Origin of the sequence: Pseudofrankia coriaricola (assembly GCF_032027725.1) — a bacterium.
Taxonomy (GTDB): domain Bacteria; phylum Actinomycetota; class Actinomycetes; order Frankiales; family Frankiaceae; genus Pseudofrankia.
The window spans coordinates 457,695-500,977 of sequence record NZ_JASNFO010000001.1 but is presented as its reverse complement, the minus strand read 5'-3'; the positions used below and the strand labels follow the sequence as shown (position 1 = coordinate 500,977).

The 43,283-nt window shown below is 71.8% G+C and carries 40 protein-coding genes and 1 pseudogene (1 of these 41 only partly in view); 14 read left to right on the top strand and 27 right to left on the bottom strand.

What is annotated here, in order from left to right:
• Positions 1-189: 189 nt before the first annotated feature.
• The 3 genes from rfbB to glgA all read left to right on the top strand — a co-directional run bounded on the left by rfbB (position 190) and on the right by glgA (position 4,308).
• Positions 190-1,338, top strand: coding sequence for a dTDP-glucose 4,6-dehydratase (rfbB, locus tag QOZ89_RS02165; protein WP_312622843.1), 1,149 nt, complete (start codon positions 190-192; stop codon positions 1,336-1,338).
• A gap of 479 nt (positions 1,339-1,817) precedes the next feature.
• Entirely contained in the window at positions 1,818-3,059 is a 1,242-nt protein-coding gene (gene glgC, locus QOZ89_RS02160) for a glucose-1-phosphate adenylyltransferase (protein WP_071047002.1), read from the top strand.
• Between the two features lie 52 nt (positions 3,060-3,111).
• On the top strand, positions 3,112-4,308 hold the full coding sequence (gene glgA / locus QOZ89_RS02155) for a glycogen synthase (RefSeq protein WP_071047003.1): 1,197 nt from the start codon (positions 3,112-3,114) through the stop codon (positions 4,306-4,308).
• A 405-nt stretch (positions 4,309-4,713) separates the two neighbouring features.
• Here the strand turns inward: glgA and QOZ89_RS02150 are convergent, their stop codons facing one another.
• The 8 genes from QOZ89_RS02150 to QOZ89_RS02115 form a co-directional block, all read right to left on the bottom strand.
• The gene (locus QOZ89_RS02150; RefSeq protein WP_071047004.1) at positions 4,714-5,169 is read right to left on the bottom strand and encodes a metal-sulfur cluster assembly factor; all 456 of its coding nucleotides are present in this window, start codon (positions 5,167-5,169) and stop codon (positions 4,714-4,716) included.
• An 86-nt stretch (positions 5,170-5,255) separates the two neighbouring features.
• Positions 5,256-5,768 carry a Fe-S cluster assembly sulfur transfer protein SufU gene (gene sufU, locus QOZ89_RS02145; protein ID WP_071047005.1) on the bottom strand — a complete coding sequence of 171 codons (513 nt, stop codon included), beginning with the start codon at positions 5,766-5,768 and terminating at the stop codon, positions 5,256-5,258.
• On the bottom strand, positions 5,765-7,075 hold the full coding sequence (locus tag QOZ89_RS02140; RefSeq protein ID WP_397428651.1) for a cysteine desulfurase: 1,311 nt from the start codon (positions 7,073-7,075) through the stop codon (positions 5,765-5,767). The genes sufU and QOZ89_RS02140 overlap by 4 nt, the downstream gene beginning before the upstream one ends.
• A complete protein-coding gene (gene sufC / locus QOZ89_RS02135) occupies positions 7,072-7,839 on the bottom strand; it encodes a Fe-S cluster assembly ATPase SufC (RefSeq protein ID WP_071047006.1) in 768 nt (255 codons plus the stop codon). The genes QOZ89_RS02140 and sufC overlap by 4 nt, the downstream gene beginning before the upstream one ends.
• Before the next feature lie 11 nt (positions 7,840-7,850).
• The gene (locus tag QOZ89_RS02130) at positions 7,851-8,252 is read right to left on the bottom strand and encodes a non-heme iron oxygenase ferredoxin subunit (protein ID WP_241841512.1); all 402 of its coding nucleotides are present in this window, start codon (positions 8,250-8,252) and stop codon (positions 7,851-7,853) included.
• Positions 8,249-9,391, bottom strand: coding sequence for a Fe-S cluster assembly protein SufD (gene sufD, locus QOZ89_RS02125; protein ID WP_071047007.1), 1,143 nt, complete (start codon positions 9,389-9,391; stop codon positions 8,249-8,251). Before sufD ends, QOZ89_RS02130 begins: the two co-directional genes overlap by 4 nt.
• A complete protein-coding gene (gene sufB, locus QOZ89_RS02120; RefSeq protein ID WP_071047008.1) occupies positions 9,391-10,803 on the bottom strand; it encodes a Fe-S cluster assembly protein SufB in 1,413 nt (470 codons plus the stop codon). Before sufB ends, sufD begins: the two co-directional genes overlap by 1 nt.
• Positions 10,800-11,555 (bottom strand): helix-turn-helix transcriptional regulator, encoded by a 756-nt coding sequence (locus tag QOZ89_RS02115; protein ID WP_083418180.1) that lies wholly within the window; start codon positions 11,553-11,555, stop codon positions 10,800-10,802. Before QOZ89_RS02115 ends, sufB begins: the two co-directional genes overlap by 4 nt.
• A 162-nt stretch (positions 11,556-11,717) precedes the next feature.
• Between QOZ89_RS02115 and QOZ89_RS02110 the strand changes: the two genes are divergently transcribed.
• The 6 genes from QOZ89_RS02110 (at position 11,718) to QOZ89_RS02085 (ending at position 17,831) form a co-directional block, all read left to right on the top strand.
• Positions 11,718-12,431: a hypothetical protein gene (locus QOZ89_RS02110; RefSeq protein WP_071047019.1), complete on the top strand. Its 714-nt coding sequence runs from the start codon at positions 11,718-11,720 to the stop codon at positions 12,429-12,431.
• A 43-nt stretch (positions 12,432-12,474) separates the two neighbouring features.
• Positions 12,475-13,980, top strand: coding sequence for a glycerol kinase GlpK (gene glpK / locus QOZ89_RS02105; RefSeq protein ID WP_071047009.1), 1,506 nt, complete (start codon positions 12,475-12,477; stop codon positions 13,978-13,980).
• Between the two features lie 261 nt (positions 13,981-14,241).
• Positions 14,242-14,823: a helix-turn-helix domain-containing protein gene (locus tag QOZ89_RS02100; RefSeq protein WP_312622842.1), complete on the top strand. Its 582-nt coding sequence runs from the start codon at positions 14,242-14,244 to the stop codon at positions 14,821-14,823.
• A 77-nt stretch (positions 14,824-14,900) separates the two neighbouring features.
• On the top strand, positions 14,901-15,824 hold the full coding sequence (locus QOZ89_RS02095) for an ABC transporter ATP-binding protein (protein ID WP_083418182.1): 924 nt from the start codon (positions 14,901-14,903) through the stop codon (positions 15,822-15,824).
• Positions 15,821-16,654, top strand: coding sequence for an ABC transporter permease (locus QOZ89_RS02090; protein WP_083418183.1), 834 nt, complete (start codon positions 15,821-15,823; stop codon positions 16,652-16,654). The genes QOZ89_RS02095 and QOZ89_RS02090 overlap by 4 nt, the downstream gene beginning before the upstream one ends.
• A gap of 46 nt (positions 16,655-16,700) precedes the next feature.
• Positions 16,701-17,831, top strand: a complete 1,131-nt coding sequence (locus QOZ89_RS02085) for a COX15/CtaA family protein (protein WP_312622841.1) — start codon at positions 16,701-16,703, stop codon at positions 17,829-17,831.
• Here QOZ89_RS02085 and QOZ89_RS02080 read toward each other — a convergent pair.
• From QOZ89_RS02080 to QOZ89_RS02065, 4 genes and pseudogenes are all read right to left on the bottom strand, one after another.
• Positions 17,769-17,987, bottom strand: a pseudogene (locus tag QOZ89_RS02080) (type II toxin-antitoxin system RelE family toxin); the annotation flags it as partial. The gene QOZ89_RS02085 and the pseudogene QOZ89_RS02080 overlap by 63 nt on opposite strands.
• The gene (locus QOZ89_RS02075) at positions 17,984-18,271 is read right to left on the bottom strand and encodes a type II toxin-antitoxin system Phd/YefM family antitoxin (protein WP_076815003.1); all 288 of its coding nucleotides are present in this window, start codon (positions 18,269-18,271) and stop codon (positions 17,984-17,986) included. The pseudogene QOZ89_RS02080 and the gene QOZ89_RS02075, both read right to left, overlap by 4 nt.
• Positions 18,272-18,321: 50 nt before the next feature.
• Entirely contained in the window at positions 18,322-19,191 is an 870-nt protein-coding gene (locus tag QOZ89_RS02070) for a heme o synthase (protein WP_312622849.1), read from the bottom strand.
• A gap of 371 nt (positions 19,192-19,562) precedes the next feature.
• Positions 19,563-19,736, bottom strand: a complete 174-nt coding sequence (locus tag QOZ89_RS02065) for a hypothetical protein (RefSeq protein WP_157910432.1) — start codon at positions 19,734-19,736, stop codon at positions 19,563-19,565.
• A 278-nt stretch (positions 19,737-20,014) separates the two neighbouring features.
• Here QOZ89_RS02065 and tal point away from each other — a divergent pair, with 278 nt between their 5' ends.
• From tal to QOZ89_RS02040, 5 genes are all read left to right on the top strand, one after another.
• Positions 20,015-21,118, top strand: coding sequence for a transaldolase (tal, locus tag QOZ89_RS02060; protein ID WP_071047012.1), 1,104 nt, complete (start codon positions 20,015-20,017; stop codon positions 21,116-21,118).
• 287 nt (positions 21,119-21,405) lie between these two features.
• Positions 21,406-22,941 (top strand): glucose-6-phosphate dehydrogenase, encoded by a 1,536-nt coding sequence (zwf, locus tag QOZ89_RS02055; protein WP_071047013.1) that lies wholly within the window; start codon positions 21,406-21,408, stop codon positions 22,939-22,941.
• Positions 22,942-22,990: 49 nt separating this feature from the next.
• Complete coding sequence (locus QOZ89_RS02050) at positions 22,991-24,019, top strand: glucose-6-phosphate dehydrogenase assembly protein OpcA (protein ID WP_071047014.1); 1,029 nt, start codon at positions 22,991-22,993, stop codon at positions 24,017-24,019.
• Positions 24,019-24,789, top strand: a complete 771-nt coding sequence (gene pgl / locus QOZ89_RS02045; RefSeq protein WP_071047015.1) for a 6-phosphogluconolactonase — start codon at positions 24,019-24,021, stop codon at positions 24,787-24,789. Before QOZ89_RS02050 ends, pgl begins: the two co-directional genes overlap by 1 nt.
• A gap of 146 nt (positions 24,790-24,935) precedes the next feature.
• Entirely contained in the window at positions 24,936-25,469 is a 534-nt protein-coding gene (locus tag QOZ89_RS02040) for a hypothetical protein (RefSeq protein WP_198543078.1), read from the top strand.
• A 131-nt stretch (positions 25,470-25,600) separates the two neighbouring features.
• Here QOZ89_RS02040 and QOZ89_RS02035 read toward each other — a convergent pair whose 3' ends face one another.
• From QOZ89_RS02035 to rapZ, 15 genes are all read right to left on the bottom strand, one after another.
• Positions 25,601-27,640, bottom strand: coding sequence for a serine/threonine-protein kinase (locus QOZ89_RS02035; RefSeq protein ID WP_312622839.1), 2,040 nt, complete (start codon positions 27,638-27,640; stop codon positions 25,601-25,603).
• A 159-nt stretch (positions 27,641-27,799) separates the two neighbouring features.
• Entirely contained in the window at positions 27,800-28,144 is a 345-nt protein-coding gene (locus QOZ89_RS02030; protein ID WP_083419580.1) for an RNA polymerase-binding protein RbpA, read from the bottom strand.
• A gap of 222 nt (positions 28,145-28,366) precedes the next feature.
• Entirely contained in the window at positions 28,367-30,109 is a 1,743-nt protein-coding gene (locus QOZ89_RS02025) for an ABC transporter substrate-binding protein (protein ID WP_491723637.1), read from the bottom strand.
• A 59-nt stretch (positions 30,110-30,168) separates the two neighbouring features.
• Positions 30,169-30,399 carry a preprotein translocase subunit SecG gene (secG, locus tag QOZ89_RS02020; protein WP_071052355.1) on the bottom strand — a complete coding sequence of 77 codons (231 nt, stop codon included), beginning with the start codon at positions 30,397-30,399 and terminating at the stop codon, positions 30,169-30,171.
• Complete coding sequence (locus tag QOZ89_RS02015) at positions 30,400-31,521, bottom strand: ABC transporter ATP-binding protein (protein ID WP_274536606.1); 1,122 nt, start codon at positions 31,519-31,521, stop codon at positions 30,400-30,402.
• A gap of 47 nt (positions 31,522-31,568) precedes the next feature.
• Complete coding sequence (locus QOZ89_RS02010; protein ID WP_071052354.1) at positions 31,569-32,642, bottom strand: ABC transporter ATP-binding protein; 1,074 nt, start codon at positions 32,640-32,642, stop codon at positions 31,569-31,571.
• A 58-nt stretch (positions 32,643-32,700) separates the two neighbouring features.
• On the bottom strand, positions 32,701-33,702 hold the full coding sequence (locus tag QOZ89_RS02005; RefSeq protein ID WP_071052353.1) for an ABC transporter permease: 1,002 nt from the start codon (positions 33,700-33,702) through the stop codon (positions 32,701-32,703).
• A 143-nt stretch (positions 33,703-33,845) separates the two neighbouring features.
• Positions 33,846-35,615: an ABC transporter substrate-binding protein gene (locus QOZ89_RS02000; protein ID WP_071052352.1), complete on the bottom strand. Its 1,770-nt coding sequence runs from the start codon at positions 35,613-35,615 to the stop codon at positions 33,846-33,848.
• A gap of 184 nt (positions 35,616-35,799) precedes the next feature.
• Entirely contained in the window at positions 35,800-36,780 is a 981-nt protein-coding gene (locus tag QOZ89_RS01995) for an ABC transporter permease (RefSeq protein WP_241842188.1), read from the bottom strand.
• Between the two features lie 557 nt (positions 36,781-37,337).
• Positions 37,338-38,177, bottom strand: a complete 840-nt coding sequence (tpiA, locus tag QOZ89_RS01990; protein WP_071052350.1) for a triose-phosphate isomerase — start codon at positions 38,175-38,177, stop codon at positions 37,338-37,340.
• A gap of 5 nt (positions 38,178-38,182) precedes the next feature.
• On the bottom strand, positions 38,183-39,388 hold the full coding sequence (locus QOZ89_RS01985; RefSeq protein ID WP_071052349.1) for a phosphoglycerate kinase: 1,206 nt from the start codon (positions 39,386-39,388) through the stop codon (positions 38,183-38,185).
• Between the two features lie 281 nt (positions 39,389-39,669).
• Positions 39,670-40,680 (bottom strand): type I glyceraldehyde-3-phosphate dehydrogenase, encoded by a 1,011-nt coding sequence (gap, locus tag QOZ89_RS01980; protein WP_071052348.1) that lies wholly within the window; start codon positions 40,678-40,680, stop codon positions 39,670-39,672.
• A gap of 129 nt (positions 40,681-40,809) precedes the next feature.
• Positions 40,810-41,796, bottom strand: a complete 987-nt coding sequence (gene whiA / locus QOZ89_RS01975; protein WP_071052368.1) for a DNA-binding protein WhiA — start codon at positions 41,794-41,796, stop codon at positions 40,810-40,812.
• Positions 41,797-41,801: 5 nt separating this feature from the next.
• Positions 41,802-43,058 (bottom strand): gluconeogenesis factor YvcK family protein, encoded by a 1,257-nt coding sequence (locus tag QOZ89_RS01970; RefSeq protein WP_312622837.1) that lies wholly within the window; start codon positions 43,056-43,058, stop codon positions 41,802-41,804.
• A gap of 109 nt (positions 43,059-43,167) precedes the next feature.
• Positions 43,168-43,283, bottom strand: the 3' end of a protein-coding gene (rapZ, locus tag QOZ89_RS01965; RefSeq protein ID WP_071052346.1) for an RNase adapter RapZ. It continues 766 nt past the right edge of the window; 116 of the gene's 882 nt are visible here — the last part of the coding sequence; the start codon falls outside the window, past its right edge — the gene reads right to left on this strand; it ends in the stop codon at positions 43,168-43,170.

The window sequence follows — 43,283 nt, the reverse complement described above, 5'->3', positions numbered from 1 at the left end:
GGCTGGGCGGCGCGACGCCCGGGTGTATGCGGGGGACGGCCCGGTGTCGCCGTTGGGTGCTGTGCCCGGGGCCGGACGCCGCGGCCTCGCGTGGCCGATGCCGCCCGGCGCACCGGGCTCGGCCCCCGAACGACCGCCGTTTCCCAGCCGCCCTGGCCCTGATCTCGACCTGAAAGGCCCGCTTACGCCATGACGACGCTGTTGGTGACCGGTGCCGCTGGGTTCATCGGTTCGAACTTCGTGCGCTACTGGCGCACCTGGCACCCGACCGACCGGATCATCGCGCTCGACGCGCTCACCTACGCCGGCCTGCGCGAGAACCTCGCCGACGTGCTCGGCGCCCCGGCGGCGGCCGGCGAGGGCGAGGCGACGTTCGTCCACGGCGACATCCGGGACCGGGAGCTCATTGAGGGGCTACTGCGCGAGTACAAGGTCGACACGGTGGTCAACTTCGCCGCCGAGTCACACAACAGCCTGGCGATCCTGCGGCCCGGCGACTTCTTCTCCACGAACGTGATGGGCACCCAGGCCCTGCTGGAGGCGGCCCGCACGGTGGGCGTCGACCGGTTCCACCAGATCTCCACCTGCGAGGTCTACGGCGACCTGGACCTCGACGATCCGGGGGCCTTCACCGAGGACTCGCCCTACCTGCCGCGCACCCCCTACAACGCGGCCAAGGCCGGCAGCGACCACGCGGTGCGCTCCTACGGCTACACCTACGGCCTGCCGATCACCATCACGAACTGCTCGAACAACTACGGGCCGTACCAGTTCCCGGAGAAGGTCATCCCGCTGTTCATCACCCGGGCACTACGGGGCGAGCCGCTGCCGCTGTACGCGTCCACGAAGAACCGGCGCGAGTGGCTGCACGTAACCGACCACTGCCGGGCGATCGACGCGGTGCTCGAGCGCGGCCGGGTCGGCGAGACCTACCACGTCGGCAGCGGCGTCGAGGCCGACATCGAGACCATCGCCGACACGATCCTCGCCGGGCTCGGCCTGCCCGACACGCTCAAGACGATCGTCCCGGACCGCCCGTCGCACGACCGCCGCTACCTGCTCGACTCCGGCAAGCTGCGCGCGGAGCTGGGCTGGGCTCCGCAGATCGACTTCACCGACGGCATGCGCTCGACGATCGCCTGGTACCGCGACAACGAGTCCTGGTGGAGCCCACTCATCGGCCGCTCCCCCGTCCAGGAAACCGCCTGGGTCGATCCCGTGGCCGGACGCTCCGCGCCCGCCACCGGGCACCGACTGTCGGGGCGAGACGCTGGACGCGCTCGCCCCGTGTCGGGCGCTGAGCGCCCTCCCCGCGTGGTACCGGGCCCAGGCATATGACGGTGGTAGAGCTGGGACCGGGCTGACGAGGTGGCTGGGTAGGCACTGCGCCAATGCGCCGTCACCAGCTGTGGCTGGACATCCGAGCCCACGGGATGCCTGTCGGGGCGAGACGCTGGACGCGCTCGCCCCGTGTCGGGCGCTGAGCGCCCTCCCCGCGTGGTTCCGGGCCCTGGCATATGGCGGTGGTAGAGCTGGGTCCCAGCTTGACGAGGTGGCTGGCAGACCTCCCAGATCGGCTTCGCCGATCCGGCAGGGACCCCGGGCGCAGCGCTGATGCGCCGTCACGGGTGGTGGTTGGGTTGGGTGCTTCGGCTGCTGAGTGAGCGATGTTCGTGCCGGGGTCTACTGAGGGCCATTCGCCGGTCGGTTCCGGGACGGACATCGAAATGCCAGCTCAACGACCTCGACAAGGGCGTGTGTGGTCACGCCTCGCGCACTAGGCTTCTGGATGTGCCGGAATCGCCTGAGCGGTCGATATGAGGAGTCCTGGGCCTCGGGTGCTCGGCCTGGTACTCGCCGGCGGCAAGGGGACGCGGCTCGCGCCCCTCACAGATGACCGGGCGAAGCCCGCGGTGCCGTTCGGCGGGCTGTACCGGCTGATCGACTTCGCGCTGTCCAACCTGGTCAACGCCGGCTACCTGCGGATCGCGGTCCTCACCCAGTACAAGAGTCACAGCCTCGACCGGCACATCACCACCACCTGGCGGATGAGCACCCTGCTGGGCAACTACATCACCCCGGTACCAGCGCAGCAGCGCCTCGGCCCGCAGTGGTTCGCCGGCAGCGCGGACGCCATCCATCAGTCGCTCAACCTGGTTCATGACGAGTCCCCGGACATCGTGGTCGTCTTCGGCGCGGACCACGTCTACCGGATGGACCCGCGCCAGATGGTCGCCCAGCACATCGAGACCGGCGCCGGGGTGACGGTCGCCGCGCTGCGGGTGCCGCGCGCGGAGGCCCAGGGGCTCGGCGTCATCCGGCCGGCGGCCGACGGCCGCACGATCGACGAGTTCCTCGAGAAGCCGACGGACCCGCCGGGGCTCGCCGACTCGCCCGACGAGACGTTCGCGTCGATGGGCAACTACGTCTTCTCGACGAAGGTGCTCCTGGACGCCCTGCACGCCGACGCCACCGACCCGGACAGCGTGCACGACATGGGCGGCGACATCATCCCGATGCTCGTCAACCAGGGCGTGGCCGGTGTCTACGACTTCAGCGAGAACGAGGTGCCGGGCGCCAAGGAGCGCGACCGGGGCTACTGGCGGGACGTGGGAACGATCGACGCCTACTTCGACGCCCACATGGACCTGTGCACGCTCGACCCCGTGTTCAACCTGTACAACCCGCACTGGCCGATCCTGACCAGCGTGCCGTCGCTGCCGCCGGCGAAGTTCGTCCGGGACGCCCCTGGCCGCACCGGCATGGCGGTGGACAGCATCGTGAGCAACGGGGTGATCGTCTCCGGTGGCCTGCTGCGCCGCTCGGTCCTGTCCCCCGGCGTGCGGGTGAACTCCTGGGCCCGGGTGGAGAACGCGGTGGTCATGAACAACACCGTGGTCGGCCGGCGGGCGGTCGTGCGGGACGCGATCCTCGACAAGAACGTCGTCGTCCCGCCCGGCGCCCAGGTGGGCGTCGACAAGGAGCATGACCGGGCCCGCGGATACACAGTCAGCGCCGACGGCATCACCGTCGTCGGCAAGGGCGTCACCGTCGAGTAGGCCGGCCGTTTCGCCCTCGTCCGGCACCAACTCAGCAAAAGGACCACGTGGGATGCGCGTCGCGCTGCTGACCAGGGAGTACCCGCCGAACGTCTACGGCGGCGCCGGCGTGCACGTCGAATACCTGGCACGCGAGCTCGCCCGCCTGGTCGACCTGACCGTCCACTGCGAGGGCGACCCGAAGGCGGACGACCCGGTCGGCTCGTCGCCCAGCGCCGGCGACCCGGTCCAGGTGGTGCGGCGTCATCGGCCGTGGGCCGAGCTGGACGGCGCGAACGACGCCCTTCGCACGTTCTCGCTGGACCTGTCCATGGCAGGCGCGGCGACCGTCGATCTGGGCGGCGTCGATCTCGTCCACTCGCACACCTGGTACACGAACCTGGGCGGGCACCTGGCGGCGATGCTCGCCGGGGTGCCGCACGTGCTGACGTCGCACTCGCTGGAGCCCCGCCGGCCGTGGAAGGCCGAGCAGCTCGGCGGCGGCTACCGGCTGTCGTCCTGGGCCGAGAAGACCGCGATCGAGGCCGCGTCCGCCGTCGTCGCCGTGAGCGCCGGCATGAGGACGGACATCCTGGACGCCTACCCCGGGGTCGACCCAGCGAAGGTCCACGTCATCCGCAACGGGATCGACACCGACGAGTACTCCCCCGACCTGGGCACCGACGTGCTGGAGCGGCACGGCGTCGACCCGGACCGCCCGTCGGTGGTCTTCGTCGGCCGGATCACCCGGCAGAAGGGCGTACCCGTTCTGCTGCGCGCGGCGGCGGAGCTGAATCCGCGTGCCCAGCTGGTCCTGTGCGCCGGTGCCCCCGACACCCCCGAGCTGCTCGCGGAGGTGACCGAGCTGGTCGACGCCCTCCACGCCCGCCGCGACGGCGTCATCTGGATCTCCGGAATGCTCCAGAAGCCCGAGGTCATCCAGCTGCTCTCGCACGCCTCGCTGTTCGCCTGCCCGTCGGTCTACGAGCCGCTCGGCATCGTCAACCTGGAGGCCATGGCCTGCGGCGCGGCGGTCGTCGCCTCCCGCGTCGGCGGCATCCCCGAGGTCGTCGACGACGGCGTCACCGGCCTCCTCGTCCCCCCGGACGACCCGCCGGCGCTGGCCGCCGCCATGAACGAGCTCCTGGCCGACCCCGCCCGCGCCCGCGCCATGGGCCGGGCCGGCCGCGACCGCGCCGTCACCGAGTTCGGCTGGCCCGCCGTGGCCCGCCAGACCGCCCGCCTCTACGAGTCCCTCGTCGCCGGCTAACACCGCCGGCCAGCACCACCGACTGGCGGCAGTGGCAGTGGCAGTAGCAGTAGCCAACCAAAAGAGCCCAGGTCCTCTTGGACCTGGGCTCTTCAACCGCCGGGGGCGATGACCCTCCGCCTCGTAGTTCTTACCTACTTGGCTTCGGGCTCGTCCTCGACGGCACCAGTTGTATACCTCCAGCACCGACCCACAAACACACGGTTACAAGATTTTTTCGCACCTCAGAAGGCGACCATCTCGCGAAGCCACTCGCTCAGCCCGGCGATCTCACTCGCCGACGCGTTACCCAGCGGCGTTGACCGCACGAACCGCAGCGTCGAGACGGCCGTGATCTCCTCCGTGCGAGCCCAGCTGGGCTGCTTCAGACCGGCACCACGCCATAGATCGCACCAATAGCGGCGATCAGACGTTGAAGCCGAGGGCTCGGAGCTGTTCGCGGCCGTCTTCGGTGATCTTGTCGGGACCCCACGGGGGCATCCAGACCCAGTTGATCGTGATGTCGGTGGCCAGGGAGTCCGGGCCGTCGACGAGCGCGGTGCGGGCCTGGTCCTCGATCACGTCGGTGAGCGGGCAGGCGGCCGACGTCAGCGTCATGTCCAGGGTGACGGCGTTGTCGTCGGCCACGGTGATCCCGTAGACGAGGCCGAGGTCGACGACGTTGATACCGAGCTCGGGGTCGACGACGTCGCGCATCGCCTCCTCGATGTCCTCGATCGTCGACCTGTCCACCGGCGGAACCGTGAGCCGCGACTGCTCGGCGGGCACCTCGGCCGCGGCGGGCGCCGTCGACGTGACGGCCTCCGGAAGCGGCGCGTCCTCGGCGAGAGCGGTATCGGATGGAGCGGTGCTGTCGGTCACTGTGCCTCCGGTTCGCTCCGTCGCTTCACTCGCTCCGCGGCCGTCCTCGTACCTCGGACGACCACTCCGCTCGCTCACTCCTGCGCTCACGCTTGCTTCTCCTGCTCGGGAACGGAGCCGGCTTCCAGCGGACGGGATGCCACGGCGGCGGCGCCGGCGGGGGACCCGTCGACGACCTGGGCGGTGGCGTCCTTCCAGGCCATCCAGCCCAGCAGCGCGCACTTGACGCGGGCCGGGTACTTCGACACGCCGGCGAACGCGACCGCGTCCTCGAGGACGTCCTCGTCCGGCTCGACGGTGCCGCGGGACTGCATGAGCGCCAGGAACTCGCGTTCCAGCGTCATCGCGTCCTCGACACTGCGGCCGATGACCAGGTCGGTCATCACGCTCGCGGACGCCTGGCTGATCGAGCAGCCCTCGCCCTCGTAGGAGACGTCCGCGACCGTGTCGTCGACGATCTTCACCCGCACCGTGACCTCGTCGCCGCAGGTCGGGTTGACGTGGTGCACCTCGGCGTCGAACGGCTCGCGCAGCCCGCGGTGGTGCGGGTTGCGGTAATGGTCCAGGATGATCTCCTGGTACATCGAGTCCAGCTTCACGCTCCGAAGAACCTCCGCACCCCGGCCAGACCTTCCACCAGCGCGTCGATCTCGCCGGTGGTGGTGTACAGGTGGAATGAAGCCCGGGTCGTCGCGGGAACGCCGTAGCGCAGGCACACCGGCCGGGCACAGTGGTGGCCGACGCGGACGGCGATCCCCTGCTCGTCGAGGACCTGGCCGACGTCGTGCGGGTGGATCGGCCGCCCGTCCTTGCCCGCGAGCAGGAACGAGATGGCGCCACCCCGGTCGACGGGCTCGGCCGGGCCGATGATCCGCAGCCCCGGCACCTCGACGAGCCGCTCCAGCGCGTAGGCGGTGAGCGCGTGCTCGTGCGCGGCGACGGCGGCCATCCCGGCCCCGCCCGCCAGCCCCGTCAGGTAGTCGACGGCGGTGCCGAGCCCGACCGCCTGGGCGATCATCGGGGTGCCGGCCTCGAACCGGTGCGGCGGCGGGGCGTAGGTGCTCTCCTCCATCGTCACCAGCTCGATCATCTCGCCGCCGCCGAGGAACGGCGGCATGACCTCGAGCAGTTCCCGGCGCCCCCACAGCACGCCGATGCCGGTCGGGCCGCACATCTTGTGCCCGGTGAAGGCGAAGAAGTCGACGCCGAGCCTGGCCACGTCGACCGGCAGGTGCGGGACCGACTGGGAGCCGTCGGCCACGGTCAGCGCACCGACCTCGCGGGCGCGGGCGGCGATCGTCTCCACCGGGTTGACGGTGCCAAGGATGTTCGACTGGTGGACGAACGAGACGACCTTCGTCCGGGGGTTGATCACCTTGTCCAGGTTGGACAGGTCGAGCCGGCCGTCATCGGTCAGGCCGAGCCAGCGCAGCGTCGCGCCGGTGCGCTGGCAGAGCATCTGCCAGGGCACCAGGTTCGAGTGGTGCTCCATCTCGGTGATGACGACCTCGTCGCCCGGGCCGAGCCGGAAGCGCTCGGCCTCCGCGCCGAAGGCGGCCGCGTTGCTGAACGCGTAGGCGACGAGGTTGAGCGCCTCGGAGGAGTTCTTGGTGAAGACGACCTCGTGCCGATCGGGCGCGCCGATGAACGCGGCGACCTTGTCGCGGGCGGCCTCGTAGAGCGCGGTCGCCTCCTCGGCGAGCGCGTGGATACCGCGGTGCACGTTGGCGTTGTGCAGCTCGTAGTACTCACGCTCGGCGTCGAGTACCGCGCGCGGCTTCTGCGACGTCGCCGCGCTGTCGAGATAGACCAGCGGCTTGTCGCCGTGCACGACCCGGTCGAGGATCGGGAAGTCCTTGCGGACCAGCTCTACGTCGAACTCAGGGATGCCAGCCATCTCGCTCATGCCGCCTCGCTGAACTTGACGTACTTGTCGTAGCCGCCTTCTTCCAGCGTGGCCGCGAGCTCCGGGCCGCCCTCATCGACGATCTTCCCGCCGGCCATGACGTGTACGAATTCCGGCTGCACGTAGCGCAGGATCCGGGTGTAGTGCGTGATCAGCAACGTGCCGGTCTCGCCGGCCGCGCGGACCGTGTTGATCCCGGCGGAGACGACCCGCAGGGCGTCGACGTCGAGGCCGGAGTCGGTCTCGTCGAGGATCGCGATCTTCGGCTTGAGCAGCGTCATCTGCAGGATCTCGTGGCGCTTCTTCTCACCGCCGGAGAAGCCCTCGTTCACGCCGCGCTCGGCGAACGCCGGGTCCACCTCGAGGTCCTTCATCGCCTCCTTGACCTCCTTGATCCACAGCCGCAGCTTCGGGGCTTCGCCCCGGACGGCCGTGGCGGAGGTACGCAGGAAGTTGGAGACGGAGACGCCGGGCACCTCGACCGGGTACTGCATGGCCAGGAAGATGCCGGCGCGGGCGCGCGCGTCGACGCTCATCGCGAGCACGTCCTCGCCGTCCAGCGTGATCGAGCCCTCGGTCACCGTGTACTTCGGGTGGCCGGCGATCGAGTAGGACAGCGTCGACTTGCCGGAGCCGTTCGGCCCCATGATCGCGTGCGTCTCGCCCTTGCGGACGGTCAGGTCGACGCCCTTCAGGATCTCGCGCGGGCCCTCGCCGTCCGTCTCCACGGTGACGTGCAGGTTCTGGATCTCCAAGGTCGACACCGGTCAGGTCCTCACTTAAGGCTCGCGGCGGCCGGGCCCAAGGAGGTGCGAAAATGCTCCTCCTTCGCGCCTCCGGCGGCCTTGTCGGGATCGAGGTCGACATATACGTCGCCGCTCTCGATGGTCACGGGGTAGGTGGGCACCGGGTCGGTGGCCGGGAGGCAGGTCGGCTTGCCGCTCTCCAGGTCGAACTGGGAGCCGTGCAGCCAGCACTCGATCTTCCCGTCCTCGACCTCGCCGTCCGACAGCTGGACGTCCTGGTGCGAGCACTCATCCCGGATCGCGAACACCCGCCCGCCGGAGCGCACCACGCACACCGGCGTCGGCTCGTCCTCACCCTCGACATCCAGCTCGACGCCCAGCGCCGCCTCCTCGGCGAGGTCGTCGAGCGCACACACTCGCTGCCGACTCACGAGCCCACCGCCGCCAGCTCGGCGTCGACGGCGGCGGTCACCCGGGCGCGGAGCGACTCGATGCCGACCCGGTCGAGCACCTCGCCGAAGAAGCCGCGCACGACCAGCCGGCGCGCCTCGTCGGCCGGGATCCCCCGGGTCATCAGATAGAACAGCACCTCGTCGTCGAACCTGCCCGTCGCGCTGGCATGGCCCGCGCCGGCGACCTCACCGGTGAGAATCTCCAGGTTCGGCACCGAGTCGGCCCGCGCCCCGTCGGTCAGCACCAGGTTGCGGTTGATCTCGTACGTGTCGGTGCCGACGGCGTCCGCGCCGATGAGCACGTCGCCGATCCACACCGAGTGCGCGCCCGCGCCTCGCAGGGCGCCCTTGTAGGTCACCCTGCTGCGGCAGTTGCGCTCCTGGTGGGTGACCAGCAGGCGGTGCTCCTGGTGCTGGCCGGCGTCCGTGAAGAACAGCCCGGCCAGCTCGGCGTCCCCGCCGGGGCCGCGGTAGTCGACCGTCGGGTTGAGCCGCACCAGCTGTCCGCCCAGCGTGATGTGGGTGGCGCGCAGTTTCGCGTCCCGGCCGAGCGAGAAGGCGTGCGCCCCGGCGTGCACCGCGTCGTCGTCCCAGTCCTGCAGCGAGACGAACGTGACGGACGCGCCGTGGCCGACGTACACCTCGACGTTGCCGGCGTACTTCGCCGTGCCCGTGTGGTCAAGCACCACGGTTGCGCGCGCGAACGGGCCGACCTCGATCGCCAGGTGGCTGTAACAGACCACGCCTTCGCCCCGCAACGCCACCATGACCGGCTCGGTCAGCTCGGCCTCGGCCGGGACCGTGACGGCGACGGCGCCGCCGGCCCGCACGGTCGCGAACGCCGCGACCCGGTCGACCGGGGTGAGCACCCGGCCGACGCGCGGGTCGCCCGAGTCCACGAACTCGACCTCGACGCCCTCCGGCGCCGCGACCGAGATGTCGATCTTCCCGTCGGGCTCCTGGCCGGCGATCAGCGGCTTGAGCGGGCGCAGCGGGGTGAACCGCCAGGCCTCCTCCCGACCGGTCGGGACGGGGTGGGCCTCGGGGTCACGGGACCGGACCGGGGCGCTCGGCGCCGGCACGGCCGGTGGGCGCCCGGTCGCGTCGATGACTGGCATCAGCCGACAGCGCCTTCCATCTGCAGCTCGATCAGCCGGTTCAGCTCGAGCGCGTACTCCATCGGCAGCTCTCGGGCGATCGGCTCGACGAAGCCGCGCACGATCATCGCCATGGCCTCGTCCTCGCCCAGGCCCCGGCTCATCAGGTAGAAGAGCTGGTCCTCGCCGACCTTCGAGACGCTTGCCTCGTGGCCGATCGACGCGTCGTCCTCGCGGACGTCGACATAGGGATAGGTGTCGGACCGGCTGACGGCGTCGACGAGCAGCGCGTCGCACTTCACGGTCGACTTCGACTGCGTCGCGCCTTCGTGGATCTGCACCAGGCCGCGGTACGACGTCCGGCCGCCGCCGCGGGCCACCGACTTGGAGATGATCTGCGACGACGTGCGCGGTGCCGCGTGCACCATCTTGGCGCCCGCGTCCTGGTGCTGGCCCTCGCCGGCGAACGCGATCGAGAGCACCTCGCCGCGGGCGCGCTCACCGAGCAGCCACACCGCCGGGTACTTCATCGTCACCTTGGAGCCGATGTTGCCGTCGATCCACTCCATCGTGCCGCCCTCCTGGCAGGCGGCCCGCTTGGTGACCAGGTTGTAGACGTTGTTCGACCAGTTCTGGATGGTCGTGTAGCGGCAGCGCGCGTTCTTCTTGACGACGATCTCGACGACCGCGGAGTGCAGCGAGTCGGACGAGTAGACCGGCGCGGTGCAGCCCTCGACGTAGTGCACGTAGGCACCCTCGTCGACGATGATCAGGGTCCGCTCGAACTGGCCCATGTTCTCGGTGTTGATCCGGAAGTAGGCCTGCAGCGGGATCTCGACGTGCACGCCCGGCGGGACGTAGATGAACGAGCCGCCCGACCAGACGGCGGTGTTCAGCGCGGCGAACTTGTTGTCGCCGACCGGGATCACCGAGCCGAAGTACTCCTTGAAGATCTCCGGGTACTCGCGCAGGCCGCTGTCGGTGTCGAGGAAGATGACGCCCTGCTCCTCGAGGTCCTCACGGATCTTGTGGTAAACGACCTCGGACTCGTACTGGGCGGCGACGCCGGAGATGAGGCGCTGCTTCTCCGCCTCCGGGATGCCAAGCTTGTCGTAGGTGTCCTTGATGTCGGCGGGCAGGTCGTCCCAGGAATCCGCCTGCTTCTCGGTGGAGCGGACGAAGTACTTGATGTTGTCGAAGTGGATGCCGGAAAGGTCCGCGCCCCACGTCGGCATCGGCTTGCGCTCGAAGAGCTTCAGACCCTTCATCCGCAGGTCGGTCATCCACGACGGCTCGGACTTCTTCGCCGAGATACCGCGGACCACCGTCTCGGACAGGCCACGCTCGACGTCGTCGGCATAGGCGTCGGCGTCGGCCCAGCCGAACTTGTACGAGCCAAGCCCTTCGAGGGCGGTCTCGGCAGAGGTAGTCATGTCGTTATGATCCTCACGGGCACGGGAGAGTTCCTCGTCGGCACCGAGGACCCGGTGCCGGTAGCGGTCTTGCCGGGGACGTGCGTCGTGCAGACACCGTCGCCGTGGGCGATGGTGGCAAGCCGTTGGACGTGACTGTCCAGTAACCGGGACAGCGCCGCCGTCTCCGCGTCACACAGCGCGGGGAAACGCTCGGCGACGTGCTGGACCGGGCAGTGGTGCTGGCAGATCTGGGTACCGCTGGGCACCTCGGAGACGCTGGCCGTGTAACCGGCGTCGGTCATCGCCGCCGCGAGCGCCGCGGGACGGTCCTCCTCCGGCACACCCTCGACCGCGGCGGCGAGCAGGGACTCCAGCTCCCGGCCGCGCCGCTCGGCGAACGCGGCGACCGCGCCGCCGCCCGCGACCTCGTCGAGAAACCGCAGCGCACCGGCCGCGAGGTCGGAGTACGCCGTTGGGCCGGCCTCGTCGTGCCCCGCGTCGGTCAACGCGTAGTGTCGGGCCGGGCGCCCCCGGCCCCGCGGGCCACGGGCGTGCACGGTGGTGGGTGTGATGATCCCGTCGGCGACCATCGCGTCGAGGTGGCGACGCACCGCCGCCGGTGACAGGTCGAGCTGGCGGGCGAGGTCCGCGGCGGTCGAAGGCCCAGCCTCCAGCAGGATGCGCACGACTCGATCCCGGGTGCGCCCATCGGCACCCGCCGACGAGACCACGGCACCCGAGTGCGGGTCGAGGTCCTGCTGGGATTTCACAACACCAGTGTGCCCTATTTACCAGCCATCGTCGAACCGGCTGCCCCACGCTGTGATCCGTCAGTCTCTCCCCCGGCCGGGCGTGCTCCCTTACCGTCCAGACCACCCTGCGGGCGGCTCGGACGCGAAGTGCACACTGGCACGATGCGGATGCAACGGGTCATGCCGACACGTTCGGGCCTTCCGAGCAAAGCGGCGCGACGGGTAGCCGCGCTGGTGGGAGCCCTGCTGCTGGCCGGCGTCATGGCCGGATGCGGCGGAGGCGGGCCGAAGAACAACGGGCTCGACAAGGACCCGGCGCCCCGGGTCGGCAGCCGGGCGCTCGACGCGTTCCGCCACGCCGACAGCGTCCGGGTGATCGGGCGGCTCTCCAGCGGCAGCACCGAGAGCGGCGACTCCACCTGGGACCTGCGGATGGTGGGGACGACCACCAGCGGCACGTTCACCAGCGGAAGCCACAAGATCGATGTCGTCAAGTCCGGTGCCGACACCTACATCCGCGGTGACCAGGGCTACTACCAGGAGATCGGCGAGAGCGACGCCTCCTCCCTGCTCGCCGGCCGGTGGGTGCGGCTCACCCCGGCCCAGGCGGACAAGTACCGCTTCCTCACCGTCGAGGGCCTCGCCCTCTCCCTCACCGAGTACCTCAACAGCCTGTCCGGCAACGTCACCGCCACCACATTCGCCGGCCGCGACGCCGTCCTGGTGAAGGGCGGCTCCGGCGTCACCCTGTACGCCGCCACGACCGGCGACCCGGTCCCACTGCGGATCGACGTCGTCGGCGGCGAGAACAGCCGCATCGAGTTCAGCGACTACGGCTCGGCCACCACCGCCGCGGTCCCGGGCGACGCCGTCGACCTCGCCAGCTTCGGCTAACCAAGGCCCCTTCCCGCCGGGTGATCGGCGGTAGCATGCGGCGGTGCCCGAGCCGGTTGTGGTCGCCGTCGACCAGGGGACGACCGGGACGACGGTCTGCGTCCTCGACCGGGACGCCCGGGTCGTGGGCCGGGCGCACACCGAGGTCGCCGTGTCCTACCCGCGCCCCGGCTGGGTCGAGCAGGACCCGGAACAGCTCTGGCGTGGTGTCGTCGACACCGCCGCGGCGGCGCTCGCGGCGGCCGGGCGCCGCGCCGCCGACATCGGCGCGGTCGGCATCACCAACCAGCGCGAGACCACGGTCCTGTGGGACCGGCGCACCGGCGAGCCCGTCCACCCGGCGATCGTCTGGCAGGACCGGCGGACCGCCGCCGCCTGCGAGAAGCTCGCCGCCGCCGGGCACGGCCCGGCCGTCGCCGAGCGCACCGGCCTGGTGCTCGACCCCTACTTCTCCGGCACCAAGATCGCCTGGATCCTGGACGCCGACCCTGAGCTGCGCCGCCGCGCCGGGCGCGGCGAGCTGGCGTTCGGCACCGTCGACAGCTGGCTCGCCTGGCGGCTCACCGGCGGGCGCAGGCACGTCACCGATGTCACCAACGCCTCCCGCACGATGCTGCTGGATCTCGCGACGGCCACCTGGTCCACCCCGATGGCCGAGCTGCTCGACGTCCCGATGGAGCTGCTCGCCGAGGTGCGTCCCAGCTCCGAGGTGTACGCCGAGACCGACCCGGCCGCGTTCTTCGGGGTGGCGGTGCCGGTCGCGGCGGCGGTCGGCGACCAGCAGGCGGCGCTGTTCGCGCAGGCCTGTGTCGAGGCGGGGCAGGCCAAGAACACCTACGGGACGGGCTCGTTCGTCCTGCTCAACACCGGTCCGACGCCCCCGCCCCCGAGCCGGGAGGGCGCGCTGCTGCGCACCGTCGCGTTCCAGCTGGCCGGCGAGCCGGTGCACTACGCACTCGAGGGGGCGGTCCTCGCGACCGGCGCCGCGGTGCAGTGGCTGCGCGACGGGCTGGGCGTGATCGGCTCGGCGGCCGAGACGGCCGGGCTCGCCGCCTCTCTCGACGGCAACGACGGCGTCTACTTCGTCCCGGCGCTGGCCGGCCTCGGCGCGCCGCACTGGGACGCGCGGGCGCGCGGCACCCTCGTCGGGCTCACCCGTGGCACCGGCCGGGCGCACCTCGCCCGCGCGGTACTGGAGTCGATCGCCTACCGCACCCGGGACATCGCCGTCGCGATGAGCGCCGCGGGCACGCCCGTCACGGAGCTGCGCGCCGACGGTGGCGCGGCCGCCAACCCATGGCTCATGCAGTTCCAGGCCGACGTCCTCGGCGTCCCCGTCGACGTGCCGGACAACCTGGAGACCACCGCGCTCGGCTCCGGCTACCTCGCCGGGCTCGCGACCGGCTTCTTCCCCGACCGCGCCGCGCTCGCCGCGCTGCGCCGCACCGCCACCCGCTACGAGCCACGAATGCCCGCCGCCGAACGCGACCGTCTGTACGCCGACTGGCTACGAGCCCTCGACCGCTCCCGCGATTGGTCCCGCGACTAAAAACTGGCCCAGAGCGCCGCCCGCGCCGCCTGGCGACGCGCCGGCCTGCCTGGCGGCCGCCCGGACGGGCCATCACCGTTTCGCGTCGATCAGGGCGACTTTTGCGACAAAAAGGACTTTCGCCGCGCGGGGCAACGAACGGACCACACGATCGAGCTGGCAAATCTCGGCGAATCTACTGTCTGCGGAACCGAACCATGACAGTCTGTCACGAGGGGCGGTTGGCGCTCCCGTTTCGCCCCTGCCGCCCGGACGGAGACCGTGACCGACTCGGAGTACGCCGTCGAGCTCGGCCGGCGCCTGCGCGCGGTCCGCAACCGGCGTGGCTTGTCGCTGCTCGACGTGCAGGAGATCACCACCGGCCGATGGACCGCCGGCACCCTCGGCGCCTATGAGCGCGGCAGCCGGGTCATGCGGGTACACCGGCTCGTCGAGCTCGCCGAGCTGTACGACGTGCCCGCGACCCTGCTCGTCCCCCCGACCACCGATCACCGCGACACCGATGGCCTGCCGCCACTGGTGATCGACCTGCGCCGGCTGCGCAAGCTCCCGCCGACCCGCACCGGCCCGCTGCGGCGCTGGATCGCGATCGTGCAGGTGCTGCGCTCGGAGAGCACCCGCGACGTGCTCCGGCTGCGCCGCTCCGACCTGACGTCGCTGTCGCGTCTCTACTCGACGACCCCCGAGCTGCTCTACGAGCGGCTCATCGCCTGGGGCGCCCTCGTCGACCCCGCCGAGCCATCCCCCGGCACCGGCGGCGCCCGCCGCCGGCCGGGTGGCGGCGCGGACCGGCCGCGTGCCGGCGTGCCGTCCACGCTGCCGCGTCAGGGGCCACGCCGCTGAACGCCGCACATCGCGTCACCTCTCTGCCCTGGGATCACGCGGAGGGGACCGGCGTGGGGGCGCCGTAGGATCGGCGCGTGGGCGAGATCCTGGCGGTCGAGGTCGTCGACCTCGTCAAGACATATGGGCAGGCCCGCGCGGTGGACGGGCTGTCGTTCGAGGTGCCGGCCGGGAAGGTGACCGCCCTGCTCGGTCCGAACGGCGCGGGCAAGACGACGACCGTCGAGATCTGCGAGGGGTTCCGGCGGGCCGACGCCGGCACGGCCCGGGTCCTCGGCGCCGACCCCAGGGACCCGCGGCTGCGCCCCCGGGTCGGGGTGATGCTCCAGTCCGGCGGGATGTACCCGGGCGCCAGGGCCGAGGAGATGCTGCGGCTCGTCGCCGCGCACCACGCCCACCCACTCGACCCCGACGCGCTGCTCGCCAGGGTGGGCCTCGTCGGCGCCCCGGCCCGCACGCCGTTCCGGCGGCTGTCCGGCGGCCAGAAGCAGTTGCTGTCGCTGGCCATGGCCGTGGTCGGGCGCCCGGAGCTGGTGTTCCTCGACGAGCCGACGGCCGGCCTCGACGTGCGCGCCCGCCATGACACCTGGGACCTGGTCGAGGAGTTGCGCACCGCCGGCGTGACGGTGGTCCTCACCACGCACGCGATGGACGAGGCGGAGAAGCTCGCCGACCAGGTCGTGATCATCAACCGCGGCCGGGTGGTCGCGGCCGGTGCCCCGGTCGAGCTGAAGGGCGGCGGCGCCGACGGCGAGCTGCGGTTCCGCGCGCCGGGCCGGCTCGACCTCGACCAGCTGCTCACCGCGCTGCCGGTCGGCTCGCGCGCCGTCGAGCGCGCCGGCGGGCACTACATCGTCAGCGGCACCGTCGACGCGGCGTTCGTCGCCGCGGTGATGGCCTGGTGCGCGAACAACGGCGTGCCGGCGACCGACGTGCGGGTCGAGCAGCGCAGCCTGGAGGACGTCTTCGTGGACCTGACCGGCTCGGAGCTGACCCCGTGAGCGTTGCCGATCCGGCGGGGACCCTGGCCCCGGCCGAGGCGCCCACCCGCGCCCCGCTGGACCTGCGGCCCGCGCCCGGCGCCGCCCGGTGGCCCCGGATGCTCGGCGCGCAGACCCGGATGGAGCTGACCCTCAACCTGCGCCACGGCGAGTCAGTGCTGCTCACCCTGATCATCCCGATCGGGCTGCTGCTGTTCTTCTCCGCCGTCGACGTCCTGCCGTCCGACAGCCGCGACTCGGTCGACTTCCTGGTGCCTGGGGTGCTCGCGCTCGCGGTGATGTCGGCCGCGTTCACCGGGCAGGCGATCTCCACCGGGTTCGAACGCCGCTACGGGGTGCTCAAGCGGCTCGGCGCGACCCCGCTGCCCCGCTGGGTGCTGCTCGCCGGCAAGACACTCGCGGTACTCGCGATCGAGGTCCTGCAGGTGGTGCTGCTCGTCGCGGTCGGGCTCGCGCTCGGCTGGGAGCCCCGGCTCCCCGGGACCGCCGCCGGAATCGGCTGGCTGGCGGCGCTGCTGGTCCTCGGCACGACCGCCTTCAGCGGGCTCGGCCTGTTCATGGCGGGCACGCTGCGCGCCGAGGCGACCCTGGCCGCGGCCAACGGCGTCTACCTGCTGCTGTTGCTCGTGGGCGGGGTGGTGTTCCCGCTGTCGGAGCTGCCCGGCTGGCTGCGCGTCCTGGCCGAGGGCCTGCCGACGGCGGCCCTGTCCGAGGGCGTGCGGGCCGTGCTGGCCGACGCCGCGTCCCCGGGCGCGGGACCGGTCGTCGTCCTGGCCTGCTGGGCGGCGGCCTCGGTGGCCCTGGCCGCCCGCACCTTCCGCTGGGAGTAGCCGACAGTGCGCGAGTGTCCGGCGACCGGGACATAGGATGGCCGCGATGTCTTCTACAGCTCGTCGAAGCAACCCGGTCGCGGCCCTCTGGGACCGGCTGCCGGCGGTGAGCCCGCGGGTGTTCCGGGTCCTCACGCTCATCAGCCTGGTGTTCCTCGGGCTGATCGTGGTCACCGGCGGCGCGGTCCGGCTGACCGGCTCCGGGCTCGGCTGCCCGACGTGGCCGCAGTGCGGTGACGGCTCGTGGACGCCGCACAGCCAGTACGCGCTGCATGGGGCGGTCGAGTTCGGCAACCGCATGGTCAGCATCCTGATGGGCATGTTCATGCTGGTCACACCGCTGGCGGCGCTGCGGCTGGCGGACCGGCGGCAACGTCGCGACCTGGTGTGGCTGTCGCTCGGGCTGTGGGCCGGCTTCGTCGGCCAGGCCGTGCTCGGCGGGATCACCGTGCTCACCGACCTGCACCCGGCCACCGTCGCCGCGCACTTCCTGCTCTCGATGCTGCTGCTCGTCGACGGCGTGGTGCTGTACCGCCGGGCGAGGCAGGGCGCGGGCCCCGTCACCGTCTCCGTCCGCCGCGAGCTGCTCTGGCTCGCCCGGGTCCTGGTCGTCGCCGCCGCCGGAGTCCTCGTCCTCGGCACGGTCGTCACCGGCACCGGGCCGCACAGCGGCGACGACGAGAAGGCCAAGCGGTTCGGCTTCGACATCGTCAACGTCGCTCAGGTGCACGCCGACGGCGCGATGCTGGTCACCGGCCTCGCCGTGGCGATGGTCTTCGCCGTCCGGATCGCCAAGGCCTCCCGGGAGGCCCGCCGCTGGGCCGACGTGCTGGTGGTGACAATCGTCGCCCAGGCCGCGGTCGGCTTCACCCAGTACTTCCTCGGCATCCCCGCCGGCCTGGTCGCCCTCCACGTCGCCGGCGCCACCCTGATGTGGATAGCCGCCCTCCGCCTCTGGCTCGCCCTGCCCGACCGCCCGGCGCTGATCGCCCCAACCTCGGCTGCGGCACCGGAGTACGTCAGTCTTCAGCAGGGGGCACCAGCGTCAGCTGTGGTAGACATCGGACCGGTGATCTATACGCACGATCCGGACCGTGCGAACACGGTCGTCGATGCGATAGACGACCCGGTAAGCGCCGCGCCGAGCGGAGTGGTGACCACTCAGCTCGCGGACTAGTGGCTTGCCCACGACGCGCGGCCTGTCCAGCAACGGCCCGGTAATGAACTCGACGACCGCGGCCGCAGCGGCGGGCGGCAGGCCGGCGGGCGGCGGTTCCGTGAGAGCCCTACGGGCAGCGGGAGCAAGGGCTAGCCGGTAGGCCTCGTCGGTCACTGTTGCTCACGCTCCAAGCGAGCAGCGAACTCTCGACGCAGCTGGTCGGCGTCAATTCCTTTCCCGGCGTCGATGTCAGCCTCAGCTTGGCGGATCTGTTCCAACGCCCCAGGTGTGGACAGCAGATCCAGCGTCTCCTCGAGCGCCTCCAGGTCGGACACCGCGAGCATGACGACCTCTGGCCGCCCGTTGCGTGTGATCACGACTCTGTCATGGGTGTCCCGGACCTCGTCCACGACGGCAGACAGCCGCGCCTTGGCGTCCGCCAGCGGTATCACAGTCATGACCAGAATTATAGTCACGAGTCCGCAGCGACGACCCGTGATCGCGCGTCTCAGAGCAGCGGGCTGACCGCGACCGCGAGGAAGAGGATGGTCAGGTACGTGATGCTGTAGTGGAACAGGCGCATCGGGTGGGCGGGCTCGTCACGTGCGACCCGGCGGACGAGCCGGTGGGCCTCCAGCAGGAACCAGACACCCACGACGGCGGCGACGACCAGGTAGAGCAGCCCCGCGTCGGCGACCGGGTAGAGCACGAGCGACGTCGCGACCATCACGTACGAGTAGATCAGGATCTTGCGGACGACCTCGCGCAGCGGCGCCACGACCGGCAGCATCGGTACGCCGGCCGCCGCGTAGTCGTCCTTGAACTTGATGGCCAGCGCCCAGAAGTGCGGCGGCGTCCAGAAGAACACGACACCGAACAGGATGACCGCGCCCCACCCGACCGTCCCGGTCACCGCGGACCAGCCGATGAGCACCGGGAAGCAGCCGGCCGCGCCGCCGATGACAATGTTCGACGGGGTCCGCCGCTTGAGCCCCAGCGTGTAGACGAACACGTAGAACGCAATCGCGCCGTCGGCGAGCAGCGCCGACGGCCAGTTGACCAGCAGCCCGAACAGCAGCGTGGACACGACCCCGAGCACGATGCCGAACCACAGCGCCTCGACCGGGGTGACGGTCGCCTTGACCAGCGGGCGGCGCTTGGTGCGCGCCATGATCTCGTCGATGTCGCGGTCGACGTAGCAGTTGATGGTGTTCGCGCTGCCAGCGGAGAGCGTGCCGGCGACCAGCGTCACCGCGATCAGCCACAGCGACGGCAGGCCACGGTCCGCGAGGATCATCACCGGGACGGTGGTGACGAGCAGCAGCTCGATGATCCGCGGCTTGGTGAGCGCGATGTACGCCCGCGCCTTGGCGAGCACGAACCCGAGGCGGCCACCGTCCGCGCCGGAAGGGGCCACGGCGGCGGGGGTCGTCGCGGCCGGTGTCGGGGTTCCTGCCGGATCGGCGGAGCGGATCCGGGTGGTCGGGGCAACGGGCTCCGAAACGGTCGACATGTCGGCTACCTCGACGGCGCCCGCGGTCGCCGACGTCTGGGTGGGTTCCGCGGCGGTGGTCACAGTGCCCGCCTGGCCGCCCGCGGCAGTCGCCCGATGGCCGCCGGAACCGGCCGCACGCGGGCGCGGCGCGGCCTGCCGGCGGCGCAGGACTGCCAGGCTGGACAGGGCGACCTCACGTTCTCATCCCGGTTGGCGGAGCGGCACCGTTGTCACGTTCTACGTCGTGTCGGAGTCTAACCGCCCGGCAGCCACGCGGGCGCGCCGCCCAGACGGGCGATCACCGGCCGGGCGGTGGCGCCCCGCCGGTCCGCCGGCACGCCACCCCGCTCCGGCGGCATGACCAGGCGTCCGTCGTTGTTGCCACGGGCGTATCCGTTGTCCGGGCCGTGAGGTCTCAAGGTGTTCATACGGACACCCTGTTCACGAGGGTGGCCCGGGTGGGCACACTAGGTCGTATCTGACGGCCTCCGGCCGCGCGAGGCTCCGCCATCATCGCGCGGCCTTCGGCCTGAGCCACAGGAGGTACGCGCACCCGGGCCGAAGCGGCCGGAGAGCCGTGGCCAAGGCCACGGGGCCGGCCGTGGGGCGACCGTCCAACCCGGCGGCGGTTGCGCGGATGAGCCATGCATCACCGGGTAGGGAGTCGCCGTGCCCGGCGTCTCCCCGCGGAGAGGACCTACCAACCATGACCAACCCGCTCTCCGACCTCTCTGCCGCCGGAGTGGCGGTCTGGCTGGACGACATCAGCCGCGACCGGCTGCGAAGCGGCAACCTCGCCGACCTGGCCAGCACGCACAGTGTCGTCGGCGTCACCACGAACCCGACCATCTTCCAGAAGGCGATCACCTCCAGCGAGGCGTACGCCGAGCAGCTGCACGACCTCGCCGTGCGCGGTGTCGACGTGGGCGAGGCCATCCGGCTGATCACCACCGCGGACGTGCGCTCCGCCTGTGACGTCCTGCGCCCCGCCTACGACGCCAGCGACGGCGTCGACGGGCGAGTCTCCATCGAGGTCGACCCGCGCCTGGCGCACGAGACCGAACGGACTCTGGCCGAGGCCCGCTCGCTGTGGTGGATGGTTGACCGGCCGAACCTGTTCATCAAGATCCCGGCCACCGTGGAGGGTCTGCCGGCGATCACGGCCACGCTGGCGGCAGGGATCAGCGTCAACGTCACACTGATCTTCGGGCTGGACCGCTACGACGCGGTGATGGACGCCTTCATGACCGGCGTCGAGCAGGCGGTCGCGAACGGTGTCGACGTCTCGAAGCTGCAGTCGGTCGCCTCCTTCTTCGTGAGCCGCGTCGACTCCGAGGTCGACAAGCGGCTCGAGAAGATCGGCACCCCGGAGGCGAAGGCGCTGCGCGCGAAGGCCGCCATCGCCAACGCCCGGCTGGCCTACGAGCGCTACGAGAAGGCGTTCGGCACCGAGCGCTGGGCGGCGCTCGCCGCCGCCGGCGCGAGCCCGCAGCGGCCACTGTGGGCGTCGACGTCGACGAAGGACCCCGCGCTGCCGGACACTCTCTACGTGCGCGAGCTGATCGCGCCGGGGACCGTGAACACGATGCCGGAGGCGACGCTGCTGGCGTTCGGCGACCACGGCGACGTGCCTGGGGAGACGATCCGGCCGTTCTACGCCGACGCGCACGCGACCATGGCGGCCCTCGCCGCCGTCGGGGTCGACGTGGACGACGTGGTCGAGGTTCTCGAGCGGGAGGGCGTCTCCAAGTTCGAGGACTCCTGGAACCAGCTGCTCGACGCGGTCCGCGGGCAGCTCGAGGCGCACTGACCGGCCGCCGCCGGGCCGGCGGGAGCGACGAGCCGGCCCGACCAGACCGACCAGACCGGCCGAATGAGCAACGGGCGGCCCGCGGCTCGGGTAGAACCCAGACGTCGCCAGGTAGCGGGCGGGCGAGGTCATCCGGCGGCGCCCCGGCCAGGTCGTCAGACCGCGGGCCCGCGCAGCCGAACCACGCACAGTCAGACCAGGCAAGACCGGACCAGGCCGGACCGGACCGGACACAGCCGCCGGACTCAGGCCAACCTCTCAGCCAGCACAGACAGGGGGAATCGCAGGTGGCGTCCACGGCAGGTGGCAACCCGCTGCGCGATCCGCGAGACCGCCGGCTGCCCCGGCTCCCCGACGCCAGCGCTCTGGTGGTGTTCGGCGTCACCGGGGACCTATCCCGCAAGAAACTCATCCCGGCGGTGTACGACCTGGCCAACCGCGGCCTCCTGCCGCCCGGGTTCGTGCTTCTCGGCTTCGCCCGCCGCGACTGGGAGGGCCACGAGCCCTTCATCGAGTTCGCCAGGGAGTGCGCGGAGAAGGGCGCCCGCACGCCGTTCCGGGAGGAGACCTGGGACCGGCTGGCGTCGTCGATCAGGTTCGTGCGCGGCTCGTTCGACGACGACGCCGGCTTCGACCGGCTCGCTCAGGAGCTGGCGAGCCTCGAGAGCAGCCACGGCATCCAAGGCAACGCCGCGTTCTACCTGTCGATCCCGCCGTCGGCGTTCCCGGTGGTGCTCAAGCAGATGGAGCGCACCGGGCTGGCCGACGAGGAGAAGGCCGGCGGCTGGCGGCGCGTCGTCGTGGAGAAGCCGTTCGGCCACGACCTGAAGTCCGCCCGCGAGCTCAACTCGCTCGTCGACGAGGTGTTCGGCCCGGCGGACGTGTTCCGGATCGACCACTACCTGGGCAAGGAGACCGTCCAGAACCTGTTCGCGCTGCGGTTCGCGAACACGCTGTTCGAGCCGATCTGGAACTCCCAGTTCGTCGACTCGGTGCAGATCACGATGGCCGAGGACGTCGGCATCGGCACCCGCGCCGGCTTCTACGACGAGACCGGCGCCGCCCGGGACGTGCTGCAGAACCACCTGCTCCAGCTGCTGGCGCTCACCGCGATGGAGGAACCCGTCAGCTTCGGCGCGGAGACGATCCGCACCGAGAAGATCAAGACTCTGCGCGCGGTCTCGCTGCCCACCGACCTGGCCCACTACGCGATCCGTGGCCAGTACGAGCAGGGCTGGCTCGCCGGCGAGCGTGGGCGCGGCTACCTCGACGAGGACAACATCCCGCCCACCTCGACGACCGAGACCTACGCCGCGGTGAAGCTCGGCATCGAGACCCGCCGCTGGGCCGGCGTCCCGTTCTACCTGCGCACCGGCAAGCGCCTGCCGCGCCGGGTCACCGAGATCGCGATCAGCTTCAAGCAGGCGCCGCACCTGCCCTTCGACGCGACCGACACCACCGAGCTCGGCCACAACCAGCTGGTCGTACGGGTGCAGCCAGACGAGGGCGTGACGCTGAAGTACGGCTCCAAGGTGCCCGGTACCGCGATGGAGGTCCGCGACGTCGCGATGGAGTTCCTGTTCGGCGAGGCGTTCACCGAGGCGCTGCCGGAGGCCTACGAACGGCTGATCCTCGACGTCCTGCTCGGCGACGCGATGCTGTTCCCGGACAACGCCGAGGTCGAGGAGTCGTGGCGGATCATCGACCCGCTCGAGGAGTTCTGGGCCACCACCAAGCCGTTCCCGTACCGGTCCGGCAGCTGGGGACCGACCGCCGCCGACGAGATGCTGGCCCGCGACGGCAGGCGCTGGCGCCGGCCGTGAACCCACAGGTTGCGATACCCCGGCCGATCGACCTGGCGAGGAGCCTGCTGTGACCACTCTCTGGGACACCACCGGGTCGGCGGTTGTCAAGGCGCTGTCGGCGGAGCGGCGGGCGGCGGGGGCGCTCGCGTTCGGGCTCGCGCTGACGCTCGTCGTGGTCGTTGACGAGAAGAACGTCGCCGCCGCGGAGAGCGCGGCCACCGCCGCCGCGGCCGCGCACCCGTGCCGGCTGCTGATCGTGGTGCGCCGCCAGATCGACGCGCCGCACCCGCGGCTGGACGCCGAGGTCTCGATCGGCGGGCGGCTCGGCCCCGGCGAGGCGATCGTGATGCGGATGTACGGCCGGCTGGCGCTGCACGCCGAGTCGGTGGTGCTGCCGCTGCTGGCCTCGGACGCGCCGGTAGTCACCTGGTGGCAGGACGAGCCGCCTACCCGGATCGCGTTCGACCCGCTGGGGGTGTTCGCCGACCGGCGGGTGACTGACTGCGACCGGGCGCCCGACCCGCTGGCGGCCCTGCAGCTGCGCGCCGCCGACTTCGAGCCGGGCGACACCGATCTCGCCTGGACGAGGATCTCCGGCTGGCGCACGCTGCTCGCCGCCGCCTTCGACGGGCGTGCCGACCGGCCGCGCTCGGCCCACATCGACGCCGACCCGTCCGACCCGAGCGCCCATCTGTTCGCCGGGTGGCTGCGGGCGAAGCTCGGCGTGCCGGTCGACGTGGTCGGCACCGGGAAACGCGGGATCCAGGCTGTCCGCGTGGCCGTGGACGACGGTGAGGTCGCCGTGTCCCGCGCCGACGCCCGCTCGGGCAACATCACCAGGCCGGGGGTACCGCCCCGCCGGCTGCCGCTGCGCCAGCTGGACGTCGGCGACCTGCTCGCCGAGGAGCTGCGCCGCCTCGACCACGACGTCATCTACGCGGAGGCGCTGTCCGCCTGGAGCGGCATCCCGGACCTGGCGGGTCGTTCGGGGCACCGCGAGCACATCTGGCAGGACCCCATGGAGCAGCCGCCCGCGACGCCCGCGACGGCGTCAGCCACGGCCAAGAGCGGGCCGGTGGCGGAAGGCGGCAGCTGATGGAGCTGATCGTGCACCCGGACGCCGGCCTGCTCGCGAAGGCCGCCGCCGCCAGGCTCGTCACCGCGCTGGTCGACGCGCAGGCTCAGCGCGGCGAGGCATCCCTGGTGCTGACCGGCGGCGGCATCGGCATCGCGTTGCTGCGCGCCCTGCGCACGATCCCGGCGCTGGACGCGGTCAACTGGTCAAAGGTGGACGTCTGGTGGGGTGACGAGCGGTTCGTCCCCGCCGACTCCCCAGATCGCAACTCCCGCCAGGCCCGCGAGGCGCTGCTCGATCACGTGCCGGTCGACGAGAAGCGGGTATTCGAGGTGGGAGCTCTCACCTCGGCGGGCGGGTCCGTGGGCGCCGCGGGCGGCTACGTGGAGCCGGAGCAGGCCGCCGCCGACTACGCGGCGGCGCTCGCCGCACGCGCGCCGGCGGGCGCGGCCGTGCCGGCGTTCGACGTGCTGCTGCTCGGCATCGGCCCCGAGGGCCACATCGCGTCGATCTTCCCGCACTCTCCCGCGGCTGCCGCGGCCGAGCCAGTCGTCGCCATCCGCGAATCCCCCAAGCCGCCGCCCAACCGGATCTCGTTCACCTTCCCGACGATCCGGGCCGCGAGGCAGGTGTGGGTGATCGCCGCCGGCGAGGAGAAGGCGGACGCCGTGGCCACGGCTGTCGCCGGTGCCGACGCGCTGGACCTGCCCGCGGCCGGCGCCCGCGGCCTGGAGCGCACCCTCTGGCTCGTCGACCGCGCCGCCGCCTCCCGCGCCGGTCTGGCGGGATAGGGCCGGCTCCGCTCGACGCCGTGCCGATTGCGTCGGGGCGGCGCGGCGGCGAAATCGCGTTGCGGAGATCGCGGGCGGAGCTCAGACTTGATCTCGTGTTGGTGACCTTCTCGCCCGATGAGACGCGCAGCGGCGGATCGGTCGCCTTGATCGCGCGGCCGGACGGGGTGACCCTGCGACTCCAGTCCTACGACCGGAAGTACTCCGTGCCGCATGACCTCGCGCATTTCGTCGCCGAGCGCGAGTTCCGGATGGCCCAGGGCTTCTGGGGCAGCGTCGCGTCCGGCGTCGTGTTCGCCAGCATGCGGGTGGTCGCCGGCCGTCCTCGCCATGACGCGGCGCGGCGGTCGCGGGCGATCCTCGCCGCGAACCAACGGCACATCATGCTGGCCGAGGTGGTGGCCGGCGCCGTCCACCGGGCGCTCGACGACGGGGACCAGAGCGCCCCGGCGGCGCTGACCGCCGCCTGGGGCACCATCGGCACCGGCGCACCCCCGTTCGACCCCGCCCGCGGGGCCGCGGCCGTGGGGCGGCTACGCGAGCTGCGCGACCAGTGGCAGACGCTCCCGCCGGGCGGCGAGCTGGCACTGGCCTGGGATGTCCCGGTGAAACCGGCCGCCACCGTCCCCCAGGCCAGGCGCCGCGGGGACACCGCCCGCCGCGGCGGTGGCCGGCGCTAGCCCGCCGAATCCGGTCCTGAAACGCATCCAGGCCGCGAGCCGCGGGTACAGGCGGCAGCCGCGCCCGCGCACGACGGCCTTCCGGGGCCGCTCCGGCAGACCTGATGCGCGGCCCGGCCGGGCGCGTCCGCCTAGGACCTGGTCAGGGTGGCGATGCCCGCGGAGGTGATGTAGGTGGCGTCGTAGAAGTAGTCGAGGGTGCCATCGTCGTTGAGGGTCAACCGGAGGCGGTAGGCGCCGTTACACAGCTCGTTGCTCTTGGTTATCAACTCCTGGACCTGAATCTGCCGGATGCCGATCTCTCGCAGAAGAAGGTCCGCCTCGCAGCCTTCCGATGAGCTGGAGACGCCGACGGTCCCGTTGAGCTCACCACCGCGGATCTCCAGCGTGACCTCGAAGCGGACCGGGGGCAGGGTGAACGTCGTACCGTTCAGATCCACGCCGGATATGTCCACGCCCTGCGTGACGGTGCCGTGCCAGAGGCCCAGCATCCGCACCGGCACGGCGCCGGCGCCGGCGGCCGCAGCGGTGCCAGTCCCGGCGGTACCAGTCCCGGCGGTTCCTTCCGTACCCGGCACGGCACCGGCCGTCGCGCCGCCGGACGCCGCCGTCCCGGTCGGCGTGGAGCGGGGCTGCGCACGGCCAGGTCCACCACGCGCCTCCCCGATCCCCCAGGCGGCCAGGCCGACGAGCAGCAGGACGGCGACCACGGCGGCCAGCCCGAGCGGAACGGGCAGCGGCCACAGGCGGCGAAGGGCGGCACGGCTGCCATCCCCGCCATTCCCGCCGTCGCCGCGGGTGCCAACGGGCGTCGGGTCCAGCGCGCCCAGGAGCACCGGCGCGACGCCCGGGCCCCCGGGCGGCCGGGTGCCCGGGGCGGAGGCGGAGCGCGGGGCCGGCCCCGGCGGAGCGGGCGGCGAGGCGCCTCCCAGCCCAGGCGACGCCGACGCGGATTCGGGGTGCTCAGGCGCCAGCTCTTGGGGAGCACGCACCGCCGGCGGCCGGTCGAGCGGCCGCGGCCGCTCGGGCGGTGAGTGCTGGCCGGACGCACCCGACGGCCGCGCGCCGGCGGCGGGCGGACCGGTCGCGGGTGGCCGCGCGAGGGGAATCGATGCGCTGGTCAGGGGCGAGACGGGCTCGGATTCGCCAGACGGGGGTGGAGGCGGCGGCGACAGGGCGGCCGTGCCGGCGAGAAGGCGCAGGGCGCGGGTGAGCAGGGCGGCGGCGCCGTCGGCGCGCAGGCGGGCAGCGGGGTCCTTGGTGAGCAGGCCCGCGATCACCGGGGCGAGCGGGCCGACGTCGCGGGTCGGCTCCGGCAGGTCGTACAGGACCGCGTGCAGCGAGGCGAGCAGGGAGTCCCGGTGGAACGGGGCGGCGCCGTCCGCCGCGTAGAACAGGGTCGCGCCAAGGGCGAACAGGTCGGCGGTGAGCGTCGCCGGGCCGCCGCGCAGCCGTTCGGGGGCCATGTAGGCGGGCGTGCCGCTGGGCAGGCCGCCCTCGCCCGGCTGGTGGGTCAGGGTCGAGTCGGCGGCCGAGGCCGCGATCCCGAAGTCGGTGAGCAGCACCCGGCCGTCATGCGCGAGCAGGATGTTGGACGGCTTGACGTCGCGGTGGACCACGCCGAGCCGCTGCCCGGCGACCAGCGCGTCCAGCACGGCGAGCCCGATCTGGGCGACCTGGGCGAGCGGGCGCGGCCCGTCACGCGCGACCGCCTCCTGCAGGGAGCTGGCCGCCACGGCCTCCATGACGATCCACGGCGCGCCGTCATCGACGACGGCGTCGTGGACGGTGACCACGTGCGGGTTCGCCCGCAGCTGCGCGGCGCTGCGTGCCTCACGCAACGCCTGCGCCACCCAGGCGCCGGTCGAGGCCTCCCAGCCGTCCGCGCTCCCGCCGTCAGCGCTGTCTGGGCCGGCGCCCTCGCCGTCGCCGGCGCTGGCACCGTCGGGATCGGCGAACGCGAACGGCGGCCGGATCTCCTTGACCGCGACGTCCACGTCGAGCAGCGCGTCGCGGGCGAGCCACACGGCCCCCATCGCGCCGACGCCGATGAGCTCCACCAGCCGGTACCGACCGGCGATCAGCCGCCCGGCGGCCCCCGCCGAACCGGCGCCCTCCGGCGGGCCGACAGGCCGGATGCGCCCGGCGCTGGCCTCGGCCTCGCTCCCCATCCCTCCGCCCGTCGATCCGCTCGCACGCAACGCACGGGCCGTGGCCCAGGTTGAGCGAAGCGTAGCGGCTCAGACCGGCCGGTTCTGGGACAACGCCGAATCCCGGCGCCGCTGCCGGCCGGCGCCCGTAGCCATCGCCGGTACCGCCCGCGAGAGCGGTCAGGACGCGGTGGAGGACCCCCGGAGCTTGGCGAGTGCCTCCGCGAGGATCGCCTCGCCGTCCTTCTCGTTACGCCGCTCCCGGACGTAGGCCAGGTGGGTCTTGTACGGCTCGATCTTGGGCGGCGCGGGGGTGTTGTCCCGGTCCTGGCCCGCCGGATAGCCACAGCTCGGGCAGTCCCACGTGTCGGGGACCGCGGCGTCCGCGGCGAACGACGGGCGTGTCTCGTGCTGGTTCGCGCACCAGAAGGACACCCGCTGCCGCGCAGCCGTCTCTCCCCGCTCGGCCTCTCCCATTGGTCCCGCCCCGACCCGGCTCCCCCGGATGGCGTTGCCACCTGCCACGGCCCGCGTACTCCTTCTGTTCAGTGCCAGTCACGTCAGCGCCAGCCAAGGTGGTCAGTACCAGCCGGGCCGGTCCCGGCGCCGGCCCGGCGAACCGGCACCAGCCACGTTAGACGTCGGACCAGGTATAACCCGGTTCGCTATGGGGCGAGTGTAGGACGCGGGGACCACCACGTGACGCACCGGGGGATTCCGCGCCCCACGGACGCCCAAGAGACCGCCTTATGCCGGCCCCAGAGAGACACCTGTCGGGTCGCCGGTGCCGAGCGACGGGACGAGGGTGAACGACAGCACCGAGGAGCTGTGCATCCGCGGCTCGGCTACCACGGCCAGCGGGATGACGGCGACGTCGCGCAGCACCGTCGCCTCCAGGTCGGCCCACGCCCCGGCGCGCAGCGTCTCGGTGCCGGCCCGCAGGGCCACGCCCATGGTCGCGAGGACATCCCTGGTGTCGTAGCCGCCGTCGACGGGGCGCTGGCCGACCCAGTTCGGGTCGAGCAGCGGCTGGAACACGGTCCGCCCGGCGTCGCCGAACCACAGCGGGGTGAGGGTGGTCAGCGCCAGGTCCCAGGTCTGGGCCAGCGGGCTGACCGCGGCGGCCGCGAAGTCCGCCGCGGCGCGCGCCTGGACGTCCAGCTTCACGCCCGCCTTGGCGAACGTCTCGGCCAGGGCGGAGGCGACGGCGGCGTCCCGCGGGCTGTCGGAGGTGAGCAGTGTCAGCGTGCTCACGGGCGCACCCGGCGCGTTGGCGAGCCCCTGCCCGCACCGGGTGGCGTCGCCGGCGCCGGACGGGGTCGGGAAAGGGTCCAGCGGGCTGTAGCCGGTCATCGTCGGCTGCAGCAGCTGCGTCGCGGCCGTGGCGAACGGCGGGCCGCCGAGGGCCTTGACGACCGAGATCCGGTCGATGCACGTCGCGAGCGTCTCCCGGACGGTCAGGTCGTCGAGGGCGGCGGCGGCGGGTCCGTGCCGGGCGACGGCGAGCAGCATCGTCGACCCGGTCGTCGGGACCGACAGCCGAGGGTCGCCCGCCTGGAGCAGGGCCGCGGCCCTGTCCAGCGGGACGGCGGCATCCAGCGTCATGTCCGCGTCGCCGGCCTCGATCTGCGCCTGCGCGGTCGCCGGGTCCACCCCGGTGTGGATCCTGATGTGGTCCGGCCCCTCCGTCGCCCGGCGGATGAAGTCGCTGTGGGAGTTCCATTCCTCGTTGCGCGAGAGCATGTACGTTCCGCCGGTGCTGCCGGTGATCCGGTACGGGCCGTCGGACACCAGGTTGGCCAGGTAGTCGGGCGAGTTCGGCAGGTAGTCGAGCGCCTCGTAGGGCACCGGCGCCGCCGCCGGCAGCGCGAGCACCTCGACGAAGTCGTTGACGGGCTCGATCAGGTGGAACGCGATGTCCGTGTCGTTGATCACCTGGATGCCGGCCGGCGACTCGCCTTCGATGAAGTCCTTCACCTGGTCAATCGGCTTGGTGAACAGCGCCGTGCAGTAGTCGGTGAACCCGACGATGGTCGCCGCGAAGTAGCCGCGCAGCGGTGACGGGGTCGGCGGAGCACACAGCCGCTTGATCCCGCGGGCCACGTCGGGCGCGATGACCCGGCGCGGCACCGGGGTGTCCCAGCGGGCCGCCGAACTCAGCCGCACCCGGATCACCTTGCCGTTGTCGCTGACCTGCGGCGCGCCGGCCGCCAGGTCAGGACGCGGTATGACGGTCTTGTCGATGTCCGGGTCGGGAGGGTAGGCATACAGCGTGCGGCTCACCAGCCGGGCGAGCACCTGGTCGGCGGTCGTCACGGCCCAGCCTGGGTCGCCGCTGGGCATGGCGGACGTCACCAGCTCCAGGGTGCCGCCCGGTTTGCCGGTCGCCTGGGCGACGGCGGACGGGCTCGCCGAAGCCGTGGGGACCGGCCCGTCGGACGAGCCCGCGCAGCCGGCGAGCACAGTGACGACGGCTAGCGCCGCGGCCAGTCCGGAGACGAGACGAAGCGCCGGCCGACGCAGCGCGTGGCCGGCGGCGCGACGCGGGCTCAACTCTTCAGCAGCAGGCCGAGCCCGATGATCGCGATGATCCACACCGTCCCGACGGCGATCGTCAGCCGGTCGAGGTTCTTCTCGACCACCGACGAGCCACCGAGCGACGACGAGACACCACCGCCGAACAGCGTCGACAGACCGCCGCCCTTCGCCCGGTGCAACAGCACCAGCATCACGAGCATCACACTCGTGATGATCACGACGATGGACAGCCCGATCTCCATCTAGACCAGCTCCCGCTCCTCGGGGAAGTGGCAGGCGACCTGGTGACCCGGCTGGATCTCCACCAGAGGTGGCTCCACGGTCCTGCACACCTCCTCGGCCTTCCAGCAACGTGGGTTGAACCGGCACGCGGCGGGCGGGTTGAGCGGGGTCGGTGGGTCACCCCGCAGCAGGATCCGCTCCCGCCGGTGTTGCTTCGCCGGGTCCGGCACCGGGACGGCCGACAGCAGGGCATGGGTGTACGGGTGCAACGGATGCTCGTACATACCGGCCCGATCGGCCATCTCGACGATCGTGCCAAGGTACATCACGGCGACCCGGTCACTGATGTGGCGCACCACCGACAGGTCGTGGGCGATGAACATGTACGTCAGACCGAGCTCGGACTGCAGGTCGCCCAACAGGTTGACGACCTGGGCACGCACCGAGACGTCGAGCGCGGAGACCGGCTCGTCGGCGATCACGAGCTTGGGATGGGTGGCGAGCGCCCGCGCGATGCCGATGCGCTGCCGTTGTCCGCCGGAGAACTCGTGTGGGTAGCGGTTGAGGTGCTCGGGGGACAGGCCGACGAGCTCCAGCAGGTCCCGGACGCGGGCCTTGAGGGCGTCCCCGGACAGGTCGCCGACGATCTTCAGCGGCGCGGAGACGATCGACCCGACGGTGTGCCGCGGGTTCAGCGACGTGTACGGGTCCTGGAAGATCATCTGGATGTCGCGTCGCAGCGGCCGCATCGTTCTGGCGGACAGGTGGGTGATGTCCCGCCCGTCGAACTCGACCTTGCCGCCGGTCGGCTCCAGCAGCCGGGCGATCGCCCGGCCGGTGGTGCTCTTGCCGCTGCCGCTCTCCCCCACCAGCCCCAGCGTCTCGCCGCGGCGGATCGCGAAGTTCAGCCCGTCGACGGCGCGCACCGCACCGATCTTGCGCGCGACCAGCGCGCCCTGGGTGACCGGGAAGTGGACCTGGAGATCGGTGACCCGCAGCAGCGCATCGCCGGACGCCGCGGTGGTGACCGCCGCGAGCTTCTCCATCGGGACCGGATCGGGCTTGTCCATGACCACCGGCGCCGCCGGCGACGTGGACGGCGCGGGCGGCGCGGCGCCCTTCAGGAAGGCATCGGCGCCCACCGGCGCGGCTCCGCCCGTGGACGCGGGGCCTGTCGAGTCGTGGCTGTTCACAGGCTCGGTGCCACCTCCTCACGGAAGATCCGGACACGGGCCTCGACCGGCAGGTGACAGGCCACCCGGTGGCCAGGCGCCACCGTCTCCAGCGTAGGCCGCTCGGTGCGCGTCGCAGGGCCGGCGAGGTTGGCGTACTGGCAGCGGGGGTGGAACGGGCAGCCGTCCGGCACGGCGATGAGGCTCGGCGGGTTGCCCGGCACAGCGCGCAGCCGGTCGGAACGGGTCCGGTCGAGCCGGGTGATCGACGAGAGCAGGCCCCAGGTGTAGGGGTGCTGCGGCGCGCTGAAGATCTCCTGTACCGGGCCGTGCTCGACGGCGTTGCCGGCGTACATCACCAGCACCTCGTCGGCGATCTCGGCGACCACGCCGAGGTCGTGGGTGATGATGATGATCGCCGAGTTGAACTCCTTCTGCAGGTCGTTCAGCAGGTCGAGGATCTGGGCCTGGACCGTGACGTCGAGCGCCGTCGTCGGTTCGTCGGCGATGAGCAGCGACGGGTCGCAGGACAGGGCCATCGCGATCATGGCGCGCTGGCGCATGCCGCCGGAGAACTCGTGCGGGTAGCTGTCGACCCGGCGGGCCGCGGACGGGATGCCGACCCGGTCCAGCAGCTCGATGGCTCTCTTCTTCGCCACCTTCTTGGAGACGTCGTGATGCACCCGGTACGCCTCGATGATCTGGTCACCGATCTTGAAGTACGGGTGCATGGCCGACAGCGGGTCCTGGAAGATCATCGCCATCTGCCGGCCGCGCAGCGACCGGACCCGCTCGGGCGACGCGGTCACCAGGTTCTCGCCGTCGAGCCAGATCTCACCGGCCACGGTGGTACGCCGGCCGCGCTGCAGGCCCATGAGGGCGAGGCTGGCCGCGCTCTTGCCCGAGCCGGACTCCCCGACGATGCCCAGGGTCCGGCCACGCTCCAGGCCGAACGACAGGCCGTTGACGGCGCGCACGTCGCCGTCGTCGGTGCCGAACGTCACCCGCAGGTCGCGTACGTCGAGGTAGTGCCGGTCCACCAGGGCGGCCGCGGTGCCCGCGGCGGCCGACGGCTCGGGCCGCGCGGTCATCTCACTCCCCCGTTCAGTCGTGGGTTGCTCCGGGCCGTGACTCGTGCGAGCTCGACGATCATGTTGGGCGTACCCGCGGGTCGACGACCGCGTAGAAGACATCGACGAGGATGTTGGCCAGGACCACGAAACCCGCCGCGAAGATGGTGACCCCGAGGATCGTCGGCAGGTCCCCGGTCGAGATCGCCTCGATGGATGTCTTCCCGAGCCCCCGGAAGCCGAAGGTGGTCTCCGTCAGCACCGCGCCGCCGAGCAGCGAGCCGAGGTCGAGGCCGAAGATGGTGACCACGGGGGTCAGCGCGGAGCGCAGGGCGTGCTTGCCGACGACCGTGCGCTCCGGAAGGCCCTTGGCCCGGGCGGTCCGGATGTAGTCCTCGCCGAGTACGTCCAGCATGCTCGCCCGGGTCAGCCGGGCGTACATCGCGGAGTACAGGAAGGCGAGCACGATCCACGCGGGCAGCAGGTTGCGCGCCCAGAGCAAGGGATTGTCCAGGAACGCCACATAGTGGATGTTCGGGAAAATCCGCCACTGGTAGCTGACCAGTAGCAACAGGACAAGGCCGGTGAAGTAGACCGGCAACGAGACGGCGCCGAGCGCGACGGTCATCGCCGCCCGGTCGACGACCGAGCCGCGGCGAAGCGCCGAGAGGATGCCGATGCCGACGCCGATGAGCAGGAACAGCACGGCGGCACCCAGCGCCAGGGAGATGGTGACCGGCAGCGCCCTGGTGATCTCCTGCCAGACCGGCTCGCTGTTCTTGAACGAGTAGCCGAAGCAGGGCGGCGGGCACCAGGTCTTGTCCGGCCCGGCGTCGAAGTGCCGGCCGGTGAAGATCCCCGCGAGGAAGTGCCAGTACTGCACGACGATCGGCTGGTCGAGGCCCAGCTTCTTCGTCACACCGGCGACGGCCGCCTCGCTCGGGGACCGGCCCGCGAACAGGATCGCTGGATTCGAGCCCAGCACCTTCGGTACCAGGAAGAACAGCAGGAACGTGATGACGCTGATGAGCCAGAGGATCACGATCCCGCCGAGCACCCGGCGGATGACGAATCCGGCCATGTCTGGTGGTCTCCGCTTCTGTCAGCGTCTCGGGGGCCTTGCGTCGCCGCGTGGGCCCGGCCGCCGGGTGGACGTGAGCCCACCCGGCGGCCGGGTCTACGGCGTGTTTCTCTTCTCTCGGACCAGCGACCGCCGGCCTTTGGTTACCGCACCACGCCCAGCGCGGCGAAGTTGGCCATGTTGTAACCGGGCGAGAACTGGATGTTCGTGATCCGGTCGCTGTACAGGTTCATCGCCTTGTCGTAGATCAGCGGGACGTAGGCGCCGGACTGCACGACAGCCTTGTCGACCGAGGTCCACGCGGCCTGCGCGGCGCCGTCATCGGTGGCGGCGAGGCCGTCGTCGATGCCCTTGTTCACGGTCGGGTCGTTGAGCTCGGCGTAGTTGCTGTTGCCCTGGGGAAGGATCTTCCGGCCGTCAACGATGGAGCTGAAGAAGCCGTAGGCCGAGGGCCAGTCCGGGCCCCACCCGGTGATGTGCAGGCCGTAGCCCTTCTCCTGCACGTTCTTCGGGATGCCGATCACGGCCGAGAAGTACTGCGAGGAGTCGAACTTCTCCACCGAGGCGTTGATGCCGATCTTCTTCAGGTCCGCCTGGAGCGCGGTCGCCTGGTTGACCTCGAGCGGCCGGTTGCTCCGGACGGTGATCTTCGTGGAGAACCCGTTCGGCTGGCCGCAGGCCTTCAGCTCGTCCTTGGCCTTGGTGAGGTCACCCGCGTTGTTCGGCGTCGGGAGGATGTCGAACGGCGCGTAGTAGGCGACGGTTGGCGGGAGCATCGTCGTCGCGGGCTGACCGGCCGTCGGGCCACCGCGCGCGGCGACCTGGCCCTGCTTGTTGACCGCGTACGCGACCGCGAGGCGGCAGTGGACGTTGTCGAACGGCTTCACCGTGGTGGCGACGCTCAGGTAACGCAGGAAGCCGGTGAGGTCGACCGTCGTGCGGGCCTTGCGCAGCGTGGGGTCGGCCAGGAGCTGGGTCCGCGCCGCGGTGTCCACGCCCGTCTGGTCGAGGAAGATGTCGGCGTCACCGGACATCAGCCGGTTGTCGATCTCGGCCGACTCAAGACCCATGGTGATCACGATCTTGTCCGGCAGCGCTTTGTTGATGTCGTCGGTCGACTGGTCCCACTGGTCGTTTCGGACCAGGGTCAGCGACTGGTTCGGCACGTACTTGTCGAACTTGTACGGGCCGGACGCCACCGGGTGCGACGTGTACTTGTCACCGGTGTCCTTTGCCTGCGGCACCGGCGAGGCCCCGGGCTGGGCCATGATGTAGTTCCAGTCCGTGAACGCCTTCGTCAGGTGGAAGACCAGAGTGCTGTCGTCCGGCGTCTCAACGGAGGTCAGGCCGAGCTTGTCGGGGGTGGTGTCCTTGTATGGGCCCTCGTACGCGGGGTCGGTCTGCAGGTAGTCGATCAGGAACGTCGGGCCGCCGTTGATGATGTCCTGGGCGAAGAAACGCTCGATGCCGTACTTGATGTCCTTGGACGTGATCGGGGTCCCGTCCTCGAACTTGATGCCGCTCTTGAGCTTGTAGGTCCAGGTCTTCCCGCCGTCGGGTGACGTCGGGACCTCGGTCGCGAGGTCCGGCACGAGCTTGGCCGAGTTCGGCTTGGTCTCGTAGGTCAGCAGCGTACGGGCGATCCAGCGCTGCTGGTCCCAGCAGGACGCGTAGTAGGTCCGCGCCGGGTCCCACGAGTCGCAGTCACCGGCCGACAACGCGTTCAGCGTGCCGCCCTTCTTGTCCGACGCGTAGAACAACTGGTCCGTCGTCGTCGGCAGGCCGGCGGCGGCGGGGGCGCTGCTCCCACCGGTGGTGCCGTTGTCGTCGCCGCCGCTGCCGCAGGCAGCGAGGACCAGGCCGGCGGCCGCGACGAGCACGCCGGTCCTGATCCAGACCGAGTGTTTCCTCATCCGGTTCCCCTCTTCTTGTGCGGTGCTGCCCCGGGATGGGCCGAGGACTGCCCGTGCGTGCCAAGCCCGGCCCGCGTCGTTGCGGGCGGATCCGGCCGAACGGCGGTGCGGCGGGTCTCGCCGCCACGCCAGGTGTGGTGGTGTGGTCGACTCCGGCACGAGGTTGGTCACTGCAGGCGGGCTGTCAGCCGCCGCCTCGGGGGTCGAAGGCGTCCCGCAGCGCGTCACCGAGCAGGTTGAAAGCCAGCACGGTGAGGAAGATCGCCACGCCCGGCACGACCATGAAGGTCGGGTCGACCCTGAACAGCCCGCCCGCGGCGGTCGAGAGCATGTCGCCCCAGGACGAGGTCGGCGGCTTCACGCCCACGCCCAGGTAGGACAGCGCGGCCTCGAAGAGGATGTTCGTGGGGATCAGCAGGGTGGTGTAGACGAGGATCGGCGCAACCAGGTTCGGCAGCAGCTCCTGCATCATGATCCGGATCGACCCGGCGCCGGTCCCACGCGCGGCCGCGACGAAGTCCTTCTCCTTGAGCGAGAGCACCTGGCCCCGGACGATCCGGCCGATGTACGGCCAGCTGAAGAACCCGATGATGAACACCAGGATGAACAGGCGCAGCGTGTTGCCGTTCAGTCCGAAGGCACTGTCCGGAATCACCGCGACGATGGCTATCGCGAACAGCAGCAGCGGGAAGGCGAGCAGCAGGTCCATCAGCCGGGCAATCAGGCCGCCGATCCAGCCGCCCACGTAGCCGGAGATCAGGCCCATCACGGTGCCGAGGACGACGGAGAGCAGGGTCGCCAGCGACGCGACCAGCAGCGAGATGCGAGCGCCGTAGACGACCCGGGCGAAGACGTCGCGCCCGCTGAGCGGCTCGACACCAAAGGGGTGATGGGAGCTCATGCCGCCGAACGACCCCGCGGGAAGGGCCGTGTTCGGGTCGAGCAGGCCGTAGTTCGGCTCGTCCGGATTCACTCCGACGATCGACGTCAGCACGGGCGCGAAGATGGCGACGAGCACGACGAGGATGACGAAGGCGGCGCTGGCCAGGGCGACCTTGTCCTTGCGCAGCCGCGACCACGCGATCCGCCAGAGCGACCGGCCAGCGACCGGCTTGACCGCCGGCGGTCCGGGCGTCAGATTCGTCGGCTCCAGTTGCACCGGCACCGCCACAAACCACCTCCGGAGCAGGCGAAATAAACGTTTCCGCCCAAAGCAAGAAAGTCAACGCACGGTAGCGTTGCCGGGGCGCGCTGGATAGCGGATGTTATGAAGTGCTGAGGAAACGTTTCCCATTTGCCATACGATGACCTTTATGTAACGTCTGCGTTACGAAGGGGAGAACTGCTGGCGCCGCCGACGTGTCGGCGCAACCCCCCGACCAGCACAGCCGTAACAGAACACACCGCGACGGATCGCAACCGCGACGACCCGCCACGGCCACCGGCCCGCCACGGCGAGCGAAATTGCCACGGCGACCGGGACCAGCCGCCGCGGAGCACGGCCTCAGCAGCCCACCAGCCCAATACACAACGGAAGACCAACGTCACACCGGCGGCGCGCCGACGACCGAGCCCGGCCGCCTCAGCGGCCGTCCAGGAGCAGAAGCCGCCGCACAGCTACACAGCACGGGGCCCGGCAGCTAGACAGCACAGGGCCCGGGCCGCTGGTCGCGGCCCGGGCCCTGTGGCGTCGGTGCTGGGTTGGTTCGTCTGGCCGTCGGCCTAGGCCGGCGGCCCGCTGCGGACAATTGCGGTGAACTCCTCGGCCACCAGGCTCGCGCCGCCGACCAGACCGCCGTCGACGTCCGGCATGGTGAACAGCTCGGCGGCGTTCGCCGCCTTGACCGAGCCGCCGTAGAGCACCCGGATCCCGGCGGCGATCACCGGCGTGAACAGCTCGGCGAGCCGCCCGCGGATGGCAGCGCACATGTCCTGCGCGTCCTGCGCCGAGGCCGTCCGGCCGGTGCCGATCGCCCATACCGGCTCGTAGGCGATGACGATCGTCTCCGCCTGCTTCGGCGTCACGCCGGCGAGCGACCCGTCCAGCTGCGCCAGGCAGTGCTCGACGTGGGCGCCGGCCACCCGGACGTCCTCGTGCTCACCGATGCACACGATCGGCGTCAGCCCGTTCCGGTAGGCGGCGCCGGCCTTCGCGGCGACCACCGCGTCCGTCTCGTGGTGGTCGGTGCGGCGCTCCGAGTGCCCGACGATCACATACGTGCAGCCGATCTTGGCCAGCATCGGCCCGCTGACGTCGCCGGTGTGCGCGCCGGAGTCGAACGGTGAGAGGTCCTGGGCGCCGTAGCCGACCGCCAGCTTGTCCCCGTCGATCGTGGTCTGCACGCTGCGCAGGTCGATGAACGGCGGGAAGAGGACCGTCTCGACCCGGTCCAGCTCGTCGGGCTTGAGGTCGTAGGCGACCTTCTGGACGAGCGCGATCGCCTCGAGGTGGTTCAGGTTCATCTTCCAGTTGCCCGCGACGAGCGTGCGGCGGCCGGTTCCCTTCGGCTTCGGGCTACCGGCCGGCTTGCCACCCGAGCGTCCCAGCGGAGGAGGAGTCATGGGGCTCAGACCTCCAGGGCCGCGAGGCCGGGCAGGGACTTGCCCTCCAGGAACTCCAGGCTCGCGCCGCCACCGGTCGAGATGTGGCTGAACGACGCCTCGGGGATACCGAGCGTGCGCACCGCTGCGGCGGAGTCGCCGCCGCCGACGACCGTGAAGCCGTCCCGCGCGGCGATGGCCTCGGCGACGCCCTTCGTGCCGGCGGCGAACGGCGCCAGCTCGAAGACACCCATCGGCCCGTTCCAGAAGATCGTCTGTGCGCCCTCGAGCCTGCCGGCGAACAGCTCCGTCGACTCGGGGCCGATGTCGAGCCCCAGCCAGCCGTCGCGGATGCCGGTCACCGGCACCACGTCGGTCGCGGCGTCCGCGGCGAACCGGTCGGCGATGACGACGTCCCGCGGCAGCACGATCCGCTCGCCGCCCTCGGCGAGCAGGTTCTTGCAGGTGTCGATCATCTCGGCCTCGAGCAGCGACGCGCCGACACCGTGGCCCTGGGCCGCCAGGAACGTGAAGCACATGCCGCCCCCGATGAGCAGGGCGTCGACCTTCGGCAGCAGCGCCCGGATCACGCCCAGCTTGTCGGACACCTTCGACCCGCCGAGCACCACCACGTACGGCCGGCCGGCGTCGCCGCCGGCCAGCCCGCGCAGCACCGACAGCTCGGCGAGCACCAGCCCGCCGGCCGCGTGCGGCAGCCGCTTCGGCACGTCGGCGACGCTCGCGTGGGCCCGGTGCACGGCGCCGAACGCGTCGCCGACGTAGAACTCGGCGAGCGCGGCCAGCTCGTCGGCGAACGCGGCGCGCGCGGCGGCGTCCTTGCTGGTCTCCCCCGGGCTGAAGCGCAGGTTGTCCAGCAGGGCCACCTCGCCGTCCCCGAGCCCGGCGACGACCTCCGCGGCCGCCGAGCCCGCGATGTCGGCGGTGCCGTCGCCGGTGAAGGCGACCGGCCGGCCGAGCGCCTCGGCGAGCCGGGCCGCGACCGGGGCGAGCGAGTACCTCTCGTCGTACTCACCCTTAGGCCGGCCCAGGTGGGAGCAGACCACCACGCGGGCGCCGCGCTCGGCGAGCGTCCTGATGGTGGGCACGCTGGCCAGCACCCGGCCGTCGTCGGTGATCCGCGGGGTGTCGCCGGACCTGTCGAGCGGCACGTTCAGGTCGCTGCGGACCAGCACCCGGTGCCCGGCGACCTGCAGGTCGTCGATCGTCCTCACGCTTGGCGTCTCCTATTGCTTGTGGCTAGGTCCCGCTTCGACGTCACGTCGCGCCGCCGGTCGCCTCTTGTGGCTAGGTCCTGCTTCCACGTCGCGTCGCGCTGCCTGTTGCGTTTGCTGCCGCACTGGCTTGGCCTTGTCTGACAGGCCCGGCCCAACGGGGGTCTGCCTGCCGGCCCCGTCGCACGGCCGGCGACAAGAACGGCCCAAAGGACGAGCCGCCCGGTGCCGGGGGCACCGGGCGGCTCGTCACAGCGGTTCTCTGCCTTCGACTGGCGGGGCTAGCCCAGGCGGCTGGCGACCAGGGCGGTGAGGTCGACGAGGCGGTTCGAGTAGCCCCACTCGTTGTCGTACCAGCCGACGACCTTCACGAAGGTGCCCGTGGACATGGTCAGCAGCGAGTCGAAGGTGCACGACGCCGGCGTGCCGACGATGTCCGACGACACGATCGGGTCCTCGGTGTAGACGAGGTAGCCCTTCAGCGGGCCGTCGGCCGCCGCCTGGTAGGCCGCGTTGATCTCGTCCTTGCTGGCCGGCCTCGCCAGGTTGACCACCAGGTCGGTGACCGAGCCGTCCAGCACCGGCACCCGCATCGCGATGCCGTCCAGCTTGCCCTTGAGCTTCGGCAACGCCAGCGCCGTCGCCTTGGCCGCGCCGGTGGTGGTCGGGATGATGTTCTGCGCGGCCGCGCGGGCCCGGCGCAGGTCGCTGTGCGGGAAGTCCAGGATCACCTGGTCGTTCGTGTAGGCGTGGATCGTGGTCATCAGGCCGTTCTCGATGCCGAACGCCTCGTCGAGGACCTTTGCCAGCGGCGCCACGCAGTTCGTCGTGCAGCTCGCGTTCGACAGCACGTGGTGGCTGGCCGGGTCGTAGGCGTCGTCGTTCACGCCCATGACGACAGTCAGGTCCTCGCCCTTGGCCGGGGCGGAGATGATGACCTTCTTCGCGCCCGCCTCGAGGTGCTTCGCGGCCGACGCGCGGTCGGTGAACCGGCCGGTCGACTCGATGACGATGTCGACGCCCAGCTCGCCCCAGGGCAGCGCCGCCGGGTCCCGCTCGGCCAGCACCTTGATGGTGGCGTCGCCGACCTCGATGCCGCCGTCGACTGCCCTGACCGTCTCGGACAGCGTGCCCAGGGTTGTGTCGTACTTCAGCAGGTGGGCCAGGGTCTTGCTGTCGGTGAGGTCGTTGACCGCGACGACCTCGAGCCCACCCTGCTTGCTCGCCGCCAGCGCTCGCCAGAAGTTCCGGCCGATCCGACCGAAACCGTTGACCCCTACTCGCGTAGCCACGTCCGCGGACTCCCTACCGTCGTGCCGCCGTCATGTTCCGTTGCCGCCACAGAGCCTAACGACTTTGCGCCGCCGGGTTGGTATCCGAGGCCCAACGGGGGCCGGATCACCCCCCGGCGACCACGCACATCACGCATTCTCCAGCAACTCGGGCGACACACTCGCCTCTGTGTTGGGGATGCCGAGGACGCTCGCGCGCTTGTCGGCGAGGGCGAGGAGGCGGCGGATCCTGCCGGCGACGGCGTCCTTGGTCAGCGGCGGGTCGGCGAGCGCGCCGAGCTCCTCCAGCGACGCCTGGGCGTGCTGGAGCCGCAGCCGGCCGGCCGCCAGCAGGTGCTCGGGAGCGTCGTCGCCGAGGATGCGCATCGCGGCCTGCACCCGCGCGCCCGCGGCGACGGCCGCCCGAGCCGAGCGGCGCAGGTTCGCGTCGTCGAAGTTCGCCAGCCGGTTGGCGGTCGCGCGGACCTCGCGGCGCATCCGCCGCTCCTCCCAGGCCAGCAGGCTGTCGTGCGCGCCGATCCTGGTCAGCAGCGCGCTGATCGCGTCGCCGTCGCGGATCACCACGCGGTCGACGCCGCGCACGTCCCGGCTCTTGGCCTGCACCCCGAGCCGGCGGGCCGCGCCGACGAGCGCCAGCGCCGCCTCCGGGCCGGGCGAGGTGACCTCCAGCGAGCAGGACCGTCCCGGCTCGGTGAGCGAGCCGTGCGCGAGGAACGCGCCCCGCCAGGCCGCCGCCGCGTCACAGGCCGAGCCGGTGACGACCTGCGGCGGAAGCCCGCGGACGGGGCGGCCGCGCTGGTCGAGCAGCCCGGTCGACCGGGCGAGCTGCTCACCGTCGCGCTCGACCCGCACAATGTAGCGGACCGAGCGGCGCAGGCCGCCGGCCGCGAGCACCGCGATCGTCGACGGGAAGCTGAACACCTCGGCGATCTCCCGGCGCAGCCGGCGCGCGGTTGCCCCGGTGTCGAGCTCCGCCTCGACGACGATGCGGCCCCCGACGATGTGCAGGCCGCCGCCGAAACGCAGCAATGCCGCCATCTCGGCGCGCCGGCAGCAGGGCTTCGCCACCCGCAGCCGGCTGAGTTCGTCCTTCACGGTGGCCGTCATCGCCGCCACACCGATCACTCCTTGAGGTCGCGGGCCGTTGCCCGCGGGTCGGGAGGGCCAGGGGTTCCCACTGGGTCGGCGACGGGGCTCCCGCCGGATCGGCGACGAGGTCCCTGCTGGATCGGCCTCGCCGATCCAGCGCGTCGTCGATCCGGGAGGTCGTCGCTCCAGGAGGTCTGCTCACCGGCCGAGCCCGGCCCACGGTGGGCCACTGGTGACTCTGTGGTCAGGGTCGCGCGTGCCGTCCGTGCTTCCGCGCCGGCCGGCGGACCTGGGATGCCGCCGGCCACGGGGCCGGACGCCGAGAAGACGGCGTCGAAGGCGGCCGCGAGCAGCAGGGGATCGTGGACCCCCGCGGCGTCGGCCGAGCGGACCGGCGCGAGGTGCAGCGCGGCGCCGAGGCCGGCGGCCGCCGCAGCCAGCGCCGAGGGGTCGGGGACGGCCGCCGGGTCGGCGAGCACCACGTCCACGGCGAACCCCGGGGCGTGCTGGGCGAGCACGCGCAGATGCGCCTCGGGGGTGAAGCCCTCGGTCTCCCCCGGCTGCGCGACCAGGTTCAGCACGACCAGCCGGCGCGCCGCCGCGCCGGTGATCACCTTGTGCATCTCGGGCACCAGCAGGTGCGGCAGCATGCTGGTGTAGAGCGAGCCGGGGCCCAGCACCAGCCAGTCCGCCTCCTCGACGGCGGCACAGGCCGGAGCGCAGACCCGCGGCTCCGCCGGCTCCACCCAGACCTCGCGGACCGAGCCCCGGGTGGTCGCCACGGCCACCTGGCCGCGCACCCGGTGAGTCGCCGCCGGGTCGTCCGGGTCGAGGCCCGTGACCTCGGCGACGATGTCGATCCCGTCCTCGGACAGCGGCAGCACCCGGCCGCACGCCCCGAGCAGTTCGGCGGCCAGCTCGAGCGCCGCCACCGGCGAGCCGACGTGCTCGGTGAGCGCGGCCAGCACCAGGTTGCCCAGCGCATGCCCGGCCAGCGGCCCACCGCCGACAAACCGGCGCTGGAACACGTCGGTCCAGGTCCGTGACCACTGGTCCGAGCCGGCGAGCGCCGCCAGCGCCATCCGCAGGTCGCCGGGCGGGAGCGCGCCGAGCTCGTGGCGCAGCCGCCCGGACGACCCGCCGTCGTCACCGACCGTGACAACGGCTGTCACCCGGTCGGTGATGCGGCGCAGCGCGGACAGCGACGCGGCGAGGCCGTGCCCGCCGCCGAAGGCGACGACGGCCGGCGCCCCGGGCGCCGGGAGCTGGGCCGCCCGAACCTGGGTCATGGGATCTCCGGGCAGTAGTCCTGGGACAGCGGCCGCCGGGCGCGCGAAAGAAGATCATTTTCGCACGCCCTTTGGCCTTCCACGTCGTGGGGGTGGTGGGGCACGGGCGTCACTCCCGGCCCAGGTCGCGGTGCACGATCTGGACGCCGACGCCGGTCGCGGCGAGCCGCGCGGCGAGCTCCTCGGCGACGGCGACGCTGCGGTGCCGCCCGCCGGTGCAGCCGA

What these genes read in the sequence shown, in the direction of transcription:
- tal (WP_071047012.1), top strand. Translation starts at nt 20,015, where the DNA reads ATGACCAACCCGCTCTCCGACCTCTCTGCCGCCGGAGTGGCGGTCTGG.
- QOZ89_RS02065 (WP_157910432.1), bottom strand. Translation starts at nt 19,736, where the DNA reads ATGAACACCTTGAGACCTCACGGCCCGGACAACGGATACGCCCGTGGC.
- QOZ89_RS02140 (WP_397428651.1), bottom strand. Translation starts at nt 7,075, where the DNA reads ATGAGCGAGATGGCTGGCATCCCTGAGTTCGACGTAGAGCTGGTCCGC.
- QOZ89_RS02110 (WP_071047019.1), top strand. Translation starts at nt 11,718, where the DNA reads ATGCCGACACGTTCGGGCCTTCCGAGCAAAGCGGCGCGACGGGTAGCC.
- QOZ89_RS02010 (WP_071052354.1), bottom strand. Translation starts at nt 32,642, where the DNA reads ATGACCGCGCGGCCCGAGCCGTCGGCCGCCGCGGGCACCGCGGCCGCC.
- tpiA (WP_071052350.1), bottom strand. Translation starts at nt 38,177, where the DNA reads ATGACTCCTCCTCCGCTGGGACGCTCGGGTGGCAAGCCGGCCGGTAGC.
- sufD (WP_071047007.1), bottom strand. Translation starts at nt 9,391, where the DNA reads ATGCCAGTCATCGACGCGACCGGGCGCCCACCGGCCGTGCCGGCGCCG.
- sufB (WP_071047008.1), bottom strand. Translation starts at nt 10,803, where the DNA reads ATGACTACCTCTGCCGAGACCGCCCTCGAAGGGCTTGGCTCGTACAAG.
- QOZ89_RS02035 (WP_312622839.1), bottom strand. Translation starts at nt 27,640, where the DNA reads ATGGGGAGCGAGGCCGAGGCCAGCGCCGGGCGCATCCGGCCTGTCGGC.
- rfbB (WP_312622843.1), top strand. Translation starts at nt 190, where the DNA reads ATGACGACGCTGTTGGTGACCGGTGCCGCTGGGTTCATCGGTTCGAAC.
- QOZ89_RS02085 (WP_312622841.1), top strand. Translation starts at nt 16,701, where the DNA reads ATGTCTTCTACAGCTCGTCGAAGCAACCCGGTCGCGGCCCTCTGGGAC.
- secG (WP_071052355.1), bottom strand. Translation starts at nt 30,399, where the DNA reads ATGGAGATCGGGCTGTCCATCGTCGTGATCATCACGAGTGTGATGCTC.
- QOZ89_RS01970 (WP_312622837.1), bottom strand. Translation starts at nt 43,058, where the DNA reads ATGACCCAGGTTCGGGCGGCCCAGCTCCCGGCGCCCGGGGCGCCGGCC.
- QOZ89_RS02075 (WP_076815003.1), bottom strand. Translation starts at nt 18,271, where the DNA reads ATGACTGTGATACCGCTGGCGGACGCCAAGGCGCGGCTGTCTGCCGTC.
- glgC (WP_071047002.1), top strand. Translation starts at nt 1,818, where the DNA reads ATGAGGAGTCCTGGGCCTCGGGTGCTCGGCCTGGTACTCGCCGGCGGC.
- QOZ89_RS02000 (WP_071052352.1), bottom strand. Translation starts at nt 35,615, where the DNA reads ATGAGGAAACACTCGGTCTGGATCAGGACCGGCGTGCTCGTCGCGGCC.
- glgA (WP_071047003.1), top strand. Translation starts at nt 3,112, where the DNA reads ATGCGCGTCGCGCTGCTGACCAGGGAGTACCCGCCGAACGTCTACGGC.
- pgl (WP_071047015.1), top strand. Translation starts at nt 24,019, where the DNA reads ATGGAGCTGATCGTGCACCCGGACGCCGGCCTGCTCGCGAAGGCCGCC.
- QOZ89_RS02005 (WP_071052353.1), bottom strand. Translation starts at nt 33,702, where the DNA reads ATGGCCGGATTCGTCATCCGCCGGGTGCTCGGCGGGATCGTGATCCTC.